This window comes from Pseudomonas putida, assembly GCF_002741075.1.
GTDB classification, from domain to species: domain Bacteria; phylum Pseudomonadota; class Gammaproteobacteria; order Pseudomonadales; family Pseudomonadaceae; genus Aquipseudomonas; species Aquipseudomonas putida_T.
Genome location: NZ_CP016634.1, coordinates 260,172 through 315,247 on the forward strand (window position 1 = coordinate 260,172; position 55,076 = coordinate 315,247).

The window sequence follows — 55,076 nt, forward strand, 5'->3', positions numbered from 1 at the left end:
CAAGGTGAAGTCGCCTTCGCGGGTGCGGTTGTAGGCCCGGTGCAAGCGTCGGTTGAGCGCCAGGATCAGGGCCACGGCGTGTTCGGCTACGGCATGGGGCGAATAGGCCGGCACCCGCACCACCGACAGCCCCAGGCGTCGGGCCGCAGCCAGGTCGACATGGTTATAGCCTGCCGAACGCAAGGCGATCAGGCGTGTACCGCCGGCGGCCAGGCGTTCGAGCACCGTGGCATCGAGCTCGTCGTTGATGAACGCGCAGACCACCTCGAAGCCATGGGCCAGGGCGACGGTGTCCTGGGTCAGCCGGGCCGATTGGTAATGCAGCTCCAGGCCGCTGTCGCGGGCGGCTTGGGTGAAGCTTTCCTGATCGTAATGTTGGCTGCTGAACAACAGGACACGCATGGTGTGACTCTCCAGTTTTCGTCTAGGCGCCAGTGTAGACAGCCTGCGAAGGGGGCAGTTGATCCTGCTCAGTGGTCATCGCTGTTCGGGTGAGCGCAAGTCCTTCGTTCCTGGGGGCGCTAGGCGGCCCTTTCGCGGCGCAAGGGCGCACCTGCAGATCGCCAAAGGGCCGCCCAGTCGTCAGGCGCTCAGCCGCGCCTGCGCCGCGAGGCGCACGATGGCCCGGTCCAGTTCGTCCAGGGCTTGCACCGCCTGGGGGCTGTCCTGTTTGAGCAAGGTCTCGCTGCGCTGGCAGGCTGCGCGCAGTTGCGGTACGCCACAGTAGCGCGAGGCACCGTTGAGGCGATGGACCCGTTCGATCATCGCTGTGCGATCGCCCTGCTCACGGGCGGCACGAATCGATTCGCGGTCAGTCTCGAGCGACGCCAGCAGCATGGCCAGCATGTCCGCAGCCAGGTCCGGCTTGCCGGCGGCCAGGCGCAGGCCTTCCTCGGGGTCGAGCACCTTCAGCTCGCTGCTGTCGGCGGCCCGCTCGGTGCCGCGCTCTGGCATGGCGGGGGCCAGGCTCAGTCCGGTCCACTTCATCACCACCTGGGACAGCTGACGCTCGCTGATCGGTTTGGTCAGGTAGTCGTCCATGCCGCTGTGCAGCAAGGCCCGTTTCTCGTTGGCCATGGCGTGTGCGGTGAGGGCGACGATGGGCAGGGGGCTGCCGCTCTGGCTGGCTTCCCAGCGGCGGATCTGCTCGGTGCAGGCGCGCCCGTCCATGCCCGGCATCTGCACATCCATCAAGACCAGATCGAAGGGCTCGTCCTGCACGGCCTTGACCGCGGCATAGCCATTGTCGAGCGCCAGCACCTCGGCGCCCAGGCCTTCGAGCAGGGTCTGCACCAACAGTAGGTTGGCTGGGTTGTCGTCCACGCAGAGAATCTTCGGCGCCCGGGTCGTGCCACTGGCGCGTGCGTCGCTGGTCGCACGGCGCGGTTGCACCAGTTCGAGCAGCAGGCGGCGCAGCTTTCGCGTGCAGGTCGGCTTGGACAGCAACTGGCCATGGGCATTGGGCAAGTAGGGGTGGTAGAGCGCCTGTTCGGTGGTCGGGCATAGCACTACGCACAGACAGCCCAGGCGTTCCAGTTGCTGGTGATAATGGCCAAGCTGTTCGGGCGAAAGCGTGCCCAGGTTGGCCCCCAGCACCGCGAATTCCAATGGCTGACCGGCCTGGCTCGCCGCCTGGACACCTTGCAACAGCTGGTCGAAGGAGGCGAACAGGCTGACGCTCAGGCCGCAATCCTCCAATTGGTGCTCCAGGGCTTGGCGCGCGAGCTCGTGGCTATCGACGATGGCGGCGCGGCGACCAAGCAAAGGTTGCAGCGGCTGTTCCTGGGCATCGTCATGGGCCCGTGGCAGGTTGAGGCTGATCCAGAACTGCGAACCTTCCCCGGGGGTGCTGTCCACGCCGATCTCGCCACCCATCTGCTCGATAAGCCGCTTGGAGATCACCAGGCCCAGGCCGGTGCCGCCCGGCTGGCGTGACAAGGAGTTGTCGGCCTGGCTGAAGGCCTGGAACAAGGTGCGCACATCCTGGGGTGATAGGCCGATGCCGGTGTCCTGCACGCTGATGCGCAACTGTACGTTGTCTTCTTGTTCGTCCTCGACCATGGCGCGAACGACGATGGTGCCTTCGCGGGTGAACTTGATGGCATTGCTCACCAGGTTGGTGAGGATCTGCTTGAGCCGCAGCGGGTCGCCGATCAGCGACAGCGGGGTGTCGCGGTAGACCAGGCAGAGCAGCTCCAACTGCTTGGCGTGGGCGGCGGGGGCCAGGATGGTCAGCGTGTCCTGGATCAGGTCGCGCAGGTTGAACGGGATGCTGTCGAGCACCAGCTTGCCGGCCTCGATCTTGGAGAAGTCGAGGATCTCATTGATGATCCCCAGCAGGTTGTCGGCGGACTTCTCGATGGTATTGAGGTAGTCGAGTTGGCGCGGGGTCATCTCGCTGCGTTGCAGCAGGTGGGTGAAGCCGAGGATGCCGTTGAGCGGCGTGCGAATCTCATGGCTCATGTTGGCCAGGAACTCGGACTTGATGCGGCTGGCCTCCAGCGCTTCCTTGCGCGCCATGTCCAGTTCGATGTTCTGGATCTCGATGGTCTCCAGGTTCTGGCGCACGTCTTCGGTGGCCTGGTCGATGCTGTGCTGCAACTCTTCGTGGGCATTTTGCAGGGTCTCGGCCATGCGGTTGATGCCCGCCGCCAGCTCATCCAGCTCATGGCTGCCCATCGACGGCAGACGCTGCTCCAGGTTGCCTTCCTTGAGCTGGGTGACGGCGTGCTTGATGCGGCTGAGCGGGTCGTTGATCGTCCGGCTCATGCGCAGGGCGAGCAGCACGGTGAGCGACAGGCAGCCGAAGATCAACAACAGGCTGGTGAACAGGTTGCGATAGCCGCGCAGCAACGTACCGTCGTGAGACAACTCGATCTCGACCCAGCCGAGCAGACGCTCTGCTTCGGCGGGGACCGCCTGGGTGGCCAGGTCACGATGGTGGCCGAAAACCGGCATCAGGTAGCGGGTGGCATCGTTGCCGGAGCGTTGCAGCAGTTGGGTGCCAGTCCCCCCGGTTGGGGCCTGGTTGAGCATGCTTGGGCCGGCATGGGCCAGGCGCGAGCGATCAGGGGCCAGAAACGCCACGGCACGCACATCGGCCTGCTCCAGCGCCTGGGAGGCGATGCGCTCGAGCAACTCCTGGGCCTGGGCCGGATTGGCCAAAGAGGGCGCTGCCAAGGGCGCAAGCTGCTCGGCGAGCATCTTGCCGCGCTGGAGCAACTGAGTACGCAGCTCGTTTTGCTGCAGCCAGGTGAAATAGCTTCCCAGCACCAGGGCCATCAGGCTGGCTGGCAGCAGGGCCAACAGCAGGACCCGGCTTCTGATTCCCAAACGATCGAGCACATTTGTCTCCTGTCATGTGCTTGCCTGCCGTCAGCAGAGAGACGGCCCCAGGCGGAACGTTACTCCCCAGGGCCGCCTGATGCACTTCTTTGTATCTCTTTTATGCGGTTTAGGGACTTGGCGGCCTGAATCACTTGGGGTGGCAAGCCGGCAACCGGCTATCGCCGATCGCAATCCGGTTGCCTTGCCCGGATGCATGGCCAATAATCGTGCAGTTGAGAATTAATGTCAGAAGCCAATGAATCCCGAAGCTATTAAGCCGTCCACCATTCTCGCCATCGAGGACGATCCCGTGCTGGGGGCCTACCTGCATGACGAGCTGCAGCGCGACGGCTTCCTGGTGACCTGGTGCCGTAACGGTCTCGAGGGCCTGGAAACCGCCAGCCGCCAGGCCTTCGACGTGGTGCTGATGGACATCCTGCTACCAGGCCTCAACGGCCTGGATGCCTTGGCCCGGCTGCGCAAGCACAGCACCACTCCGGTGATCCTGATGTCCGCGCTCGGGGCGGAGTCCGACCGCATCAGTGGTTTCCAGCGGGGGGCCGACGACTACCTGCCCAAGCCTTTCAGCATGGTCGAGCTGCGGGTACGCATCGAGGCGATCCTGCGACGGGTGGCCCTGGAGCGGCGTCATCAGGCGCCACGGGATGTGGCCAGTGGGCAATTGCGCTTCGACGAGGCGGCCTGCGATGTCCGGCTCGACGGCCGTTCGGCGGGGCTCACCCCCAGCGAATACCGCTTGCTCGAAACCCTCCATCGCAGCCAGGACGAAGTGCTCAGCAAGGCGTTCCTTTATCAGCAGGTATTGCAGCGTGGCTATTCCCGCCATGACCGCAGCCTGGACATGCATGTCAGCCAGATCCGCCGCAAGCTCAAGGCGCTCGGCTACCACGAGCGGCAGATCCGCACAGTCTGGGGCAAGGGCTATACCTTGTGCGCCGGCGAGGCCGACTGACAGTGCCCGATCGTCATTCGCTGTTCTGGAAGCTCGCCATTCTGCTGGTGGGCTTTTGCCTGTTGATGATCGGCCTGAGCTACACCTGGGGTCGGCACATGGAAACCCGCAATGCCTTCCTCGACGCACCGGCCCAGGCGCAGTTGCTCGGTTACGCCGCCGAGGCCGAGCAGGCCTGGCGCCACGGGGGCAGGGCAGGGGTGGACCACTGGCTGGCCGGCATGCGCCAGCGTGAGTCTGGCTGGGTGAATGTGCTCGATGCCAAGCTGCGCCCTTTGGGCAGCGCCACGCTGTCTACCGATGAAATCCAGCGATTGACGCGCCTGCGCGGGGTCGATTGGCCCATGAGCCGGCGCAGCGTCACTCAGCCTTGGCTGCGGCTGCCGTTTCCCGAGGCGCCGGAGCAGGGCATGTTGGTGATCGAGCTGCCGCAACGGCTGAACCCCGGACAGTACCTGCTGTTCTGGCAGGTACTGACCAATGGTGTGATTCCAGGCCTGTTCACCTTGTTGCTCTGCATTGGCCTGTATCGGATGTTGATCGTGCCGCTGAACCAGCTGCGCGAACAGGCCAACGCCTGGCGCGCCGACCAACTGTCGGCACGCCTGGATTCGCGCACTGTCGGCCGGCATGACGAGCTGGGCGAACTGGCCAGGGCGTTCGACCAGATGGCCGAGCGACTGCAGGAAAGCGTGGCCATGCAGCAGCAGATGCTGCGCGACCTCTCCCATGAAATGCGCACGCCCTTGAGTCGCCTGCGCGTAGCCTGCGACGGCGAGACCGATCACCAGTGCCTGCGCGAGCGGCTGACGCGGGAAATCGACTGTATGCAGCAACTGGTCGAAAACACGCTGCAACTGGCCTGGCAGGATGCCGAGCGGGCGCCTATGAACCTTGAGCCGATCCAGATTCAGGCCCTGTGGGACATGCTCGCCGAGGACGCCTGCTATGAAAGCGGTTGGGCGCTTGAGCGTCTGCGCTGTGAGTTGCCCGCTCAGTGCTGGGTGCAAGGCAATCTCAACCATCTGGCCCAGGCGCTCGAGAACATGCTGCGCAATGCGATCCGCCATTCGCCCGAACATGGCCTGGTGCGCCTGGGGGGCCACCGCGAAGGTAGCTACTGGCGGTTATGGCTGGAAGATCAGGGAGGAGGCGTGGACGAGGCGGACCTTGACCGGATCTTCGCGCCGTTCTCCCGCCTGGACGGATCCCGCCCCGGAGACGGTGGCTTCGGTCTCGGTCTGAGCATCGCCCGTAGCGCGATCCAGCGTCAGGGCGGCACCGTGTGGGCCGAAAACGGCAAGCGAGGGCTGCGTCTGTGCATGCGTTTGCCGGGGCATGCAGTGCATGATCACAGCGATGCCCCGGTCATTCAGGCAGCAGCCAGCGCGAGCTTATAGCTTGTAGCTATAGCGACTACAGATTGCGTGATATGGCCAGCAAAGGTTTGCCGGTATGATAGTCGCCCCTGCCGTCCGGATTGCGAACAACGCCATGACCTTGCAGTACCCAACCATCGCCGATTGCGTCGGCAATACGCCTCTGGTTCGCCTGCAGCGTATCGCCGGCGAGACCACAAACACCCTCCTGCTCAAGCTCGAAGGCAACAATCCCGCGGGTTCGGTCAAGGACCGCCCGGCGCTGTCGATGATCACCCGTGCCGAGTTGCGTGGCCAGATCAAGCCCGGTGATACGCTCATCGAAGCCACCTCCGGCAACACGGGTATCGCCCTGGCCATGGCGGCAGCGATCAAGGGCTACAAGATGATCCTGATCATGCCGGACAACTCCACCGCCGAACGCAAGGCGGCGATGACCGCCTATGGCGCCGAGCTGATCCTGGTCACCAAGGAGGAGGGCATGGAAGGGGCCCGGGACCTGGCCGAGAAACTGCAGGCCGAAGGCCGTGGCCTGGTGCTCGACCAGTTCGCCAATGGCGACAATCCGATTGCCCACTACTCCAGCACCGGCCCTGAGATCTGGCAGCAGACTCATGGCAGCATCACCCACTTCATCAGTTCCATGGGCACCACCGGCACCATCATGGGTTGCTCTCAATACCTCAAGGAGCAGAACCCAGCGGTGCAGATCGTTGGCTTGCAACCGATGGAAGGTTCGGCCATCCCCGGCATTCGCCGGTGGCCCGAGGAATACCTGCCGAAGATCTTCGATGCCACCCGGGTCGACCGTGTGGTCGACATGTCCCAAGAGGAAGCCGAGCAGACCACCCGTCGCCTTGCCCGTGAAGAGGGCATTTTCTGCGGCGTCTCTTCCGGTGGTGCGGTCGCGGCGATGCTGCGCCTGTCCCGCGAGGTCGAGAACGCGGTCATGGTGGCGATCATCTGCGACCGTGGCGACCGCTACCTGTCCACTGGCCTGTTCGACGCAACCTGATGTCCAGAAAGAAAAGCAACAGCGGCCTGCGCTTCCAGCCGGCCGGCGGCAACCGTGCGCCTCAGGTGCCGGTCGGCAAGAAACAACGCCTGGAGATCGAGCGCCTGGCCGGTGACGGCCGTGGCATCGCCTTCCATGAGGGCCGCACCTGGTTCGTCAGCGGAGCGCTGGCCGGCGAGGCGGTCGAGGCCCGGGTGCTGGGCGCCCGCGCCAAGGTGGTCGATGCGCGACTGGAGCGGGTGCTGCAGGCCAGCCCCGAACGGCGCGAGGCACCTTGCCGGTACTATGAGCGTTGCGGTGGTTGCAACCTGCAGCACCTGCCTCACGACGGGCAATTGACGCTCAAGCAGCGTCTGCTCGCCGAGCAACTGCAGCGGGTGGCTGGTGTGCAACCCGAGCAGTGGGCCGCGCCACTGGTCGGCCCTGAGTTCGGCTATCGGCGCCGGGCGCGCATCGCGGTGCGCTGGGACCCGAAGGCGCGTCAGCTGGACGTGGGCTTTCGTGCCGAAGCCAGCCAGGACATCGTCGCCATCGACGAATGCCTGGTACTGGTACAGCCCTTGCAAGATATTTTCCGCCAGCTGCCGAGCGTCCTGCGTAGTCTGAGCAAACCCCAGGCACTTGGGCACGTCGAGCTGTTCAGCGGTACCGCCCAAGCGGTCCTGGTGCGTCATGTGGCGCCCTTGCCCGCAGAGGATCAGGCACGGCTGGAAGCCTTCTGCGAGCAGGCTGGCGCCCAGCTATGGTTGCAGGGCGACGGTGAACCGGCGCCGGTCGAGGCCGGTCAGACGCTTGGTTTTGCGCTCGAGCCCTGGGGGCTGGAGCTGGCCTGGCGACCGGGAGATTTCGTCCAGGTCAACGCCCAGGTCAACACGTTGATGATCGAGCAGGCGCTGGCGTGGCTGGCGCCTCAACCTGAGGAGCCGGTGTTGGATCTGTTCTGCGGCCTGGGCAACTTTGCCTTGCCGCTGGCCGGTCAGGCCCGGGAAGTGGTGGCCGTGGAAGGCGTGCAGGCCATGGTCGAACGGGCCGAGGCCAATGCCCGTAGCCACAATGTGCATAATGCCCGCTTTTTTCAGGCCGATTTATCGCAGCCTTTGGTGGGCGCCGGATGGGCCGCCGAGGGCTTTTCTGCGGTACTCTTGGATCCACCGCGCGACGGTGCTTTCGAGGTGGTGCAAGGCATCGCACGCCTCAAGGCCAAGCGGCTGGTCTATGTGTCCTGCAACCCGGCCACGCTGGCGCGAGACGCCCAGGTTCTGGTCGGGCAGGGGTACCGGTTAACAAGGGCCGGGATCCTCGACATGTTTCCTCAGACGGCACATGTCGAGGCCATGGCGTTATTCGAAGCGGGCTAGCCAGGCTGGCCCCTTGGTGCGGCGTCCAGGGACTGGGCGGCGTACGGTGATTGCCAGCGCACCCGCGTGGTGCGCTGTATGGAAAGGTAAAAGAAAGATGGTACAGGTGAGAGTGCACCAGCCGGTCAATACCGACGGTAGTATCAATCTCGAAGCATGGCTGGATCATGTGGTGAGCGTCGATTCGGCGCTGGACCGCAAGGCGCTCAAGGAGGCCTGTGATTTCGCCCAGGAGGTCGAGAAGAAGGGCAACCCGGCCAAGCATTCCTGGGCCGACGGTACGTCCAGCTTCCAGGCGGGCCTGGAGATCGCCGAAATCCTCGCCGACCTCAAGCTCGACCAGGATTCCCTGGTGGCGGCGGTGATCTATCGCTCGGTGCGTGAGGGCAAGGTGACCCTGGCCGAGGTCGGCCAGCGTTTTGGCCCGGTGGTCTCCAAGCTGATCGACGGCGTGCTGCGCATGGCTGCCATCAGCGCCAGCCTGAGCCCGCGCCAGTCGCTGGTGCTTGGCTCCCAGGCGCAGGTGGAGAACCTGCGCAAGATGCTGGTGGCGATGGTCGACGACGTGCGTGTCGCCCTGATCAAGCTGGCTGAACGTACTTGCGCCATCCGTGCGGTCAAGGCCGCCGATGACGAGAAACGCCTACGCGTAGCGCGTGAGGTGTTCGACATCTATGCGCCGCTCGCCCACCGCCTGGGCATCGGGCACATCAAATGGGAGCTGGAGGACCTGTCCTTCCGCTACCTCGAACCCGACCAGTACAAGCAGATCGCCAAGTTGTTGCATGAGCGCCGGCTCGACCGGGAGCGCTTCATCAGCGACGTGATGAACCAGTTGCAGAACGAGCTGCTGGCCACGGGCGTCAAGGCTGATATCAGTGGCCGGGCGAAACACATCTATTCCATCTGGCGCAAGATGCAGCGCAAGGGGCTGGAGTTCAGCCAGATCTACGACGTGCGCGCCGTGCGTGTGCTGGTGCCGGAGATCCGCGACTGCTACACCGCGCTGGGCATCGTCCACACCCTTTGGCGGCATATTCCCAAGGAGTTCGACGACTACATCGCCAACCCCAAGGAGAACGGCTACCGCTCGCTGCACACCGCGGTGATCGGCCCGGAGGGCAAGGTGCTGGAGGTGCAGATCCGCACCCATTCCATGCACGAGGAAGCCGAGCTCGGCGTCTGCGCCCACTGGCGCTACAAGGGCACCGACGTCAAGTCCAGCTCCAACCACTACGAAGAAAAGATCTCCTGGCTGCGCCAGGTGCTTGAGTGGCACGAGGAACTGGGCGATATCGGCGGCCTGGCCGAGCAACTGCGGGTCGACATCGAGCCGGACCGGGTCTATGTGTTCACCCCCGACGGCCATGCCATCGACCTGCCAAAAGGCGCCACGCCGCTGGACTTCGCCTACCGCGTGCACACCGAGATCGGTCACAACTGTCGCGGCGCCAAGATCAACGGACGTATCGTTCCGCTCAACTACAGCCTGCAGACTGGCGAGCAGGTGGAGATCATCACCAGCAAGCACGGCAGTCCGAGCCGGGACTGGCTGAACTCCAACTTGGGCTACGTCACCACGTCCCGGGCACGGGCCAAGATCGTCCACTGGTTCAAGCTGCAGGCGCGCGACCAGAACGTCGCCGCCGGCAAGACCCTGCTCGAGCGTGAGCTCAGCCGCCTGGGCCTGCCGCAGGTGGACTTCGAGCGCTTGGCCGAAAAAGCCAACGTCAAGACCGCCGAGGACATGTTCGCCGCCCTGGGGGCAGGTGACCTGCGCCTGGCGCACATGGTCAACGCGGCCCAGCAGTTGCTAGAGCCGGAGCGCATCGAGCAGATCGAACTGATCCCGCGCAAGGCCAGCGGCACCCGCTCCGGCAAGCGTGGCGACATCCAGATCCAGGGCGTCGGCAACCTGCTCACGCAGATGGCCGGTTGCTGCCAGCCGCTGCCGGGTGATGCCATCGTCGGCTACATCACCCAGGGCCGCGGCGTGAGCATTCACCGTCAGGACTGCGCCTCGGTGCTGCAACTGGCCGGTAAGGAACCGGAGCGGATGATCCAGGTCAGCTGGGGGCCGATTCCGGTGCAGACGTACCCGGTCGACATCATCATTCGCGCCTACGACCGTCCGGGGTTGCTGCGCGACGTGTCGCAGGTGCTGCTCAACGAAAAGATCAACGTGCTGGCGGTCAACACCCGCTCGAACAAGGAAGACAACACCGCGCTGATGTCGCTGACCATCGAAATCCCCGGCCTGGACGCCCTCGGGCGCTTGCTGGGCAGGATTTCGCAGTTGCCGAACATCATCGAGACGCGGCGTAACCGTACCCCTTGAGACCGAGGCGTTCTCTTCGCGGTAAACCCGCTCCCAACAGGTACAGTGCACATCTGAAGTTCTGCACTCACCCTGTGGGATCGGGTTTACCCGCGAAGAAGCCGCCGCTAAGGACCTGCTCCGATGACCTATACCCTCGACGACCTGCTGCACCTGATGGCCCGTTTGCGCGACCCGCAATACGGCTGCCCGTGGGACCTGAAGCAGAACTACGCGAGCATCGTCCCGCATACCCTCGAAGAGGCCTATGAAGTCGCCGACACCATCGAGCGTGGGGACTTCGAGCACTTGCAAGGTGAACTGGGCGATCTGTTGTTCCAGGTGGTCTATTACAGCCAGTTGGCCCGTGAGGAGGAGCGTTTCGAGTTCGCGGGCGTGGTGGATGCCATTACCCGCAAGCTGATTCGCCGTCACCCCCATGTATTCCCCACCGGCGACCTGTATGCCCCGCTGGACACTCCGCGCCTGGACGAGGCGCAGGTCAAGTCGCGCTGGGAAGCGATCAAGGCCGAGGAGCGGGCCGAGAAGAGCGAGCCGCAGCAGTTGTCATTGCTCGACGACGTGCCGGCGGCATTGCCGGCCTTGTCCCGTGCGGCCAAGCTGCAGAAGCGCGCGGCCACGGTCGGTTTCGACTGGCCGGAGGCCCTGGCGGTGCTGGACAAGGTCCGCGAAGAGCTGGACGAAGTACTGCAGGCCATGGCCGATGGCGACGCTGATGCACTGGAAGATGAGATCGGCGATCTGCTGTTCGCCACCGTCAACCTGGCCCGCCACCTCAAGCACGACCCGGAAAACGCCCTGCGCCGCGCCAACCGCAAGTTCGAGCGGCGGTTTCGTTTTATCGAACAGGCATTGCGCGACAGTGGTCGGCCGATCGAAGATTGTACCCTCGATGAACTGGACGCCCTGTGGGGCGAAGCCAAGCGTCAGGAAAAGAACCTGCCCAGCTGCGGCTGAGCTGTTGCATAAGTGAGTGAATACATGAGCCTTTCCCTTCGCGACCAATTGCTCAAGGCCGGTCTGGTCAACCAGAAACAGGTCAAGCAGGTCAACAAAGCCGAGAAGAAACAAAAGCGCCTGGAGCACAAAGGCCAGGTCGAGGTCGACGACAGCCAGCAGCGTCAGGCCAAGGAAGCCATGGCCGAGAAGGCCAAGAAAGACCAGGAGTTGAACCGTCAGCTCCAGGAAAAGGCCGAGCAGAAGGCCCGGGCTGCACAGATCAAGCAACTGATCGAGGCGACCCGCCTGCCCAAGCTCAATACCGAGGACTACTACAATTTCGTCGACGACAAGAAGGTAAAACGTATCGCCGTCAACGCCCTGATGCGCAGCAAGCTGAGCAATGGCGCTCTGGCCATCGTGTCCTTCGGTGGCGGTTACGAAGTGATTCCGCGCGAAGCGGCAGTGAAGATCCAGGAGCGTGATCCGCACCGCATCCTGCTGCTCAACACCCATGTCGAGGAAGCGGACGAGGACGATCCGTACGCGGCCTACAAGATCCCTGACGATCTGATGTGGTAATAGACGAAAACCCCGCTTAGGCGGGGTTTTTCGTGGGCAGTGCGATCATTGCGTACTGTGCTGGTGTTCCAGGCATTCCAGCTCGCTGCGATACTGTTGGGCTTCATGTTCGGAGTGGAACATGCCCACCAGTTCGCCCTGCTGATGCACGTCCCAGATCCGCAGGCCGTGAGCCTGGCTTTCGTGGGACATTTTCGATTCGTCGCGTTCGGTTACTTGAACAGTCATCGTTAAACTCCACTTTCGGTTGGCTGCGGCAACATGTCGCAGGCCTTCTTTATAGAGTTAGTTAGCAGGCTAAGTAAATAAAACGACGATGAAACAATGTTCATGAACGGCCCTGCGCGGATTACCTGGGAATGGGTTTGCCGAAGGCCGCACAAAGCATCACGCAAAAAGAAGCCCCGCACGTGGCGGGGCTTGAGGCCTTGCTGGCAGCGGTGATCAGTTGCCTTTCACCGACCTGCCATCGACCGTGCCATCCTGCAGCACGATCACGTATTCCTTGCCATCGGTCTCGACCTGGCGCAGTTGCACCAGCAAGTAGTCCCATTCCTTGGCGAACCACAGCTCGGTGATGCGCTTGCTCTGGCTCGGGTCGCGTACACGCTCGACCTTCACGGCATCGACCTGGCCGGTCTTGGTGGTGACTTTCTCGGTACCAAGCACGCGGAAGTCGTAGGTGTCGATCTCGTCACCGTCGACGACCTGGTAGGTCATGCTCTTCTTGCCAGCGGCCACGTCATGTTGCAGGGCCAGCTGGTAGGACGACTTGTCCAGTACACCGCGGTTGAGCGGCAGGTTGATCGCATCGCCACGATCGGTGCCGGTGACCTTCTTGCTGCTCCAATCGAAGTCCAGATCGACTTTCTTCGCCTTGCCCAGGCCGCCACGCTCGAAGTGATACTTCTGTGGCAGCAGGGTGTCGTTATCCAGACGCAAAGTGCTTTGCTCGGTCAGGCTGGCGATCATCATGGAGGCCTTGAAGTTCAGGCTCCAGGTACCGTTGGCGTTCTTTACCAGGCTGCGCTCGGCGGTGCCGCTCATGGGCAGCTGCTTCCAGTCGGCGGTGTAGCTGGCCGAGAAAGGCTTCAGATCAGCTGCCTGGAGGGGCAGGGCGAGCACGGCGAGAGCCAAGAGCAGGGCGCGACGCATAAGTTCTCCTAGGGTCGAATCAAGTGACCGCTGGCCGCCAAGGGCTGGCCATCCAGTAGTGCCCCGTGTTCGCCCAGACGCAAGCGTCCTTCGGCGAACCAGCGCACCGCCAGCGGGTAGATCTGGTGTTCCTGGCGATGAACTCGCTGTGCCAGGCTGTCGGGTGTGTCGCCTGGCTCCACCGGTACCACTGCCTGTACGACCAGGGGGCCGCCATCGAGTTCCTCGGTGACGAAGTGTACGCTGCAACCATGCTCCGCGTCGCCCGCCTCCAGCGCACGCTGGTGGGTGTGCAGTCCCTTGTACTTGGGCAGCAATGACGGGTGAATGTTGAGCAGGCGGCCTTGGTAGTGGCGTACGAAGCCGCCACTCAAGATACGCATGAAGCCCGCCAGTACCACCAGGTCAGGCTCGAAACCATCGATCAGCGCCATCAGCGCCGCATCGAAGGCTTCACGGCCATCGAAGCCACCGTGCGCGAGCACGGCAGTCTCGATACCCGCGGCCTGGGCCCGTTGCAGGCCATAGGCATCGGCGCGATTGGAGATCACGCCACGGATGCGCACCGGGCTGTCTTCGCCACGGCTGTTGTCGATCAGCGCTTGCAGGTTGCTGCCGGAGCCCGACAGCAGTACCACGACATTGCAGGTCTTGCTTGGCATCAGTGCGCCTTGAGGTTTTGCAGCTCGACCTGGGCGGCATCCGCCGGTGCTTCGGCGATGCGGCCGATGACCCATGGCTGCTCGCCAGCGTCACGCAGCACCTGCAGGGCGCTGTCGACCTTGTCCTGGGCCACGCAGATGACCATGCCGACGCCGCAGTTCAGGACGCGGTGCATCTCGTGCTCGTCGACGTTGCCTTTTTCCTGCAGGAAGTCGAATACCGCCGGGCGCTGCCAGCTGGCCACGTCGATGATGGCCTGGGCATTGTCGGGCAGGACGCGTGGGATGTTGTCCAGCAGGCCGCCGCCGGTGATGTGGGCCATCGCCTTGACTGCGCCGGTGTCTTTGATCAGCTTGAGCAGCGGCTTGACGTAGATGCGGGTCGGGGCCATCAGCAGGTCGGCCAGAGGCTTGCCGTCGAGCTGGGTGTTCTCGATGTCGGTGCCGGAGACTTCGAGGATCTTGCGGATCAGCGAGTAGCCGTTGGAGTGCGGGCCGGAGGACGGCAGGGCGATCAGGGCGTCACCGGTGACGACCTTGGAGCCGTCGATGATTTCGGACTTTTCCACCACGCCGACGCAGAAGCCGGCCAGGTCGTAGTCTTCGCCTTCGTACATGCCAGGCATCTCGGCGGTTTCACCACCGACCAGGGAGCAGCCGGCCAGTTCGCAGCCGGCGCCAATGCCGGTGACCACGGTGGCGGCCACGTCGACGTTGAGCTTGCCGGTGGCGTAGTAGTCGAGGAAGAACAGCGGTTCGGCACCACAGACCACCAGGTCGTTGACGCACATGGCGACCAGGTCCTGGCCGATGCTGTCGTGCTTGTTCAGGTTCAGCGCCAGGCGCAGCTTGGTGCCGACGCCATCGGTGCCGGAGACCAGAACCGGCTGCTTGTAGCCGGCCGGGATCTCGCAGAGGGCGCCGAAGCCGCCCAGGCCACCCATGACTTCAGGGCGTGCGGTGCGCTTGGCCACGCCCTTGATGCGTTCGACCAGTGCTTCGCCGGCGTCGATGTCTACACCGGCGTCCTTGTAGCTCAGGGAGGGTTGCTTGCTCATTGATCCAGGCCTTTAAGAGGGAGGGATTCGGGAAAACGACCGCGACGGCCAAGGCCGGCTCGAAGGGCGGCGGCTGCCTGTACGTCACTGGTCTGCGAAGGCGCGCCATTTTATCAGGGTTGCCGGGCAGCGGCCATCCTCAGGCCGACGGGCAGGCCGGGAATCTGGCAAAAAAAATCCTTTCATTGGCCGCGACTGGTTGCCGCGCCAGTGCCTGTATAAGGTAATAGCAATGGCGGCGGGCCGAATCTGTCCGGCATGGCGGAGCGTTTTGCGCAGTGTCGTGGTCACAGCAGCAGATTCGGGGCCTGACGCCCCTTGGTCATCTGGACAGGAATCCTCCATGCGTTTTCTCAATCACCTGGCTGTCGCCTGCCTGGTCGCGGTCAGTGCCGTGGCCCAGGCCGAACCGGTCTCTGGGCTCTACCAGGTCCGTGAACCCGTCGAAGGGCAGGGCGGCGAAGCCCGCGCCCAGGCCACCAGCAAGGCCCTGGACACACTGGTGTTGCGCCTGACCGGCGATCCCAAGGCCGCGCAGAGTCCCGCCCTGGCTGCACTGCGCAAGGACCCGCAGCAAATCATCAACCAGGTGGGTTCCGAAGCCGGTCCACCTGAAACCCTGTTGGTGGAGTTCGACCCAGGCAGTACCGAACGTGCCCTGCGCCAAGCGGGCCTGGCGCTGTGGGGCAGCAACCGTCCCTCGATACTCGGCTGGTGGCTGAACGACAGTGCCGAGGGCAGCAACCTGGTCGGCGATGGCCAGTCGACGGCCGCGCCACTGCGCCGCGCCGCCCAGCACCGTGGCCTGCCGCTGCGCCTACCTCTGGGCGACCTGCAGGAGCAATTGGTGGCCAATGCCAAGCAGCTCGAAGGCAGTGACCCCGCGCCGCTGCGTGAGGCATCGGAGCGCTACGGCGCCGATGCGCTGTTGGCGGTGCACGCCCAGGAGGCCGATGGCAAGTGGCAGGGCAAATGGCAATTGTGGCTGGGCGATCAGCGCGAGCAAGGCAATGCTGAAGGCGCCGACCAGGCGGCCTTGGCCGATGCGGTGATGCTGGCGGTCAGCACCCGCCTGGCGCCGCGCTACGTCACCCGCCCGGGCGCCAGCAGCGAACTGCAACTGCAGGTGCAGGGCATGAACCTGCAGCACTATGCAGAGCTCAGCCGGGTACTCGAGCCCTACGCCCCGCATTTGCGACAAGCCGAGGGCAGCACGCTGACCTACAGCGTCACCGGTAATCGCGAGCAATTGCGTGCCCAGTTGGGGCTGGCCAAGTTGCAGGAGTTGCCACCTGAACAGGCAACAACTGCTCCCATATCCGCCCCGGCACCTGTCCAGACGCCTGACGGACAACCCTCTGCATCGGCTCAGCCGCCTGCGCCCAAGCCATTCGACGGCTTGCGTTTTCGTTGGTAAGGAGTACCAGGCATGATCGAGGTTCGCCGTTGGGCGTGGTTGGGTGTGGCGCTGCTGGTCGCTGTACTGCTTTATTTTCTGCACAACATCCTGTCGCCGTTCCTGGTAGGCATTCTTCTGGCGTATCTGGCCGACCCGTTGGTCGATCGCCTGGAGCGCATGGGGTTGTCACGTACCTGGGGCGTGGTGGTGGTGTTCAGCCTGTTCACGCTCATTTTCCTGGCCCTGTTGCTGGTGCTGGTTCCCATGCTGGCCAAGCAGTTGGTGCGCCTGTACGAACTGGCGCCACAGATGCTCGACTGGTTGCAGCACGTGGCGTTGCCGTGGGTGCAGAGCCGCTTGGGCCTGGCCGATGGGTTCTGGAAGTTCGACAAGATCAAGGCTGCCATTGGCGCGCACATGGGCCAGACCACCGACATCGTCGGTGTGCTGTTGTCCCAGGCCACTGCCTCGGGGCTGGCGTTGCTCGCCTGGCTGGCCAACCTGGTGCTGATCCCGGTGGTGGGTTTCTACCTGCTGCGCGATTGGGATCTGATGATGGCCAAGCTGCGCAGTCTGCTGCCGCGCCAGCGTGAGAGCCAGGTCGTGGGATTGGCGGGCGAGTGCCATGAGGTGCTTGGGGCATTCGTTCGTGGCCAGTTGCTGGTAATGCTGGCGTTGGGCTTGATCTATGCCGGTGGCCTGATGCTGGTAGGCCTTGAGCTGGGGCTTTTGATCGGCCTTCTGGCAGGGCTTGCGGCCATCGTGCCCTACATGGGCTTCATCATTGGTATCGGTGCGGCTTTGATCGCTGGCTTGTTCCAGTTTGGCGGGGACCTGTACCCGATGCTGGGCATCGTCGCGGTGTTCATGGTTGGCCAGGCCCTGGAGGGCATGGTGCTGACACCGCTGCTGGTGGGCGATCGAATCGGGCTGCACCCGGTGGCGGTGATTTTCGCCATCCTGGCCGGGGGTGAGCTGTTCGGCTTTACCGGCGTGCTGCTCGCACTGCCGGTGGCGGCGGTGATCATGGTGCTGTTGCGCCATGTACACGACCTTTACAAGGAGTCGGACATGTACGCAGGGGATATCGACCCGGAGCTTTGATGATCGGAGCGGTAGCGGGCGTCTGTTCGATCCCAGGATCCGAAAGGTCACTGAGTACTTTGTAGGGAAAGCGGGCGTGCCGCTGTAGGGCGGCAGCCTCGCAATGACGGATTTATCATGCAACCCCTTGATTTTACTTGCGCTCTTGCCCTCGCGCATTGTGCCGCCCGCGTTGCGGGTATAGACTTTGCACACTGTTCACCAAAGGCCCCCTGTGGTCCTCGCGACCGCCCGCCAGCATGAAACCGATCCAGTTGCCCCTGGGTGTGCGCCTGCGCGATGACGCCACCTTCATCAACTATTATCCGGGCGCCAATGCCGCGGCATTGGGCTACGTCGAGCGGCTTTGCGAAGCCGACGCCGGCTGGACCGAGAGCCTCATCTACCTGTGGGGCAAGCAGGGCGTGGGTCGTACCCATCTGCTCCAGGCTGCGACACACCGCTTCCAACAGTTGGGCGAACCCGCTGTCTACCTGCCCCTTGCACAATTGCTCGACCGTGGCGTAGAGCTGCTCGATTACCTGGAACAGTACGAACTGGTGTGCATCGACGACCTTCATGTCATCGCTGGCAAGGCGGATTGGGAAGAGTCCATGTTCCATCTGTTCAACCGCCTGCGTGACAGCGGTCGACGCCTGTTGCTGGCAGCATCTGCCTCACCGCGTGAACTGCCGATCAAGCTGCCTGACCTCAAATCGCGGCTGACCTTGGCGCTGATCTTCCAGATGCGCGGGCTGTCCGACGAGGACAAGCTGCGCGCCCTGCAATTGCGCGCTTCGCGGCGCGGTCTGCACCTGACCGATGAGGTCGGCCATTTCATCCTTACCCGTGGCGCGCGTAGCATGAGCGCGTTGTTTGACCTGCTCGAGCGTCTCGACCAGGCCTCCCTGCAAGCACAGCGCAAGCTGACCATCCCGTTCCTCAAGGAAACCTTGGGCTGGTAGCCCCGAAACACGCGGCCCAGAGCCCGAAAACAGAAAAGTCACATTTTTTTCGATAAAATTTGCAAATGACCCTCATAGAAGGCATAGTTCCACCCTTCTAAAGGATTACAGACACGGTCGTGCCCATGCTGAAGCGCTTCGCACCCCTCGTGCCACTTGCACTTGTGACCCTGCTTTTTGGCTGCGCCTCCCAAGGCCCCGTTTCCCAGCCGCAGGATCAAAACTCGATCACCGCGCATTCCGCGAGCCTGATCAAACCCTCCGCCTCTTCCGTTTTTGGTGAAGAGCCGCTGGCAACCGAAGAAGACCTGGAAGCCTTTTCCAGCAACAGCAAGCCCTATGAGCTGCCAGTCCTGGCCGACAGCATCCTGGAGCGTGGCATGTCGCTGATCGGCACCCGTTACCGCTTTGGCGGTACCTCGGAGAAGTCCGGCTTCGATTGCAGCGGTTTCATTGGTTATCTGTTCCGCGAAGAAGCCGGCCTGAATCTGCCGCGCTCGACTCGCGAGATGATCAATGTCGATGCGCCGAAAGTGTCCCGCAACAAGCTCAAGCCCGGCGATCTGCTGTTCTTCAGCACCAACGGCCGTGGCCGTGTGAGCCATGCCGGCATCTACCTGGGTGACAATCAGTTCATCCACTCCAGCAGCCGCCGCAGCGGTGGTGTACGCATCGACAACCTGGGCGATCGTTACTGGAGCAAGACCTTCATCGAAGCCAAGCGTGCCTTGGCCATGGCGCCGACCACAATCTCGCGCAACTGATATCAAAATGATGTACCCTGCCGCGGCGGCGATGCTGAAAAGCTCGCCGCCGTGCGCATTTACAGAAAGCGTCTAATCTAAATTCTCACCACTTTTTGGCTTCGGCTGCGGCCGAACGGTTCCAGACAGGATGTTCTGACCATGGCGATGTTGGCGCGCTTCGCATTCCTTTCCCTGGCGGCACTGCTCGCGGCCTGCTCCAGCCATGCCCCTGCACCGGCTCCGGCGGCCAAGCCGAAGGTCATTTTCAATCAGCAAACGTCTTCTTCGCCCATGGCCGAGGACGTGCTGTTCCGTGCCATCGGCCTGGTGGGCACGCCGTATCGCTGGGGTGGCAACACGCCGGATTCGGGGTTCGACTGCAGTGGCCTGATTGGCTATGTGTATCGAGACGCGGCGGGGATCAGCCTGCCGCGTTCGACCCGCGAAATGATCGTCATGCGTGCGCCCAATGTGGACATCAACGCCCTGCAATCCGGAGACCTGGTGTTCTTCGCCACCAGCGGCGGGTCGCAGGTCAGCCACGCCGGTATCTACGTGGGGGAAGGGCGTTTCGTGCATGCGCCGTCCACGGGCGGTACGGTGCGTCTGGACTATCTGTCCAACAGCTACTGGGCCCGTGCCTACCTACAGGCCAAGCGCGTACTGCCCGCCGGGCACCTGGCACAGAACCCCTGAGCCCCTTCACTTTCGGCTCACGCGCCAAACCACATTGCCCACATCGTCCGCCACCAAGAGCCCGCCTCGGTCATTGACCACGCCCACCGGGCGTCCCATGGCCTTGCCCTTGGCATCGAGAAAACCGGTCAGCAGGTCGATCGGTTGGCCGGCGGGTTTACCCTCGCTGTTGAACGGTACGAAGATCACTTTGTAGCCGCTGTGCGGTTTGCGATTCCAGGACCCATGCTGGCCCACGAAGGCGCCCTGCTCGAACGGCGGCGGCAAGGCACCGGCCTGGGCGAATGCCAGGCCCAGCGATGCGGTATGTGGCCCTACCGCGTAGTCCGGCGCGATCGCCTGGGCCACTTTGCCGGGATCCTGTGGCTCGACCCGTTGATCCACATGCTGCCCGTAGTAACTGAAGGGCCAGCCATAGAAGCCGCCGTCCTCCACCGAGGTGATGTAGTCAGGCACCAAGTCGCTGCCGATCTCGTCGCGTTCATTGACTGCCGTCCACAGCGCGCCGGTGCGGGGCTCCCAGGCCAGCCCGTTGGGGTTGCGCAGGCCTGAGGCGAAGATGCGGTGTTCACCGCTGGCCGGGTCCACTTCCCAGATCGCGGCACGGCCTTGTTCCTTTTCCAGACCGTTCTCGCCGACATTGCTGTTGGAGCCCACCGTGACGTACAGCTTCTTGCCGTCGGGGCTGGCGATCACATTCTTGGTCCAGTGGTGGTTCAGCGGGCCGCCAGGCAGGTCGAGCACCGGGTGGCCCTCTGCGCGCAGCTGCATCGCGCCGTCCTCATAGTGAAAGCGCAGCAGCCGGTCGGTGTCGGCGACATACAGGTCCTTGCCCACCAGGGTCATGCCGAAGGGGGAGTTGAGCCCTTCGATAAACGTACTGCGCACCTCGGCGACGCCATCATGGTCGGCATCGCGCAGCAGGGTGATGCGATTGGCGCTGGGGGCCCGGGCGCCGGCACGCGCCATGAGCTTGCCCATCACCCAGCCGCGCAGGCCCTTGCCGTCCTCTGGCTTGGGTGGCGCATTGGTCTCGGCCACCAGGACATCGCCATTGGGCAGTACATAGAGCCAGCGCGGGTGATCGAGGTCTCGGGCGAAGGCCACCACTTGGGTGCCGGCGGCGGGCGTCGGTGTGGCGCTTTCCGGCCAACCGATCGCCGGGGCGATGTTCACGGTCGGGATCAGGGTCTTGTTGGGCTCGGGCAGGCGGGGCGAGGGTCCGAAGCCGTCGCTGAGCGCCAGGCGCGCGGACTCGCCGCAGGCGCCGAGGCTGATGGTCAGGGCCAGCAATACCGCTATACGCATCCTGTCCATGCTCGGAATCCTCATCGGGGCTTGTGAGAATTGAGAGTCGGATGCGTTGGCGTAGGTTCATTTCGGGCACCTAGACCTATCTACCGCCGACAGGGTGCGGCGTTGGCAAACATGGCAGGTCTTCGACTCAACTGGATCTGACCATGTTCGACCTTCAATCGACATTGCTTCACAACCTCAAGGTAATGGGTACCGGGCGTGCACTGGCACGGCTGGCAGACGATTTCCTGGAGCACTATCCCGATCCCTGGCGGCTGGCCCAGCAGCATGCCAGGCAGATTTTGCACCGTCATACCGGCAAGGACTGGGACCCGGACCAAATCTGGTGGCACCAGTTCACCGATGCCGCGTCCAGCCATCGTAGCTTCACGGGGTGGGCGCATTACCAGCGCCCGGTCAAGTCGCTTCGCTTCACTGAGCTGATGATCAAGCGCTTCGATGTCGGCTTCCAGGATGCCACCGACGAGTTGGACCTGTACGGCGGTTTCTATCGCCAGGGGCCCCACGCGGAGCGTTTCGACGAGCGCAACGAAGTGCCGGTGCTGGCCCGGGAGATCCAGAAGGACTTCTGGAGCCTGGATTTCGCCCAGCTCATGCGCGTTGAGGTGGAAGCCTTCTGGAATGCGCGCGCCAGTGATTTCAAGGTGCTCGCCAAGGTCAGCCTGCTGGCGCACTGCAAGCAAGCCGAGCGCCAGGGACGGCTCAGCGCAGACGATGCGCGCCAGGTACGCGGCCTTGTCTCGAGCATGCTCGCCTCCACCGATCAAGCCCCGAGCTTGGAACAGCTGCGCAAGGAGTCTGGGGAAGGGGAGATCGATATCACGGCCTATCGACCGAGCGCAGGCCGGGCCTGGCTGTACATCCTGCGTCCGGCCAACGGGCGCGTCTGGCTGTATATGCCCTATGACGAACAGGCCTTCAGAGGCTTCGCCTCGGACCAGGCCATGGCGCACTGGCTGCGTGGCTGGGCGGGCAGTACCGATGGCATGAAGCGTTTGCGGGCGGCGGCGGTAGCGCAGGAGCATCTGGACGATGCCCCGCAGGAGGCTCTGGATGCGCTGCAGCAACTGGCGGCCAGCCCCAGCGACGCCGCTCTCTTGGTGCTGCTCCAGCAGTCCGGCACACAGGCGGTGGGCAGTTTGTTTACTCAGTTGCGGGACGATGCCCGCAGCGACATGCGGCACAACGCCAAGCTGATGGTCGACAACAGTCAACTGCGCAAGGCCATGCTCAATGGCTACCTTGCGGCGTTCATCAATATCAGTGCGTTGCTGGTGCCGTTGTCACCCGGCATCAGCCTGGCGATTCTGGCGGCATCGGTGACCAAGGTCTGGCTGGATGTGGATACGGCGGTGCACGCGCGTAGCCGTCAGGAGCGGCAAGACGCTCTGCGTGGCGCGATCCTCGACTCGATCTTTGCTGCGCTGAACATGATCGAAGTGGGGCTGGGCAACACGCATGCCTCCCTGGCCTACCGGGCACCTTTTCATGAAACCGACGTACCGCTGAGCGAATGGCCAAAAGTGACGCAACCCCAGCGCCTGCTCGAAGATGAGCAAGCCAATGAGGTCCTGGAAGGGATGCAGGCAGGTAGCCAGGCATTGCGCGGCATCCGGCTTGGCGCCCATGGCGAGTGCTGGATCGAACTGCAAGGGCTGCCTTATCGCGTGCGCTACAGCAGCGAGCTAAGTACTTGGCTGATCGTCCCGCCGGACAATCCCTTTGCTTTCGGGCCAATTCGTCCGGTGCGCCTGAACGAGGCGGGTGAGTGGGAGCTGCTCGCGCCGGCGCGCCTGGCAGGCGGCGCGCCGGGAGGTGCGCTGGCCCAGCGATCGTCCGCTTTCTGGGATGAATACATGCTGACCGATGAACAGCGCAGTGACGTCATGTCCGATGCGGCGTTGCTGCGCCAGCGAAACCTGCTCGAGCAAGAGGACATCCCGGAGCTTGCCAGCGACGCCGAGCTGCTGGTGGACGATGAAGGCTTCGACTATATCGACAATCATGGCGTGCCGGCCTACACGTTCAAGGACGATGGGGCTTTCAAGAATCACCTGATCGATGTCTACACCGTGGATGACTCGATCAACGACTACTTGCGCCGGGGCGAACGAGGCTTCAACTACGCCGATGAGGTCGGCTATCTCAACAAGCTGACTGACGCGGTGGAGCAATTGCCCACCCATGCCGACGTGCCGTTGTATCGTGGCGGGTGTGGTGATCGTGGCACCAGTGGCGTGCATTTTCGCAGCGGGCAGTTCAAGGAGGGTGACATTCTGGTCAATACCGACCTGGCCTCATTCACCGAAAATCCCTACATCATCCGAAAATTTGCCGCCGACCCGGACCAGCTCTCGAGCCGTGGCCTGGAAGGGGTGTTCGACGACACCTCCGTGGTGTTCGAGCTGCCCGCCAACAGCTATCGCAGCGGCAAGCTGATCGCGCCATTCTCTTCCCACAAGTATGAGGCCGAGACTCTGTTCCTGCCGGGGTCGTATTTTCGTGTCGATGCTCTCAGTGAAATCACCGGTGTGGATTACCACTTCGTCAACGTCAGGCTCCGGCAGGTGGACAAGCCGCAAAGCGGTCCGGTGTACGACCTGCGCAGCGGGCAGCTGTTCGACAGGGCGGCTTATGTCGAACGTCTGGGGGACCCGCACCTGGTCGGTCGGTTCTTCGCACCCTGAGCAGGGCTCACGCCTGCTTGAGCAGTAACGCCACCCCGGGGAAATACTGCCCCAGCTCGTTGTGCAGCGAGCGGTAGGCATAGGGGAAGTGCCAGGCGATCGCACAGGCCGTGTGCTTTTGCAGGTCGTCGACCAGGTCTTGCAACTCCTCGGGGCTGGCGTGCTGGCCAGCCTTCCAGGGGCTGACGAACAGTGCGCCGGCCTTGAGCTGGCTGGGGTAGGCAATCGGGCGGGCGAGGGAAGCGGCTTCCTGCAGGGCGGTGCTCAGATCCAGGCGTGCGATGCGCGGCCAGCGCTGGCTGACATGCAAATGAACGGACGCCTCGCTGGTGCTGATCGACAGGTCGCAGCGCCCCTCGCGCTCACCTTCGTCGCGCTGCTTCTTGCTGGGGTAATGCGTCAAGGCCACCTGTTCGGCCTGCCAGGCGGCAGCTGCGAGCAGCCCGCTGTTGGTGGCCGCACCGTGCCAGTAAGGCGCCTCGCTGTCACCGTGCACCTGGTTGAAACGGTCGATGCATTCGATCCAGCCTTCCAGGACCGGTCGCAGGAATTCCAGGTTCTGGTTGTTGATGATCAGGCCTCGCATGCTGCGCTCTCCTTGTTGTGTTGATCGCATTGCCGAAAACTGATGGCTATGTGATATCACTGCTGCGCGCCCGGCACAAGTCATGAGATCGAGCGCGAGGTTCGCTTCATTGACGCTCCCGCCCCAACCCTCTAACCTTCGCGCGTGTTTCAGGTGCTCTGCCAGCCTCCGGCTGGGCAGGGTGAAACTGGGAAGCCGGTGGGCGCCAGCAAGGCGCGAATCCGGCGCTGCCCCCGCAACGGTAGGTGAGACAAAGGCCGCGCAGGGCCACTGGATACGCGTATCCGGGAAGGCGCGCGACCCATGGGCCAAGGCCCTGCTCACGAGCCCGGAGACCGGCCTGTCACTGCCAACGGCATCACGGAGGGTGATGCGCGGTGCACCGTGGCGCCTGCCACGGCCCCTGCGCGTTCTCCGTCTGCCTGCCTATCGACCTGTCGTCGCTTTCCGTGCGCGGCGACGGCCTGCGGAGAATCCTGATGAGCGAATCCACCGAACGCGACGAACGCCACCTGGCGCGCATGCAGCGCAAGAAGGCGATCATCGACGAGCGCATCGCCAATGCCCCCAATGAATGCGGCCTGCTGCTGGTGCTCACCGGTAACGGCAAGGGCAAGAGCAGCTCGGCCTTCGGCATGCTCGCCCGTGCCATGGGGCATGGCATGCAGTGCGGCGTGGTGCAGTTCATCAAGGGCCGCGACAGCACGGGTGAAGAGCTGTTCTTCCGCCGCTTCCCCGAACAGGTGCGCTACCACGTGATGGGCGAGGGCTTTACCTGGGAGACCCAGGACCGCCAGCGTGATATCGCTGCCGCCGAGGCCGCCTGGGCGGTATCGCGCCAGCTGTTGCAGGACCCGTCGGTGCAGTTCGTGGTGCTGGACGAACTGAACATCGCCCTCAAGCACGGCTACCTGGATCTCGACCAAGTGCTGTCGGACCTGCAGGCCCGTCCGCCGATGCAGCATGTGATCGTCACCGGCCGCGCCGCCAAACCCGAGATGATCGAGCTGGCCGACACCGTCACGGAGATGGGCGTGATCAAGCATGCCTTCCAGGCCGGCATTCGTGCCCAGAAGGGCGTGGAGCTATGAGCCAGACCCGGCATTGCCCCGCGGTGCTGATAGCGGCACCGGCTTCCGGTCAGGGCAAGACCACGGTCACCGCTGCCCTGGCGCGCCTGCACCGCAACCGTGGTCGCAAGGTCCGGGTGTTCAAGTGTGGGCCTGATTTCCTCGACCCGATGATCCTCGAACGAGCCAGCGGTGCGCCGGTGTACCAGCTCGACCTGTGGATGATCGGGGCAGAAGAGAGCCGACGCCTGCTCTGGGAGGCGGCGGGCGATGCTGACCTGATCCTGATCGAAGGCGTCATGGGGTTGTTCGATGGCACGCCATCGAGCGCGGACTTGGCGCGCCACTTCGGCGTGCCGGTGCTGGCGGTGATCGACGGCACGGCCATGGCCCAGACCTTCGGCGCCCTGGCACTGGGCTTGGCCCGCTATCAACCTGACCTGCCCTTCGCGGGCGTGCTGGCCAATCGGGTCGGCAGCCTGCGCCATGCGCAGCTGCTCGAAGGCAGCCTCACCGAAGGCTTGCGCTGGTATGGCGGGCTGTCCCGCGAACGCGGCATCGAGCTGCCCAGCCGTCACCTGGGGCTGGTCCAGGCCAGTGAACTCAACGACCTGGACTTGCGCCTGGACGCTGCAGCCCAAGCCCTGGGTGAAAGCTGTGACGCAGCCTTGCCACCGCCTGTGGCGTTCGCCGGACCCACCCCGGTGACAGCCCAGCCGTCCCTGGCGGGTGTGCGCATTGGCGTGGCCCGGGATGAGGCCTTCGCCTTCACCTACGGCGCCAACCTTGATCTGTTGCGCGAGCTCGGCGCGCAACTGCTGTTCTTCTCCCCGGTGCATGATCACGCGTTACCGGCTGTAGACAGCCTCTATCTGCCTGGCGGCTATCCGGAACTGCATCATCATGCCCTGGCTGCCAACGCGCCGATGTGCGAGGCAATCCGTGCCCATCACGCTCAAGGCAAGCCTTTGCTGGCCGAGTGCGGTGGCATGCTCTACCTGCTCGACGCCTTGACCGATGTGGCCGGCGAGCGCGCCGAGCTGCTTGGCCTGCTGCCGGGCGAGGCAGTGATGCAAAAGCGCCTGGCCGCCCTGGCCCTGCAAGCGGTGGCGTTGCCAGAAGGCACCTTGCGTGGCCATACCTATCACCATTCCTTGACCGATACTGCCCTTGAGCCGATCGCTCGAGGCCAGAGCCCTAACGGCGGGCGTGGTAATGAGGCGGTCTATCGCGTTGGGCGCTTGACCGCGTCCTACGTGCACTTCTATTTCCCTTCCAACCCAGACGCGACGGCGGCGCTGCTGCGACCATGAGCGAACACGCTTTTTCCGCTGCCGAGCGTGCCGCGGTCTACCGCGCCATCGGCGAGCGCCGCGACATGCGCCATTTTGCAGGCGGTGAAGTCGCCCCAGAGCTGCTTGCCCGCCTGTTGGCCGCTGCCCACCAGGCGCCCAGTGTCGGATTGATGCAGCCTTGGCGTTTCATACGCATCAGTGATCGTGGCTTGCGTGGCCGCATCCAGGCTCTGGTGGAGCAGGAGCGGGCACGTACCGCCGAAGCCTTGGGCGAGCGCTCCGATGAATTCATGAAGCTCAAGGTCGAAGGCATTCAGGACTGCGCCGAGGTGCTGGTGGCGGCGCTGATGGACCATCGTGAAGCGCACATCTTCGGCCGCAGGACCTTGCCGGAGATGGACCTGGCCTCACTCGCCTGTGCTATCCAGAACCTCTGGCTGGCCGCGCGCGCCGAGGGCCTGGGCATGGGGTGGGTATCGTTGTTCGACCCGCAGGCGTTGGGCGAGCTGCTGAGCATGCCGACAGGTGCCAAGCCGGTGGCCGTGCTGTGCCTGGGGCCGGTAGTCGAGTTCTATCCCGCGCCGATGCTGGTGCTGGAGCAGTGGGCCCAGGAGCGGCCGCTGAGTGACATGCTTTATGAAAATCATTGGGGAGAGCGGCAATGAGCATCGCTTTGCTGACCGTGGCCGGCGTGGCGCTGGATGCGTTGCTGGGTGAGCCAAAACGGCGTCATCCGCTGGTGGGGTTCGGCAACTTCGCGGCGCGCCTGGAGCAGCGCTTGAATGCCGGCGGTCGGGGGTGGCGCAGCCATGGCGTCAGTGCCTGGCTCCTTGCCGTGGTGCCCTTGACCCTGCTGGTGCTGGTGCTCTCCTGGCTGCCCTTCATTGGCTGGTGGGTGGATGTACTTGCGCTGTATTGCGCTCTGGGGCTACGCAGCCTGGGCGAGCATGTATTGCCTGTGGCCGAGGCGCTGCGCCGGGGAGACCTGGACGAGGCGCGGCGGCGGGTGGGGTATCTGGTGAGCCGTGAAACCCGTGAGCTGGACGAGCCTGCCGTGGCCCGAGCCGCCACCGAGTCGGTGCTGGAGAACGGCAGTGATGCGGTGTTCGCGGCGTTGTTCTGGTTCATCGTGGCTGGTGCGCCTGGGGTGGTGCTGTATCGCCTGAGCAATACCCTCGATGCCATGTGGGGCTATCGCAATGAACGCTTCGAGCGTTTCGGCTGGGCCGCGGCACGTATCGACGATGTGCTCAATTACATCCCCGCCCGGTTGGTGGCCTTGACCTACGCGCTGCTGGGCAAGACCCGCCTGGCCCTGGCCTGCTGGCGCAACCAGGCGCCGCTGTGGGACAGCCCGAATGCCGGGCCGGTGATGGCGGCCGGTGCAGGTGCCCTGGGTGTGGAGCTGGGCGGCCCTGCGGTGTACCACGGCGAGCTGCATGAGCGTGCGCGCCTAGGCGAGGGGCCTGCGGCCGACGCCGATGCCATCGAGCGCGGCTGGAGCCTGGTGCAGCGCGGTGTGTGGTTGTGGTTGCTGTTGATCTGCCTGGGAGCTTACGTGAATGCTTGAACATGGTGGTCGTCTGCTGCGCGCAGTGCGCCAGTACGGCATTGCCCGTGAACACTGGCTGGATCTTTCCAGCGGCATCGCCCCTTGGCCCTACGCCATCCCGGAGATTGCGCAGGACGCCTGGGCACGGCTGCCCGAGGTCGAGGATGGCCTGGAGCAGGCGGCGCGCACCTACTATGGCGTCGACAGCCTGCTGCCGGTGGCCGGCTCCCAGGCGGCGATCCAGGCCTTGCCAAACCTGCGACCTGCGGGGCGGGTCGGCGTACTCGCGCCGTGCTATGCCGAGCACCCGCACGCCTGGCGCCGCGCAGGGCACCAGGTGATCGGGCTGGCCGACGAGCAGGTCGAACAGGCCCTGGACAGCCTCGATGTGCTGGTGCTGGTCAACCCAAACAACCCCACGGGGCGCTGTGTACCGCGCGAGCGCTTGCTCGACTGGCACGCCCGCCTGGCGCGTCGTGGCGGCTGGTTGCTGGTCGACGAAGCCTTCATGGACAACACCCCGGCCCAGAGCATCGTCGATTGCGCCGATTGCGCCGGGCTGATCGTGCTGCGTTCGTTCGGCAAATTCTTTGGCCTGGCCGGGGTGCGACTGGGCTTCGTGGTGGCCGAGCAAGTCCTGTTGCAGCGCTTGGCCGAACTGCTCGGGCCCTGGACCATCAGCGGCCCGACGCGGGTCCTGGGGCAGTCTTGCTTCAACGACGAAGCGGCCCACCGCACCCAGATCGTCCGTTGTGCCCAGGCCAGTCGGCGTTTGGCGGCAGTGCTCGAAGCAGCCGGGTTGAGGCCCAGTGGCGGCTGCGACCTGTTCCAGTACGTGCGCCTGCCACAGGCCGCACAGTTGCATGAATTTCTTGCCCGACGGGGCATCCTGGTGCGCCTGTTCGAACAGCCCCTGGCGGTGCGCCTTGGACTACCGGCCACTGAGGCGGATGAACAGCGCCTGCGTCACGCCCTGGCGGACTACCAGAAGGAGTCGGTATGACCACCCTCATGGTGCAAGGCACCACCTCCGATGCCGGCAAGAGCACGCTGGTCACCGCCCTGTGCCGCTGGCTGTTGCGCCAGGGCGTCGATGTGGTGCCGTTCAAGCCGCAGAACATGGCGCTCAACAGTGCAGTGACCGCCGACGGCGGCGAGATCGGTCGCGCCCAGGCGGTGCAGGCCCAGGCGTGTCGGCTGGCGCCACACACCGACATGAACCCGGTATTGCTCAAGCCCAACAGCGACACCGGGGCCCAGGTGATCGTCCATGGCCGCGCCGTCACCTGCATGAATGCCGTGGCCTACCACGACTACAAGGCCATCGCCATGCAAGCGGTGCTGGAATCCCACCAGCGGCTGAGCGCCGCCTATCCAGTGGTGATGGTCGAGGGCGCGGGCTCGCCGGCGGAAATCAACCTGCGTGCGGGCGATATCGCCAACATGGGCTTTGCCGAAGCAGTGGACTGCCCAGTGATCCTGGTGGCGGACATCAACCGTGGCGGGGTCTTCGCCCACCTGGTGGGTACCCTGGAGCTGCTATCGCCGAGTGAGCAGGCGCGGGTCAAGGGCTTTGTCATCAACCGCTTTCGCGGTGACATCGCTTTGCTGCAACCGGGCCTGGACTGGCTGGAGCAGCGCACCGGCAAGCCGGTGCTGGGAGTGTTGCCTTATGTGACCGACCTGCACCTGGAGGCCGAGGATGCCATCGATGCGCGCCAGGCGACCCAGGCTGGCCGCCTGTTCAAGGTGATCGTCCCGGTGCTGCCGCGTATCAGCAATCACACCGACTTCGACCCGTTGCGCCTGCACCCGCAGGTCGACTTGCAGTTCATCGGCCCCGGCCAGCCAATCCCTCCCGCTGACTTGATCATCCTGCCCGGTTCCAAGAGCGTGCGGGGCGACTTGGCGCAATTGCGTGAGCGCGGCTGGGACGTCGCCATCGCACGCCACCTGCGTTATGGCGGGAAGGTCATTGGCATTTGTGGTGGGCTGCAGATGCTGGGCCGTGAAGTGCAGGACCCGCTCGGCCTGGAAGGCCCGGCAGGTTCCAGCCCAGGGTTGGGCCTGCTCGATTTTGTCACGGTGCTGGAAGCCCAGAAGCAATTGCGCAATGTGCGCGGCACCCTGGGCTTGGAGCAGGCGGCGGTCGGCGGGTATGAAATCCACGCTGGCGTCACCCGCGGCCCGGCCCTGGAGCGCCCGGCGGTGCAACTGGACGATGGCCGCTGCGACGGTGCGATCAGCGCCGATGGGCAGGTGCTCGCCACCTACCTGCATGGCCTGTTCGAGGGCAGTCATTCATGTGCGGCGCTGCTGCGCTGGGCTGGGCTGGAGGATGCCCAGGCCATCGACTACGACGCCTTGCGCGAGCGAGATATCGAGCGCCTGGCGGACCTCGTGGAGCAGCATCTGGACACCGCGCGCTTGCGCCAATTGTGTGGAGTCGCCTGACATGCGCAACCTGATCCTGGGCGGTGCCCGCTCCGGCAAAAGCCGCCTGGCCGAACAGTTGGCCCAGGCCAGCGGCCTGCCAGTGACCTACATCGCCACCAGCGAGCCGCTCGACGGCGAGATGAACGAGCGTGTGCAGTTGCATCGCCAGCGTCGTCCTGCCGAATGGGGGCTGATCGAAGAGCCGCTTGCCTTGGCCCAAGTGTTACGTGCCGAGGCCGCGCAAGGGCGCTGCCTGCTGGTGGATTGCCTGACCCTGTGGTTGACCAACTTGCTGATGCTGGACGACGACGCCCGACTGGCCCTGGAGCGCGATGCGTTGCTCGAATGCCTCACGACATTGCCTGGCACGATCATCCTGGTCAGCAACGAAACCGGCCTGGGCGTGGTGCCCATGGGCGAGTTGACCCGGCGCTATGTCGATCAGGCCGGCTGGCTGCACCAGGCGGTGGCCGAGCGCTGCGAGCGCGTGGTGCTGACCGTCGCTGGCCTACCCCTCATGCTCAAAGGACCCTCCCTATGAAACAACCCTGGTGGCGCGACGCCTGCCAACCCATCGACCTGGCCGCCATGGACCAGGCCCGTGCCCGTCAGCAGCAACTGACCAAGCCCGCGGGCTCCCTTGGCCAGTTGGAGTGCTTGGCGGTGCAATTGGCCGGCTTGCAAGGTTGCGAGCGGCCGACCTTGGAGCGGGTGGCCATCACGATCTTTGCGGGTGACCACGGCGTGGTGGAGGAGGGCATCTCCGCCTATCCACAGGCGGTGACCGGCCAGATGCTGGGCAATTTCGTCGGCGGTGGCGCAGCGATCAGTGTGCTGGCGTGCCAGCTTCAGGCCACCCTGGAGGTGGTCGACCTGGGCACCATCGACCCGGAGCTGGATTTGCCTGGGGTGCGCCACCTGCGTCTGGGTGCCGGTACCGCCAACTTCGCCCGCCAGCCGGCGATGACCGAGGCGCAGTGGCAGGCGGCGCTCGCCGCCGGGCGCGACTGTGCGTTGCGGGCCGCCGAGCAGGGGGCCACGCTGTTCATCGGCGGCGAGATGGGCATTGGCAACACCACCGCCGCAGCTGCGTTGGCCAGCGCTCTGCTGGGCTGCTCGGCGCAGCTGCTGAGCGGCCCGGGTACGGGCCTGGATGCGGGCGGTGTGCGGCACAAGGCTGAAGTGATCGAGCGCGCCCTCGGGCTGCATGGCGTGGGGGCCGACGATCCACTGCAGGCCCTGGCCTGTGTCGGGGGCTTTGAAATCGCCGCGCTGGTCGGTGCTTATCTGGCGTGCGCCCAGCAGGGCGTGGCGGTGTTGGTGGACGGCTTCATTTGCAGTGTCGCGGCCTTGGTGGCGGTGCGTGTGAATCCTGATTGCCGACCGTGGCTGCTGTTCGCGCATCAGGGGGCGGAGCCGGGGCATCAGGTCTTGCTCGAAGCGCTGCAAGCGACCCCGTTGCTGGCCCTCGGCCTGCGTCTGGGCGAGGGCAGTGGCGCGGCCTTGGCCGTGCCGCTGATGCGCCTGGCCTGCGCCCTGCACGGGCAGATGGCGACCTTCGCCGAGGCCGCGGTGGCGGATCGCTCGGCATGAGGCTCGACCTGTTGCGCCATGGTGAAACCGAACTCGGCGGTGGGTTGCGCGGTAGCCTGGACGACGCCTTGACCGAGCGCGGCTGGACGCAGATGCGCGAGGCGGTGACCGAGGCGGGGCCCTGGGACGTGCTGGTCAGTTCCCCGCTGCGTCGCTGCGCGCATTTCGCCGATGAGCTTGGCGCGCGGCTGGCGTTGCCGGTGCAACGCGAGGCTGGCGTGCGTGAGCTGCATTTCGGTGATTGGGAAGGGCGCAGCGCGGCGCAGATCATGCAAGATCAGGCCGATGCGCTGGGGCGCTTCTGGGCCGACCCGTATGGCTACACGCCGCCCAATGGCGAGCCCGTGGGTGCGTTCGCCGAGCGGGTGCTGGCGACCATCGACGAGCTGGGCAGGCAGCACCTGGGCAAGCGCGTGCTGCTGGTCACCCATGGCGGCGTCATGCGCTTGTTGCTGGCGCGTGCCCGTGGCCTACCGCGTGAGCAGCTGCTGCAGGTCGAGGTCGGGCATGGGGCATTACGGCGCCTGCGCTTGGCGAGCGATGGCCAGTTGCGCGAGGAGAGCTGAAATGCTGCCTTTCTGGATTGCCCTGCAGTTTCTGAGCAGCCTGCCGGTGCGCCTGCCGGGAATGCCGGAACCTCGGCAGATGGGCCGTTCGTTGTTGTTCTACCCGGTGATTGGTCTGCTGTTCGGCCTGCTGTTGTGGGGCGCCAGTCATTGGCTCGCAGGTGTCGCCGCGCCCTTGCACGCGGCCTTGCTGCTCACACTGTGGGTGCTGCTCAGTGGTGCTTTGCACTTGGATGGCCTGGCTGACAGTGCCGACGCCTGGCTGGGGGGCTTTGGCGATCGCGAGCGCACCTTGCAGATCATGAAGGACCCGCGCAGCGGCCCGATCGCGGTCGTGGCCTTGGTGCTGGTGTTGTTGCTCAAGTTCTGTGCCCTGTGGGTGCTGGTGGAGCGCGATGCGGGTCCCTGGCTGGTCTTGGCCCCGATCGTCGGCCGGGCCGCCTTGCTGGGGTTGTTCATGGGTACTCCCTATGTGCGCCCGGGTGGGCTCGGCCAGGCGCTGGCCGACCATCTGCCTCGGCAGGCAGCGGGCTGGATGCTGACTGCCAGTGCGCTGGTCTGCGTGCTGTTCGGTGGTTGGACGGTACTTTGGGTGCTGCTGGTGTCGGGCGTGGTCTTTTTCTGGATTCGTCACCTGATGTGTCGCCGCCTGGGCGGCAGCACAGGGGACACCGCCGGGGCCCTGTTGGAGTTATTGGAACTGACGGTGGTGTTGGGCCTGGCGTTATCGGCGCATTGAGGTCTCTGCTGTCAAAGCTGGCCTTTTCGCAGGTAAACCCACAGGCTTTGAAGTGCTCTGTGGGAGCGGGTGCCCGCGAAAGGGCCTGACACAACGACACCATGCAACTTCCCGCAATGTTCCTGAACGGTTTCCCTGGCCTGGCGGGCGTATGCTCACAGGCCGTCCACTCGACCAGGGAGCCGTCGCATGCGCCATTGGATGTTCGCCAGCCTGATCGCGCTGGCAAGCCTGCCGGCCACTGCCGCAGACCTCATCGATTTCTGGGACACCCCTCGCCACGGCGGCAACAGCTTCAATCGCCTGCCCCCCGATCAGCGCTACTTCCAGGCCCTGAGTGGCTATGGCGCCACCTGGGTGCGGCTGTCATACGACAAGTGGACGCCTCAGGGGCGTGACTTCCTGCTCGGCGATGCCGATGCCTACAACGGCCTTTCGCCCAAGGACCTGGCGCAGTTGAAGAGCGTTTTGGACAACGCCCACGCCGCGGGTCTGAAGGTCGTGATCGCTCCGCTTTCGTTGCCGGGCATGCGCTGGTCACAGAACAACCAAGGCCAGTTCGACGATCGGCTCTGGCAGGACAAGCGCTACTGGGCCCAGGCGGCCAACTTCTGGCGCGACCTTGCCCTGGTGCTGAAGGATCACCCCGCCGTGGCGGCCTACAACCTGATCAACGAGCCTGCGCCAGAACGCAATGCTGGCCTCGCCGAGCATGCCGATCTGCAGCGTATGCAGCAGTGGTACGTTGGCGAGCAGGGCGGCCCGCGTGACCTGCCGGCGCTGTATCGCGAGCTGGTGGCGGCGATCCGTGAGGTGGATGCGGTCACCCCGATCATGCTCGATGCCGGCTGGTACGCCGCTGCCGATGCCTTCGGGTATTGGCCGGCGCCCTTGCAGGACGGGCGAGTGCTTTACAGCGTGCACATGTACGAGCCCTATTCGGCCACCAGTGCACCGAACATGGCGCGCAAGCAACCGATTCCCTATCCGGGGCCGGCACCGTTCGGCGGCAAGCGTGAACAGTGGGATGGCGAACGGGTAGCGGCTTATCTGCAAAAGCCGCTGGATTGGGCGGATGCGATGGGGGTTCCCCGCTCGCGGCTGGTGGTGGGGGAGTTCGGTTGCATGCGTCGGCTGGCGGGGTGCAAGCAATACCTCGAGGATGTCCTGACGGTCTTGGACAAGCAGCAGTTGCATTGGGCTTTCTACAGTTTCCGTGAGGACAACTGGGACGGAATGGACTACGAACTGGGTGCGGCCAAGGTGCCCTGGCGCTATTGGCAGGCAATCGACAAGGGTGAGCCCGATCCGGTGGCGCGCCAGGCCACGGCTGAATTCGAGCCTATTCGTCGGCGGCTGGCGCCCTGAAGCATCTTTGAAACTTCTTGCAACATCCTGGGTGCGGGTATATACACGCATTCATGCTGACCAGTGAATGCATCTGTACCCATCTGCGTCGCGCCGCCCGTGGGGTGAGCCGGCACTATGACGAAGCCCTTGCCGGCTTCGGCGTCAATGTCGCCCAGTTTTCCCTCTTGCGCCACCTGCAGCGGCTCGATCGGCCGAGCATCACCACCCTGGCCGAGGCTATGGGGCTTGACCGCAGTACCCTCGGGCGCAACCTGCGTGTGCTGGAGGCTGAGGGGCTGGTGAAGCTGGCCGACGGCGATGACCAGCGCAATCGCGTGGTGCTGTTGAGCGCGGCGGGTGAAGCGCTGTTGCGTGCTGCGCTCCCGGCGTGGGAGCAGGCCCAGCGGCAATTGGTCGAGCGACTGGGCGAAGGGCAGCGGGACGCGCTGATCGGGCTGCTGGAGCGTCTGGCGTGATGCTTTACAACCATAAGTGGGTATATACCCGCATAAACCTTGCGATGGGCTGGAGAGAACGACGATGACCTCGGTATGGCGAACCAGCGGGTGGGTGTTGTTGGGGGCGGCGCTTATCCTGGCGTTGTCCCTGGGGGTGCGACACGGCTTTGGTCTGTTCCTGGCACCGATGAGTGCCGAGTTCGGTTGGGGGAGGGAAGTGTTCGCCTTCGCCATCGCCCTGCAGAACCTGATTTGGGGCCTGGCCCAGCCGTTTGCCGGGGCCCTGGCTGACCGCCTGGGCGCCGCGCGAGTGGTGATCATCGGCGGGATTCTCTACACCGTGGGCCTGATGCTGATGGGCATGGCCGACTCGGCCTGGTCGCTTTCGTTGAGTGCTGGCCTGTTGATCGGCATCGGGCTGTCCGGTACGTCCTTCTCGGTCATCCTCGGTGTGGTGGGGCGCGCGGTCCCAGCGGAAAAACGCAGCCTGGCCATGGGCATCGCCAGTGCCGCCGGCTCATTCGGTCAGTTCGCCATGCTGCCGGGAACCCTCGGCCTGATCCAATGGCTGGGTTGGTCGGCAGCCTTGCTGGTTTTGGGCTTGCTGGTGGCCTTGATCGTGCCGTTCGTGGGTTTGTTGCGTGATCGGCCTCTACCGAGCCATGGCGCCGAGCAGACACTCGGCCAGGCGCTTCACGAGGCGTGTTCGCATCCAGGGTTCTGGTTGCTGGCGCTGGGCTTTTTCGTCTGCGGTTTCCAGGTGGTGTTCATCGGCGTGCACCTGCCGGCCTATCTGGTGGATCAGCATCTGCCGGCGACCACCGGCACCACCGTGCTGGCGTTGGTCGGGCTGTTCAACATCGTCGGTACCTACACCGCCGGTTGGCTGGGTGGGCGCATGTCCAAGCCGCGGCTGCTGACCGGCTTGTACCTGTTGCGGGCTGTGGTGATTCTGTTGTTCCTGTGGGCGCCAGTGACTCAGGTCAGTGCTTACCTGTTCGGCATCGCCATGGGGCTTTTGTGGTTGTCCACGGTCCCGCTGACCAATGGCACCGTGGCCACGGTGTTCGGTGTGCGCAACCTGTCCATGCTTGGTGGCATCGTCTTCCTGTTCCATCAGTTGGGCGCCTTCCTCGGTGGTTGGTTGGGCGGGGTGGTGTACGACCGTACCGGCAGTTACGAGTTGGTCTGGCAGATTTCGATTCTGCTGAGCGTGTTGGCGGCAGCTCTCAACTGGCCGGTGCGTGAGCGCCCGGTGGCGCGACTGCAGGCCCAGCCGGTATGAATCGCTCCCTGATGCGCGGGTTGCTGGCAGCCGTTGCGCTAGCGTTGCTCGCACTGGTGTGGTGGGGCTGGCATGAGGGCGGTTTGGCGCTGATGCAGTTGGGCATGGGTGTTTGTTAGGCGCTACCCTGCAGGTACAGAATTCTCATCTTGCAGGAGTGCCGAACGATGTCCCTACGCAGGTTTACCCTCTCGTTACTGGTTCTTGCCGCCGCCTCGTCCACTTGGGCGGCCGACTGTCCCGCCTTGTTGCAAGGCAGCCTGCCCGAGCTGCGTGGCAAAGAGCAGATCGATTTGTGCGAGCGCTTTGCCGGCAAGCCGCTGGTGGTGGTCAACACGGCCAGCTATTGCGGTTTCGCCCCCCAGTTCGAGGGCTTGGAGTCGACCTACAAGGCCTACCACGAACAAGGCCTGGAGATGCTCGGTGTGCCTTCGAACGACTTCAAGCAGGAAGACGCCGACAGCGAGAAGACCGCCAAGGTGTGCTACGCCAACTACGGCGTGACGTTCACCATGACCAAGGCCCAAGCGGTACGCGGCAAGGATGCGGTGCCATTGTTCGTTGAGCTGGCGCGCCAGAGCAGTGCACCCAAATGGAATTTCTACAAGTACGTGGTCGATCGCCAAGGTAAAGTGATCGCCAACTTCTCCAGCCTGACCAAACCCGACGATCCGGCCTTCCAGGCAGCGATCGAGAAAGCCATCGCCTCCCAGCCGTAAAGGTCAGTGCGGGTGCACGGTCAGGGCCACCAGGCGGTTTACCACAGGGCGTACCACCAAGACACAGACAAAAGCCACCGGCATTGCCAGGCGGTACGCCTGCAGCACCTTGGTCAAGAAATCATCTCCCACCCCGGCTGTGCCGTTGTTCGAACCTGGCGATGCAGGGCAGGCTTACGCCCAGACCGAGCCGATGGACATTTATCTGTGCCTGGCCGATCGGCCATGACGCCCAAGGTGCGGGCGTTCATGGGCTACCTACAGGAGGCGTTGGGCGACGCCTGGGCTGTGCAGGCATGAAAAAACCGCCACGAGGGCGGTTTTTTCATGCGGCGTGGGCGACTCAGAAGCGGTAGGTGAGGGAGGCACCGATACCGTGAGCGCTGTTTTCGTACTTGGCCTGGTAGCTGCCCTTGAGCGCGCCTTCCTGCTGGTTGTCCGGACGGTTGTTGACCTTGGTGTCCTCTTCCCACAGGTAGGAGTAGGCAACATCGATGGTCATGTCGTCGTTCGGGCTCCAGCCGGCACCAAAGCTGACCGCCTTGCGATCGCCAGTCGGGATACGTGGCGAACGGTCATGGTTGTTGGTCGGCGACTGGTCCACGGAGAAGCCTGCGCGCAGGGTCCACTCCTTGTTCACCTTGTAAGCTGCGCCGATGGCGTGAGCCCAGGTATCGTGCCAGTTCTGCTCTTCGGTGATGGTCTTGAGCGGGTAGCCAGCGGGGGCTTCGTTCTCGACGGTGATGTTTTCCAGGCGGCTCCAGCGAGTCCAGGTGCTACCGGCATACAGCGTCCAGTTGTCATCCAGTTCGTGGGTGATCGAGAAATCCACCGACTCGGGGGTCTTGATCTTCAGGCTTGCGTCGAACTTGCCGCTCAGACCGATGGGCAGTGGGTACGAAACGCGGGTATCGCCTTCGAGCTTGTAGTCGACCATCGAGTGATAGGTCAGGCCCAGGCGGGTGCGATCAGTGGCTTGTACCAGCACACCGATGTTGTAGCCCACGGCGGTATCGTCGCCCTTGATCTTGACTTCACCATCGCGGGAGCCTGGGCCTGCAAAGGCCTGGCTGCTGAGATTGGAACCCAGCTCACCCTTGATGCGGTTGATGGTCGGGCCAAAGCCGACCGAGACCTTGTCGTTGAATGCATAGCTGATGGTCGGCTGGAAGGTGACGACCTCGACCTTGCTCTTCTTGCCCCAGTAGCGTGCGGCGTCATCTCCGCCGTAGTCGGTGATCAGGCCGAAGGGCACATAGACGCCGAAACCTACGCTCCAGTGATCATCGATCGGTTTGACGTAGTAGCCCATTGGTACGCCGACGGTCGGAACCATGTCGCCGTCGGTTTCCCCCCCGAAATTGCTTCCGCGACCCGAGATGTCGGTTTTGGCGATGACTGCGGCACCACCCACGGTGACTTGCTCGCGCTTCAGGCGCGACATGCCGGCAGGGTTGCCATAGACAGTGCTGGCATCTTCGGCAGAAGACGAACGCCCCGCGAAACCTGTCCCCATACCGCTGACGCTTTGTTCGTTGAGGGCGAAGCCTGCAGCGAACAGTTGGCTGGATGCGAGGGCGACAGCTACACCGAGGGAGGTTTTGAGCATTGCTTTTTTCATTATTGTGAAACTCCTTGGGTTCTCCGGGGCGAAAAGCTACCAACAAATTACGCACTGCGCCATAGGCTCAATCGCAGCAGTTCGCGTAGTTTTGTAGGACAATCCGACCAAAATTCCCTTTTTTCCGGTTATGTTGTAAGGCGTCTCTTAAGACACTTCGGACATAATCGGGTTCACACAGAGATGCCAAGCGTGGGTGAAATCGCGCAGGCGCCCTTGGGGGTGGAAGATCTGTCGCCAGATGCGCGCCAATCCCAACAGGTCATCTGCCGCTGGTAATCGGGGCGCCTGCTCTTCGATGAGCATCCAGGCGATGGCGGTGGAGTAGCGAAGATTGACCGCCAGTTCCAGGTGCGGTCCACGCAAGAAGGCGTGCTGGCTGGCCAGGCCGCGGACCAGGCTCGCCAGATCCGGGTCGCGGGCCAGGAAGTCGTCCCAGAGCGCCTGATGGCGGGTTTCGCCGATTCGGTAGAGGCCATGACCCCGCCTGTCATGCAGTGCCGAGCCGAGTGCCGACTGGCTGGCGGCCACGCCCAGCAGCAAGGCTTCGGCGCTTTCGCAATGACGGTCCAGGTAGATCAGGGTCGGTCGGATCACATACTGACACAACTCTTTAGCCGCGATACCCATGATGCCCTCGATCAAGTAAGGGCCGACGGGCGCTGGAGCTTGGCAGCTGGTGAATTGATCAGGCCCGCCGGAAGCGGTTCGCACCGCTCGAGTTGAAGTGTAGTGTGATAAGCGTGGTGTAAAGGGCTGTTTTTAAATCGATTGCTGCCGGAGCTCTCGGCGTATATGCCTTGTAGCAATTACGCCAAGAACGATCGGTCAGGCACGTGGAGGCGTTATCGAGCGTGTGAATACGCAGGTATTTACCGTTCACGCGGCTAGTGACTGGCGGGTGCGCTCGATGATGGCCTGCAGTGGAGCGCTGCGATTGTACTGCTCGGGGTACAGGCGTTCGGTATGGCACGCAACGCCATGTTCGTCGACCAGGGTGAAGCTGAAGCTGCCCTTGCGCGGTGCAACGATGAGGCACTTCAAAGGTGCGAAGGCCTGGGACAGGGTGCCGATAGCGGATTGGATCTGATGATGGGTATTCATATTGTTTGGATGTTCCTGCATTTAACACGGAGTTCGATCCGTGCATCTTAGAAACGTTCCAGTGACGCCTTTATTAAGGGACGAAGAACCTGACTGGAACAGGGCAGCCAGATGAGGCGCAAGCAAATGTGGGCGCTGGGCTGACTGGTAGGTACATCAGAAGGCGGGCAGTCACACCAAGGCCAAGGTTCGAGGCCTCTGGGTGAAGATATCCCGATCAATCTGTTACGTGATTCGTGATGGTGCAGCGGGGCTGCCTGGGAATCATCGAGTGGGCCGGTCCTGGTTTCAGCAATGGCTGCTCGTTGGGTCGAGCGGGGCACTGCAAGGACGCTATTGGCCAGAATTGACTTTCAGCTGGGTACTAACGGTGAGCACCCTACCGTAAACATCTGAGCCTGGCAAGCAATTTGTGCTTGTCCTGGCTAGCCGAGCAGTATGGCGTTTATTTCACGGGCTGTGAAGGGGGAAGCGGGCGGTAGGGTGGGGGAAGCGGGCGCGCACGGGTATCCAAATGGGTGTACGTCACTCACTTGTACACACAGTGACGACGACTTGTAACAACTTGGCAACAACCTCCGACAGGCTCGCCAATGACTTGACTGCACACTTAAGTCAATGAAAAAAAACACTAATTTTTGCTGGTGAAAAAATCGACAGTTTGACCGAAAGCCCCATTCCATAGGGCTTTGCGGCCTTACGGTGGTGGTTGTCCACCGAGTTATCCACAGCTTCTGTGGATTGTCCCGAGCGCTTGCTCTAGGACGGGCGTGCCAGCTGTTTTTCGAACTGTCCGACAATGTTGGGTCAATGGGGGAGCGCTATCATGACAGCGCGAAACGTCAAGAAAAGATCATAGAAATTTTTTTTTACATCTGCCTGAAAGCGCAGGCCATGAGGGGGAAAAAAGAGTAGAGTGGCGCGCCTCTCGAATTGCCTTCGCCGTTGGTCATGAAGTTTCGCGGTAAACCCCTCGCAAACCCCCCCGGTCTCTTCGTCCGAGACTTCCTCCAAACGCTTTTCCCTGAAAGTGGCGCTGTGGTTGCTCGACAGCCCACGCCTGGGCGACAAGCCTCGCGTCAAGCACTTGGCCGGCCATCTGCTCAAGCAGCCCGCGCGTCAGGGCGTGGTGGTGGCCCAGAGCCGTCTGGGCCAGATGCTCTGCCGGGAGTGTGGCAATGCCCGCGACCGACGCATTGGGCACGACCTGTTGCGCCAAGCTGCGCGCGCGGGTGATCGTCGTGCCCAGCTCGAGTATGGTCGGTTGTGTCAGACCAGCGAGCCCGAGCAGGCGCGCTACTGGCTGGAGCTGGCGGCAGGGCAGGGCTCCCAGGAGGCACGCCGGCTGCTCCGGCAGCTGTTTGCGGGGTGAGACGCCATCTCAGGGCAAGCCCGCCTTCACGCCGGTAGGCGCGCACGTGCGCTACGGCAGTGCCGATGAAGCCACCCAATGCCTCAACTGATAAGCTGCACGGCATTGTCGAACATCGATTGGAGTCGCTATGGCAGTGGATCTTGCCAGTATCCTGCTGGGCCTCGTTGCCGCAGCCGTCCCTTGCCTGGGTTGGGCACTGCAACTGCAACGACAGCTGTCGGCGCGGCACTCGGAACTGGCCTTGATGCAAGAGCGCCTCTCCAGTGCGCAGCTGGCCCAGGAAGGTCTGCAAGCGCAACTGGAGGCGTGCCGCGACGAGATCAGCGACCTCAGCGAAGCCAACGTGGTCAAGCAGACCACGTTGGCGGCTCAGGCCCGCGAGCTCGAATTGCTGCAGATCGACCGCGACAACGCCCGTGATGCCGCCCACGCCTGGCAGCTCGAGCGGGCCAATCGCGAAGCCGAGCAGCGTCGCCTGGAGGCCCAGGCCGCACGCCTGGAGGCAGAACTGCGTGAACAGCAGGACAGCCACCAACAGCGTCTCGAAGACCTGCAAGAGGCGCGCGATACTTTGCGTGCCCAGTTCGCCGAGATGGCGACCAAGATTTTCGACGAGCGTGAACAACGCTTCACCCAGACCAGTCAGCAGCACCTGGGGCAGTTGCTCGATCCGCTCAAGGAGCGTATTCAGGCCTTCGAGAAGCGGGTGGAGGAGAGTTACCAGCAAGAGGCGCGCGAGCGTTTTTCCCTGGGCAAGGAGCTCGAGCGCCTGCAGCAGCTCAACCTGCGCCTGTCGGATGAAGCCACCAACCTGACCCAGGCGTTGAAAGGCCAGAAGACCCAGGGCAACTGGGGGGAGCTCATTCTCGAGCGAGTGCTGGAGCATGCGGGCCTGGAGAAGGGGCGGGAGTACCAGACCCAGGTCAGCCTCAAGAGCGCCGACGGAGAGCGTTACCAGCCCGATGTGTTGATCATGCTGCCAGGCGACAAGCAAGTGGTGGTCGATGCCAAGGTCAGCCTCACGGCGTATCAGCAATTTGTCGGTGATACCGATGCCGAGCGCGCCCAGGCCGCCCTGAAACAGCACGTTCAGTCTCTGCGCAGTCATGTCAAAGGCCTGTCGAGCAAGGACTACAACCGCCTGGACGGCTTGCACAGCCTGGATTTCGTCTTGTTGTTCGTGCCCATAGAGGCGGCGTTCTCGGCGGCCCTGCAGGCTGAGCCCAACCTGTTCCAGGAAGCATTCGACCGGCAGATCGTGATTGTCAGTCCGACCACCTTGCTGGCGACCTTGCGGGTCATCGACAGCCTGTGGAAGCAGGAGCGCCAGAGCCAGAACGCGCGCGAAATCGCCGAGCGAGCCGGTTGGCTGTACGACAAGTTCGTCTTGTTCATCCAGGACCTGGACGAACTGGGCAGCCGCCTGCAGCAGGTGGACAAGGCCTATGCCGCTGCACGTAACAAACTCTGTGAGGGGCGCGGCAACCTGGTCAGCCGCAGCGAGCAACTCAAGTTGCTTGGCGCCCGAGCCAGCAAGAGCCTGCCGGGCGAGTTGCTCGAGCGGGCGCTTGCCGAGGGCGTGCTCGCTGACGAAGCGCTTACTGAACCAGGCTCAGATGGCGGTTGAGTAGGGCGCGCAAGGCCGCGGGCTTGACGGGTTTGGCCAGGTAGTCGAGGCCGGCGGCGTGGACCATGGCGATGGTCTCGTTGCGCCCGTCGGCACTGATCACCACGCCAGGCACGGGTTCACCCAGGCGGGTGCGTAGCCAGGCCATCAGCTCGGTACCGGTCTCGCCATCGTCCAGGTGGAAGTCCACCAGCGCCAGGTGCGGGCGCATGCCCTGAGCCAGCAACGCTTCGCACTCCTCGCGGTTACGCGCGGTCCAAACCTGACAGCCCCAGCGGCTGAGCAGGCTGTTCATGCCTAGAAGAATGCTGTCTTCGTTGTCGACGCACAGTACCTGTAGGCCGGCCAGGGGCTGGCTGATCTGCTCCACGGGCGTTCGGGTTTCGGGCGCCGGGGCCCGGGCGATTGGCACGCTGACCCTGAATACACTGCCCTTGCCCGGCCAGGAGCGCACCTCCAGTGGATGGCCCAGTACCCTGCACAAGCCATCAGCGATCGCCAGGCCCAGGCCCAGGCCTTTTTCGGCGCGGGTCTGGTGGCTGTCCAGGCGTTTGAACTCCTGGAAGATCACCTGCAGCTTGTCGTCGGCAATGCCCGGGCCTCGATCCCAGACTTCCAGCCACAGGCGTTCGCCCTGGCGGCGTACGCCGAGCAGCAGCGGGCTCTTGCCATAGCGCAGGGCATTGGTCAGGAAGTTCTGCAGCACCCGACGCAGCAGTTTCATGTCACTTTCGACGCGCAGCCGGCTACCCCGCAGGCGGAACTCCAGGCCTTTCTCTGCGGCCAGCACCTTGAACTCGGTACCCAGGGTATCGAACAGTTCGTTGAGGGCGAACGGCTTGGGGTCGGGCGTGATCTTGCCGTTTTCCAAGCGTGAAATGTCCAACAGGTCGCTGATCAGCTCCTCCGCCGAGCGCAGCGAGCTGTCCATGTGCTGCACCAGCTGCTGGGCCTCTTCATTCATGCCTTCTGCCTGTTGCGACAGGGCGGCGGAGAACAGCCGCGCGGCATTGAGCGGTTGCATCAGGTCATGGCTGACCGCGGCCAGGAAGCGGGTCTTGGACTGGCTGACCGCTTCGGCACGGCTCTTGGCCTCCGACAGCGCCTGGTTGAGCTGGGAGAGCTCCTGGGTCCGTTCGGCGACCCGTTGCTCCAGTCCTTCGTTGGCGTCTTTGAGGGCCTGCTCTGCCTCACGGAACGGGGTGATGTCGGTGAAGCTCATGACGAAGCCGCCGCCCGGCATCGGGTTGCCGATCAGCTCGATGACGCGGCCATTGGGGAACAGCCGCTCGGAGGTGTGCGCACGGCCCTGGCGCATCCAGTGCAGGCGACGGGCGACATGCACCTGTGCCTCGCCTGGGCCGCACAAGCCGCGCTCGGCGTTGTAGCGGATGATGTCGGCGATCGGCCGGCCCACGCTGATCAGCCCGTCAGGGTAGTTGAACAGCTCTAGGTAGCGGCGGTTCCATGCAACCAAGTGCAGGTTCTGGTCCACCACGCTGATGCCCTGGTTGATGTTCTCGATGGCGCCTTGCAGCAGGGCCCGGTTGAACTGCAGCACCTCGCTGGCTTCGTCGGCGATGCGCACCACGTCTTCGAGCTGCATCTCTCGGCCTTCGATGGCCGCCTTGACCACTGCCCGGGTCGATGAGGTGCCAAGCACACCGGCCAACAATCGTTCGGTGTGCTCGATCCAGTCGCCGTCGGCGTTCTGGTTGGGGTTGAAGCCCTTGCCCTGGCGATAGGCGAAGCGGATGAAGCTTTGCCGCGCCCGCTCTTCGCCCACGAAGCGCGCCGCCAGCTTGAGCAGGTCGTCGATCTGCACCGCCAATAGCGACCGGTTACTGGGGCGGGCGCTGCTCTGTTGACCGATGAAGCGGCCTGCCTGCCAGTGCTCCGAAACCCGTGTGCGTGACAGGATCGAGACCCAGGCGAACAGGATGAAATTGCCTGCCAGGGACAGCACCACGCCCTGGGTCAGCGGGGTGATCGGCAGGTTCAATGGGTTGCTGTGCAGCCAGGCAAGACCTGGGAACAACTGCAGCGACCAGCCCAGGCTGTGGGCGGCGATCGGCAGCACCAAGGTGTAGAACCACAGGAAGATCCCGGCGGCGAGCCCCGCGAACACGCCACGGCGGTTGGCCTGTTTCCAGTACAGCGCGCCCAGCATGGCCGGTGTCAGCTGGGTCACGGCAGCAAAAGCGATCTGGCCGATGGTCGCCAGGCTGGCGGTGGAACCCAGCAGACGGTAGCTGACATAGGCCAGGAGGAGGATGGCGACGATGGTCACCCGGCGTACCGAGAGCATCCAGTGGCGGAACGCTTCGAACGGCCGCTCGGCGTTCTTGCGACGCAGCAGCCACGGCAGCAGCATGTCGTTGGACACCATGGTCGACAAAGCCACTGCTTCGACGATGACCATGCCGGTAGCGGCCGAGGCACCGCCGATGAACGCCAGCAGTGCCAGGCTTGGGTGGGCTTCGGCCAGGGGCAGGCTGATGACGAAGGAGTCGGAGATCACCGTGCCTGGCAGCAGCATCTGCCCGGCCAGGGCGATCGGCACGACGAACAATGCGGCCAGCGCCAGGTACAGGGGGAACACCCAGCGGGCCATGCGCATGTCCTGGGGCTCGATGTTTTCCACCACGGTCACATGGAATTGCCGGGGCAGGCAGATGATGGCCATCATCGCCACGGCAGTCTGCACCACCATCGACGGCCAGTTGACGGTCTCCTGCCAATAGCTTTCCAGGTGCACCGACTGGCGCGCCTGGGTGAACAGGTCGTCGAAGCCGTCATACAGGTTGAACACCACGAAGGCGCCGACGGCAAGGAACGCCAGCAGCTTGACCAACGATTCGAAAGCAATCGCCAGGACCATGCCCCGGTGGTGCTCGGTGACATCGAGGCTGCGCGTGCCGAAGACGATGGCGAATAGCGCCAGCACCAGCGAAATCACCAGCGCGGTGTCCTGCACCCGGGGGCCTGTGGCATCGGCATTGGCACCGATCAGCAGGTTGACGCCGAGCACGATGCCCTTGAGCTGCAAGGCGATGTAAGGCAGCACGCCGACCAGGCAGATCAGTGCCACCACCACCGCCAGCGACTGCGACTTGCCATAGCGCGCGGCGATGAAGTCGGCAATCGAGGTGATGTTCTCCTGCTTGCTGATGAGCACCATCTTCTGCACCACCCAGGGTGCGAAGATCAGCAGCAGGACTGGCCCCAGATAGATCGGCAGGAACGCCCAGAGCTGTTCGGCTGCCTGACCGACCGCGCCGAAGAAGGTCCAACTGGTGCAGTACACCGCCAGCGACAGGCTGTACACCCAGGCGCGCAGGCGCGGCGGCAACGGTGTGCTGCGGCGGTCGCCGTAGAAGGCGATGGCGAACATGATGGCCATATAGGCCAGGGCGACCACGGCGATCAGCCCACTGGACAACGACATGCAAACTCCGGAGCAAGAAATGAAACGCGGTCCCGATCAATCAGTCTGGCACGCAGCCTGGGGTTCGTCAGCGCAGACCATGGTCGCAGTGGCAGGAGGTCGCAGGGCTTGCGGTCTTGTCCCACGATAAGGCGATGCGGGCAACCCACTGCTCATGGCCGCTCCATCGTGCCTCTTGTCCCCAGGCAGTAGAACACTGCCGCCAGTATCACCGACAACACCAGCAGGTAGAAGACCGCCACCGGCACCATCTGCCCCAGGGCGAATCCGACGAGCACAGGCCCCAGCGCCGCGCCGAGGTTGGAGAGGTTCTGTGCGCCATAGTAGACCCCGCGCAGGTGCTCCGGCGCGATCAGGTCGATGAACATGTATTCAGCCGGGATCACGATGATCTCGCCCAGGGTGAACACCAGCATCGCCAGGCACCAGGCCATGATCGAGCCGGCCAGGGAAAAGCCCAGCAGGCCCAGGACGAACAAGGCCATGCCCGCCATGAGCCAGGGCATCAGGCGCTGGCGGTCGATGCGACGACCCACCAGGTACTGCAGCGCGATCACCGTTGTGGCGTTGGTGGTCACCAGGTAGCCCACCAGTCGCGCCGCCTCGCTGGCGCTGGCGGTGACCACCAGGTACTGGGAGAGGTACGCGGTGAACTGGCCGAATACCACAGCGCTGAGCACGCCGCCCAAGGTGAAGCACACCAGTCGACGGTCCCGGGCCAGTTGCAGGGCGACCTGAACGAAGCCGGCGCTGGGCTGGTGCGGCTCGCTGGCCTTCAGCTGACGCTCGCCCAGCCTATGGTAGAGCAGCGCCATGCCCAGGCCGATCCCGGCGGACACTACAAAGGGCAGGTGGTCGTTCAGTTCGAGCAAGGCCACCCCCAGCAGAGGACCTGCTGCATAGGCGATGTTGCTCAAGGTGTACTTGATGGCGAACACCTCGGCGCGCTCGGACACCGGCAGCAAGGCGCAGAAGCCTGCCTTGGCGGCGATATCCACCACCGCCAGGGCCAGGTTGATCAGCAGCAGGCAGACGAAGAACAACGCGGCCCAGCGGCTGGCGATGGCGCCGACGAAGGCCAGGGCGAACGTCAGCATGGCGCCGATCAGCAGGGCATGGGGGCTCAGGGTGTCGACCAGATGGCCGCCATACAGGCTCAGCAGCGATGCCAGGATCAGCGCGCCGCCGATCAGCAGGCCGATATGGCTGATCGACAGCTGGAAGTTGTCTGCCAGGTAGACCACCAGGTAGGGCAGGGTGATCGCACGGGCCAAGGTCAGGGCGAAGGTGATCGCCAGCAGCAGGCGTACGGCGGCGGGGTAGCGTTGGAGGGCGGCGAGCATCGGACATCCTTGTTGTCGAGTGGTGCCAGTGGGCAAGCATAAGGACGGGATAGGGATTTGTCGTGGGGCGGGTGCAGTGGGCGCGCAATAGCCGTAAAAACTTCACGCATTCTTCCGGTTGCCAGCGAGCCCCATTCCCATGCAGATTTGTGGCTTCTCGCGCTGTGCGTGCCTCCAATGAAAAAGCCCAACCAGGTACACGGACGATGAGTCACCCCTCGCAATTCACCCTGCTCGGCAAGCGGCGCTTTTTGCCGTTCTTCATTACCCAGTCCCTGGGTGCCTTCAACGACAACCTGTTCAAGCAGTCGCTGATCCTGGCGATCTTGTACAAGCTCAGCCTGGAAGGCGAACGCTCGATCTGGGTCAACCTCTGCGCGCTGCTGTTCATCCTGCCGTTCTTCTTGTTCTCGGCATTGGCTGGGCAGTTTGGGGAAAAGTTCGCCAAAGATGCGTTGATCCGGGCGATCAAGTTGGCCGAGATCGTCATCATGGCCATCGGCGCCACGGGATTCGTCACTGGCCACCTACACCTGATGTTGCTGGCGCTGTTCGCCATGGGCACCCACTCGGCGCTGTTCGGTCCGGTGAAATACTCGATCCTGCCCCAGGCCCTGCGTGAGGAGGAACTGGTCGGCGGCAATGGCCTGGTTGAAATGGGCACCTTTCTGGCGATCCTGGCCGGAACCATCGGTGCCGGCGTGATGATGTCCTCTGGCAGCTACGCCACGGTGGTCGCCGCGGGTGTTGTCGGTACCGCGGTGCTCGGCTACCTGGCCAGCCGCTGGATACCCCGGGCGGCAGCCGCAGCGCCTCAGATGAAACTGGACTGGAACATCGTCAAGCAATCCTGGGCCACCTTGCGCCTGGGCCTTGGGCAGACACCAGCGGTCTCGCGCTCGATCGTCGGCAACTCCTGGTTCTGGTTCGTCGGCGCCATCTACCTGACCCAGATCCCGGCTTACGCCAAGGACTGGCTGCATGGCGACGAAACCGTGGTGACGCTGGTGCTGACCCTGTTCTCGGTGGGTATCGCCCTGGGTTCTTTGCTGTGCGAGCGCCTGAGCGGGCGCAAGGTGGAGATCGGGCTGGTGCCGTTCGGCTCGTTCGGCCTGACGCTGTTCGGCCTGCTGTGGTGGTGGCATTCGGGCGATGTGCCGGTGGGCGAAGTACCCCATGACTGGCTGGCGCTGCTGGGCATGGGCCAGGCCTGGTGGATCCTGCTGTCGATCGTCGGCCTGGGCGTGTTCGGTGGTTTCTACATCGTGCCGCTGTATGCCTTGATCCAGGCGCGCACTCCCGAGGATCAGCGGGCCCGGGTGATTGCCGCAAACAACATTCTCAATGCGCTGTTCATGGTGGTCTCGGCGATCATCACCATCGTGCTGTTGAGCGTGGCGAAACTGAGCATCCCACAATTGTTCCTGGTGGTGTCGTTGCTCAACGTCGCGGTCAATGCCTACATCTTCCGCATCGTGCCTGAATTCACCATGCGCTTCCTGATCTGGCTGCTCAGCCATTCCATGTACCGTGTGGAGCACAGGGACCTGGAGCGCATCCCTGATGAAGGCCCGGCATTGCTGGTGTGCAACCACGTATCCTTCGTCGATGCGCTGCTCATCGGCGGCGCCATTCGCCGGCCGATACGCTTCGTCATGTATTACAAGATCTACAACCTGCCGGTGCTCAACTTCGTATTCCGCACCGCCGGAGCCATCTCCATCGCCGGGCGCGGCGAAGACGAGGCCACCTATGAGCGGGCCTTTGCGCGCATTGCCGAGTACCTGGCGGATGGCGAACTGGTCTGCATTTTCCCCGAAGGCAAGCTGAGCGCCGATGGCGAGATCGATGTATTCAAGGGAGGGGTGAGCCGCATTCTCCAGGAGACACCAGTGCCGGTGATCCCGCTGGCTTTGCAGGGGCTGTGGGGCAGCTTCTTCAGTCGTGATCCGAACAAGGGCTTTTTCAAGCGCCTGTGGTCGAGGGTGACGCTGGTGGCTGGCGCCGCGATCCCGGTGGAGGCGGCGCAGCCGGATGCGCTACGCGAGAAGGTCAGTGCCCTGCGCGGCGATGTGCGTTGAGTGATGAAAGGAGGAAGGTCAGCTGGTGCTGACCTTCAGGCCGATCAGGCCGGCGATGATCAGTGCAACGCTGATCAGGCGCATGATTGCCATGGATTCGCCGAACAGGATGATGCCGGCGATCACGGTGCCGACGGCGCCGACGCCGGTCCATACGGCATACGCCGTGCCCAGCGGCAGTTCCTTCATGGCAAGGCCCAGAAGGCCCAGGCTCACGGCCATGGCGGCAACGGTCAGTGCGGTGGGGAGCGGACGGGTGAAGCCGTCGGTGTACTTCAGGCCTACGGCCCAGCCAACTTCGAACAGGCCAGCGAAGAACAGGATGATCCAGGACATGGTGGGTCTCCATCGTTATTAAGGATGGGGCCGTCCCCCTGAATGATCACGCAGAGCGTCGTGAGGTCGTCCTCACAGTGCGCACTATACTGCCCATTTCCAGAAAAGAGGGCAAGCGCAGCGGATTCTCGGTATCAGCGCCGACCGGGGCGAGGCGGGTGTGCCCTGCGACAGCTCGGCACTGGAAACATCAGTGGCTATCTGGCGCCGCGCGGACTGTCTCACCCGGTTCTTCCATCCGCCGGAACCAGGTCGACAGCAGCGCCCCGGAAATGTTGTGCCACACACTGAACAGTGCACTGGGTACCGCCGCCAGCGGCGAAAAGTGCGCCGCTGCCAGCGCCGCACCAAGCCCGGAGTTCTGCATCCCCACCTCGAGCGCCAGCGATTTGCGCTGTGCCAGCGGCAACTTGCACAGCTTGCCAGTGATATAGCCGAGCACGAAACCAAAGCCGTTGTGCAGGATGACCACCGCCATGATCAACAGGCCAGACTCGGCGATCTTCGCCTGGCTGGCCGCCACCACTGCGCATACGATCATGACGATGCTCACCACCGACACCAGCGGCAACACCTGCACTGCCATCTGCACGCGTGCGCCCAGCATGCGCTGGGCAACCACGCCGAGCACGATCGGCAACATCACCAACTGCAGGATTGACCAGAACATGTCCATGAAGGACACCGGCAGCCAGGCCGAGGCCAGGAACCAGATCAGTGCCGGTGTCAGCAGCGGGGCGAGCAGGGTGGTCACTGCGGCGATCGCCACCGCCAGCGCCAGGTCACCCTTCGACAGCCAGACCATCACGTTGGAGGCCGTTCCGCTTGGGCAGCAGCCGACCAGGATCACGCCCACGGCGATCTCGGCGGGCAGTTGGAACAGCTGGCACAGCAGCCAGGCGATGCCCGGCATGATCACGAAGTGCGCCACCACTCCCAGCGCCACCCGCCAGGGCTGGCGGGCGAGGGCGGCGAAGTCGTCGAGCTTGAGGGTCAGGCCCATGCCGAACATCACCAGGCCCAGTAAAGGCACGATGGCGACCTTCAAGGCGATGAACCATTCGGGCACGAGGAAGGCCAGGCAGGCGAACACCAGCACCCAGAGAGCGAAGGTATTGCCGACGAAGCGGCTGAGGGCGGCGAGGGCACGCATGGGGCAGGTCCTTTTGTCTTTATAGGGGTGATGGCACCAGATGTTCACTTGTCGCCTGGGCCAAAGCAATCGCGGGGCACGCCCGCTCCTGCAGGGGCTGCGATGACCCTGCAGGAGCGGGCGTGCCCCGCGATAGGCGAATGTTGGCTACCGCCGTCAGACCCCTTGCGGAATCTCCTCGCCCCCCAACGCCTCGAACAGTGCCGGCAGGAATTCGGTGAAGGTCATCATCATCAGGGTGAAGCTGGCATCGAACTGCTGCTGGGCTTCTTCACCGCCATCCTGTTCGGCTTGCTCCTGCAGCAGCTCCTCGAACTTCAGGCGTTTGATCACGGTCTTGTCGTCCAGCACGAACGAGAGTTTGTCCTGCCAGGCCAGGGCCAATTGGGTGACCACCTTGCCGGTACCCAGGTGCAACTGGATCTCTTCGCTGGCCAGGTCCTGGCGCTTGCAACGAACGATGCCGCCGTCTTCATGGGTATCGCGCAGCTCGCACTCGTCCAGGACGAAGAAGTCTGGCGCAGGTGTTTGGGATTTGACCCAGTCGGTCATGGTCGCGCTCGGAGCGATCTTCACGGTGACCGGACGCACCGGCAGCGACCCCATGACTTCACGCAGGGTCGACAGCAGGTCTTCGGCGCGTTTGGCGCTGGCCGAGTTGACCAGGATCAGGCCCAGGCGAGGAGCGATGGCGGCGAAGATCATCGAGCGGCGGATGAAGGCGCGCGGCAGGAACGACTGGATGATGTCGTCCTTGATCTGGTCACGCTCTTTCTTGTAGACCTTGCGCATTTGCTCGGTCTCGATCTCCTCGATCTTTTCCTTGACCGCGTCGTTGACCACACTGCTCGGCAGAATGCGCTCTTCCTTGCGCGCGGCGATCAGCAGGAAGTCACCGCTGACGTGCACCAGAGGAGCATCCTCGCCCTTGCCGAATGGGGCGACGAAGCCGTAGGTGGTCAGCTCCTGGCTGGCGCAGGGGCGGGCCGGCTTGCTGGCCAGGGCGGCTTCCAGTGCCTCGGGCTCGAACGGGATGTCCTGGGTCAGGCGGTAGGTCAGCAGGTTCTTGAACCACATGAGGGGGAATCTCTCCTTAATGCATAAGGCGGGCATTATTCTCCGAGGGGCGGCCACAGGCCAACCCTGTCAGAGGGCCACCAGGCACTTATTCATAAGGAAAAGCGAGGTTGCGCTAGGTCTTTGAAAGATCTGAAAATTTTTTTTAAAAAAGTGCTTGCCAGGGTGGCAGGTCCTCCGTAGAATGCGCGCCACACCGAGACGTTGGGTGATTAGCTCAGCCGGGAGAGCATCTGCCTTACAAGCAGAGGGTCGGCGGTTCGATCCCGTCATCACCCACCACTTCTCGATGTTTAGCGCAGCGGTAGTTCAGTCGGTTAGAATACCGGCCTGTCACGCCGGGGGTCGCGGGTTCGAGTCCCGTCCGCTGCGCCATATTCCAGCTTCCAGGGCCCACTGAACACCCGGAAGCCACAAAGAAAGCGACCTTAGGGTCGCTTTTTTTGTTTCTGACGTTCTTCTGGCGCCACGGGCGCTCAGAGAGATTCCGCGATCGCGAGTGGGGAGCGTGGCAGTCAGGCCGTCGCGATTGCCTGGTTTTTTTCTTCCTCGCGCAGCGTCAGCACCTCCACGCCGGTTTCCGTCACCGCCACCGTATGTTCCCATTGGGCCGACAGCGACTGGTCGCGAGTAATCACGGTCCAGCCATCGCGCAAGGTGCGTGTGCCGCGTCCGCCCTGGTTGATCATCGGTTCAATGGTGAAGACCATGCCGGGCTTTAGCTTCATGCCCATGCCAGGCTGACCGAAGTGCAGCACCTCAGGGCCTTCGTGCATTTGCTGGCCGATGCCGTGGCCGCAGTATTCCCGGACCACGCTGTAGCCTGCCGCCTCGGCATGGACCTGGATGGCATGGCCGATATCGCCGAGGGTGGCGCCAGGGCGCACCTGGGCAATGCCTTTCCAGAGTGCCGCATAAGTGGTATCCACCAGGCGCCGGGCATCGTCGCTGATCTGGCCGAGACAATACATTTTCGACGAATCGGCAATATAACCACCCTGTTCCAGGGTGATATCGACGTTGATGATGGACCCTTCCCTGAGCACTTCGTCGGCCTTTGGCATGCCATGGCACACTACATGATCCACGGAGGTGTTCAGCGCATAGGGAAAGCCGTACTGCCCCTTGCTCGCCGGTCGTGCCTTGAGCGTCTGGACGATGAAAGCCTCGGCGCGGTCGTTGATCTGCAGCGTGGTCACGCCTGGGCGAATGAAACCGTCCAGGTCAGCGAACACCTGGGCCAGCAGTTGGCCTGCACGGCGCATGAGGTCGAGTTGGGCCGGGGTCTTGAGGATTACTTGGGACATTGGCAGGTCGAGGATCGTATTGGCGAAGAGTCGCCAGAATAGCCCTGCAGACGATGCATGCGCCACCGCTTGCAGGGGGGAGGGTGAACAGGTGCTTGAAGCGCGAGGCCCGACGCTGCAAGCTGCCGGGCATGAACCTCGACACCCGCATCAAATACCGCCATCTACTGTGCTTTCTGGAGATTGCCCGCCAGGGTAGCCTGGCCAGGGCTGCGGATGTGTTGGCGATTAGCCAGCCGGCGATTTCCAAGACCCTGCGCGAGCTGGAAGAACTGCTCGAAACCCGGCTGTTCGAGCGCACCCGCCAAGGCGCCGAGCTGACCGCCGCCGGCACCTTGTTCATGCGCTATGCCGGGCCCAGTGTCCAGGCGCTGCGCGAAGGCGTGGGCAGTGTGCGCGGCGAGGCGCGAGCGCCATCGCAGGTGCGCATTGGTGTCCTGTCGACGGTCGAAAGCCTGCTCATGCCGGAGGTCCTGTGCCGCCTGCACCAGCGGCATTCGGCGCTGGTGATCGAAGTGGTGACCGGCGCCAGTGCCCAGTTGCTCGGCCAGCTGCGCCTGGGTGAACTGGAACTGGTGGTTGGGCGTATGACCGATAGCCCCCAAATCCAGGGGCTGTCCTTCGAGCATTTGTACAGCGAATCGATGACGCTGGTGGTACGCTCCGGGCATCCCTTGCTGGCGCGCCAGTCACTCGAACGCGCGCGGGTCGGTGACTACCCGCTGGTGCTGCCGCCCCAGGGCACGACCATCCGCCAGCACGCCGACAGCCTGTTCGTGCAGTGCGCGATCCAGATGCCAGCCCAGCGTCTGGAGACCTTGTCCCTGGCCTTGAGCCGTCGGTACCTGCTGGGTAGCGATGCGGTCTGGGTGGCGCCGCGTGATGCGGTACTGATCGATCTGGGGCGTGGCGAGCTGGTCGAACTCGACCTCGGTGTGCGCGAGCCCGGCGGTTCGGTGGGCATTTGCCGCAATGCCGCGCTCCCCCAAGGCATGCCTGGGCAATGGGTGTGCGAGGTGCTGCGCGAAGTCGCAGGTCAGTACCGGGATGGCTTGTACCCCTAAGCGTTGCAGGCCTTTAGCCATATCGGAGGCGGTCTGTGGCCCGAGTCAGGTAGGCGTGCGGGCAATGTCTCCTTTAATGGATCGGAAATATCCGTGAACTTATCGGACATTCCCTGCTCTCATGCCGGTAGCCATTGGTCACGGCCGCCTGCTAAGCTCGCGGCTTTACCTGATTGCCCTTATGGCGCATGAACAAGGAACTAGCATGAAAC

The 55,076-nt window shown here is 63.7% G+C and carries 49 protein-coding genes, 2 tRNA genes, 3 pseudogenes and 1 riboswitch (2 of these 55 cut by a window edge); of the genes and pseudogenes, 36 read left to right on the forward strand and 18 right to left on the reverse strand.

The features are described from left to right. Positions 1-402: the start of a 2-hydroxyacid dehydrogenase gene (locus IEC33019_RS01525; protein WP_070091739.1), read on the reverse strand. It extends 588 nt beyond the left edge of the window; 402 of the gene's 990 nt are visible here — the first part of the coding sequence; it begins with the start codon at positions 400-402; its stop codon lies beyond the left edge, outside the window. 180 nt (positions 403-582) lie between these two features. Next, positions 583-3,345 carry a response regulator gene (locus IEC33019_RS01530; protein WP_070091738.1) on the reverse strand — a complete coding sequence of 921 codons (2,763 nt, stop codon included), beginning with the start codon at positions 3,343-3,345 and terminating at the stop codon, positions 583-585. A gap of 238 nt (positions 3,346-3,583) precedes the next feature. Here IEC33019_RS01530 and IEC33019_RS01535 point away from each other — a divergent pair, with 238 nt between their 5' ends. The 7 genes from IEC33019_RS01535 to IEC33019_RS01565 all read left to right on the forward strand — a co-directional run bounded on the left by IEC33019_RS01535 (position 3,584) and on the right by IEC33019_RS01565 (position 11,911). Next, on the forward strand, positions 3,584-4,300 hold the full coding sequence (locus IEC33019_RS01535) for a response regulator transcription factor (protein WP_070091737.1): 717 nt from the start codon (positions 3,584-3,586) through the stop codon (positions 4,298-4,300). A gap of 2 nt (positions 4,301-4,302) precedes the next feature. Beyond that, positions 4,303-5,700: a sensor histidine kinase gene (locus IEC33019_RS01540; RefSeq protein WP_070091736.1), complete on the forward strand. Its 1,398-nt coding sequence runs from the start codon at positions 4,303-4,305 to the stop codon at positions 5,698-5,700. A gap of 94 nt (positions 5,701-5,794) precedes the next feature. Continuing rightward, positions 5,795-6,694, forward strand: a complete 900-nt coding sequence (cysM, locus tag IEC33019_RS01545; protein ID WP_070091770.1) for a cysteine synthase CysM — start codon at positions 5,795-5,797, stop codon at positions 6,692-6,694. Beyond that, positions 6,694-8,052 carry a 23S rRNA (uracil(1939)-C(5))-methyltransferase RlmD gene (gene rlmD / locus IEC33019_RS01550; protein WP_070091735.1) on the forward strand — a complete coding sequence of 453 codons (1,359 nt, stop codon included), beginning with the start codon at positions 6,694-6,696 and terminating at the stop codon, positions 8,050-8,052. Before cysM ends, rlmD begins: the two co-directional genes overlap by 1 nt. A 97-nt stretch (positions 8,053-8,149) precedes the next feature. Beyond that, positions 8,150-10,390, forward strand: coding sequence for a GTP diphosphokinase (relA, locus tag IEC33019_RS01555; RefSeq protein ID WP_070091734.1), 2,241 nt, complete (start codon positions 8,150-8,152; stop codon positions 10,388-10,390). Between the two features lie 123 nt (positions 10,391-10,513). Then, positions 10,514-11,347 (forward strand): nucleoside triphosphate pyrophosphohydrolase, encoded by an 834-nt coding sequence (gene mazG, locus IEC33019_RS01560; RefSeq protein WP_070091733.1) that lies wholly within the window; start codon positions 10,514-10,516, stop codon positions 11,345-11,347. 24 nt (positions 11,348-11,371) lie between these two features. Continuing rightward, the gene (locus IEC33019_RS01565; RefSeq protein WP_070091732.1) at positions 11,372-11,911 is read left to right on the forward strand and encodes a DUF2058 domain-containing protein; all 540 of its coding nucleotides are present in this window, start codon (positions 11,372-11,374) and stop codon (positions 11,909-11,911) included. Between the two features lie 45 nt (positions 11,912-11,956). Here the strand turns inward: IEC33019_RS01565 and IEC33019_RS01570 are convergent, their stop codons facing one another. From IEC33019_RS01570 to purM, 4 genes are all read right to left on the reverse strand, one after another. Further along, positions 11,957-12,139 (reverse strand): hypothetical protein, encoded by a 183-nt coding sequence (locus tag IEC33019_RS01570; RefSeq protein WP_070091731.1) that lies wholly within the window; start codon positions 12,137-12,139, stop codon positions 11,957-11,959. 216 nt (positions 12,140-12,355) lie between these two features. Beyond that, positions 12,356-13,066, reverse strand: a complete 711-nt coding sequence (locus IEC33019_RS01575) for a DUF3108 domain-containing protein (protein ID WP_070091730.1) — start codon at positions 13,064-13,066, stop codon at positions 12,356-12,358. Positions 13,067-13,074: 8 nt separating this feature from the next. Then, positions 13,075-13,728, reverse strand: a complete 654-nt coding sequence (gene purN, locus IEC33019_RS01580; protein ID WP_070091729.1) for a phosphoribosylglycinamide formyltransferase — start codon at positions 13,726-13,728, stop codon at positions 13,075-13,077. Beyond that, positions 13,728-14,786 (reverse strand): phosphoribosylformylglycinamidine cyclo-ligase, encoded by a 1,059-nt coding sequence (gene purM, locus IEC33019_RS01585; protein ID WP_070091728.1) that lies wholly within the window; start codon positions 14,784-14,786, stop codon positions 13,728-13,730. Before purM ends, purN begins: the two co-directional genes overlap by 1 nt. 343 nt (positions 14,787-15,129) lie before the next feature. On the opposite strand from purM, the gene IEC33019_RS01590 reads away from it, so the two are divergent. From IEC33019_RS01590 to IEC33019_RS01610, 5 genes are all read left to right on the forward strand, one after another. After that, positions 15,130-16,203: a DUF2066 domain-containing protein gene (locus tag IEC33019_RS01590; RefSeq protein WP_070091727.1), complete on the forward strand. Its 1,074-nt coding sequence runs from the start codon at positions 15,130-15,132 to the stop codon at positions 16,201-16,203. Between the two features lie 12 nt (positions 16,204-16,215). Continuing rightward, entirely contained in the window at positions 16,216-17,289 is a 1,074-nt protein-coding gene (locus IEC33019_RS01595) for an AI-2E family transporter (protein WP_070091726.1), read from the forward strand. Positions 17,290-17,528: 239 nt separating this feature from the next. Then, positions 17,529-18,233, forward strand: a complete 705-nt coding sequence (gene hda / locus IEC33019_RS01600) for a DnaA regulatory inactivator Hda (protein WP_070091725.1) — start codon at positions 17,529-17,531, stop codon at positions 18,231-18,233. 125 nt (positions 18,234-18,358) lie between these two features. Then, entirely contained in the window at positions 18,359-18,997 is a 639-nt protein-coding gene (locus IEC33019_RS01605; protein WP_070091724.1) for a C40 family peptidase, read from the forward strand. 141 nt (positions 18,998-19,138) lie between these two features. Continuing rightward, positions 19,139-19,675 carry a C40 family peptidase gene (locus IEC33019_RS01610; protein WP_070091723.1) on the forward strand — a complete coding sequence of 179 codons (537 nt, stop codon included), beginning with the start codon at positions 19,139-19,141 and terminating at the stop codon, positions 19,673-19,675. Between the two features lie 6 nt (positions 19,676-19,681). Here the strand turns inward: IEC33019_RS01610 and IEC33019_RS01615 are convergent, their stop codons facing one another. After that, on the reverse strand, positions 19,682-20,992 hold the full coding sequence (locus tag IEC33019_RS01615) for a PQQ-dependent sugar dehydrogenase (protein WP_099592807.1): 1,311 nt from the start codon (positions 20,990-20,992) through the stop codon (positions 19,682-19,684). A gap of 143 nt (positions 20,993-21,135) precedes the next feature. On the opposite strand from IEC33019_RS01615, the gene IEC33019_RS01620 reads away from it, so the two are divergent. Continuing rightward, positions 21,136-23,679, forward strand: a complete 2,544-nt coding sequence (locus IEC33019_RS01620) for a dermonecrotic toxin domain-containing protein (protein WP_070091722.1) — start codon at positions 21,136-21,138, stop codon at positions 23,677-23,679. 7 nt (positions 23,680-23,686) lie between these two features. On the opposite strand, the gene IEC33019_RS01625 is transcribed toward IEC33019_RS01620, so the two are convergent. Further along, the gene (locus IEC33019_RS01625) at positions 23,687-24,265 is read right to left on the reverse strand and encodes a hypothetical protein (RefSeq protein ID WP_070091721.1); all 579 of its coding nucleotides are present in this window, start codon (positions 24,263-24,265) and stop codon (positions 23,687-23,689) included. 134 nt (positions 24,266-24,399) lie between these two features. Further along, a riboswitch (cobalamin riboswitch) is annotated at positions 24,400-24,623 on the forward strand. A gap of 121 nt (positions 24,624-24,744) precedes the next feature. On the opposite strand from IEC33019_RS01625, the gene cobO reads away from it, so the two are divergent. The 15 genes from cobO (at position 24,745) to IEC33019_RS01695 (ending at position 37,328) form a co-directional block, all read left to right on the forward strand. Continuing rightward, positions 24,745-25,356: a cob(I)yrinic acid a,c-diamide adenosyltransferase gene (gene cobO / locus IEC33019_RS01630; protein WP_043215681.1), complete on the forward strand. Its 612-nt coding sequence runs from the start codon at positions 24,745-24,747 to the stop codon at positions 25,354-25,356. Next, a complete protein-coding gene (locus IEC33019_RS01635) occupies positions 25,353-26,648 on the forward strand; it encodes a cobyrinate a,c-diamide synthase (RefSeq protein ID WP_070091720.1) in 1,296 nt (431 codons plus the stop codon). Before cobO ends, IEC33019_RS01635 begins: the two co-directional genes overlap by 4 nt. Further along, positions 26,645-27,295, forward strand: a complete 651-nt coding sequence (gene bluB, locus IEC33019_RS01640; RefSeq protein WP_070091719.1) for a 5,6-dimethylbenzimidazole synthase — start codon at positions 26,645-26,647, stop codon at positions 27,293-27,295. The genes IEC33019_RS01635 and bluB overlap by 4 nt, the downstream gene beginning before the upstream one ends. Beyond that, positions 27,292-28,200 carry an adenosylcobinamide-phosphate synthase CbiB gene (gene cbiB, locus IEC33019_RS01645; protein WP_070091718.1) on the forward strand — a complete coding sequence of 303 codons (909 nt, stop codon included), beginning with the start codon at positions 27,292-27,294 and terminating at the stop codon, positions 28,198-28,200. Before bluB ends, cbiB begins: the two co-directional genes overlap by 4 nt. Then, positions 28,193-29,185 (forward strand): threonine-phosphate decarboxylase CobD, encoded by a 993-nt coding sequence (gene cobD, locus IEC33019_RS01650; RefSeq protein WP_070091717.1) that lies wholly within the window; start codon positions 28,193-28,195, stop codon positions 29,183-29,185. The genes cbiB and cobD overlap by 8 nt, the downstream gene beginning before the upstream one ends. After that, the gene (locus IEC33019_RS01655; RefSeq protein WP_070091716.1) at positions 29,182-30,636 is read left to right on the forward strand and encodes a cobyric acid synthase; all 1,455 of its coding nucleotides are present in this window, start codon (positions 29,182-29,184) and stop codon (positions 30,634-30,636) included. The genes cobD and IEC33019_RS01655 overlap by 4 nt, the downstream gene beginning before the upstream one ends. A gap of 1 nt (position 30,637) precedes the next feature. Then, complete coding sequence (cobU, locus tag IEC33019_RS01660) at positions 30,638-31,159, forward strand: bifunctional adenosylcobinamide kinase/adenosylcobinamide-phosphate guanylyltransferase (protein ID WP_070091715.1); 522 nt, start codon at positions 30,638-30,640, stop codon at positions 31,157-31,159. Next, the gene (cobT, locus tag IEC33019_RS01665) at positions 31,156-32,211 is read left to right on the forward strand and encodes a nicotinate-nucleotide--dimethylbenzimidazole phosphoribosyltransferase (RefSeq protein ID WP_070091714.1); all 1,056 of its coding nucleotides are present in this window, start codon (positions 31,156-31,158) and stop codon (positions 32,209-32,211) included. The genes cobU and cobT overlap by 4 nt, the downstream gene beginning before the upstream one ends. Continuing rightward, the gene (gene cobC, locus IEC33019_RS01670; RefSeq protein WP_070091713.1) at positions 32,208-32,777 is read left to right on the forward strand and encodes an alpha-ribazole phosphatase family protein; all 570 of its coding nucleotides are present in this window, start codon (positions 32,208-32,210) and stop codon (positions 32,775-32,777) included. The genes cobT and cobC overlap by 4 nt, the downstream gene beginning before the upstream one ends. A 1-nt stretch (position 32,778) precedes the next feature. Then, positions 32,779-33,516 carry an adenosylcobinamide-GDP ribazoletransferase gene (locus IEC33019_RS01675; protein ID WP_070091712.1) on the forward strand — a complete coding sequence of 246 codons (738 nt, stop codon included), beginning with the start codon at positions 32,779-32,781 and terminating at the stop codon, positions 33,514-33,516. A gap of 189 nt (positions 33,517-33,705) precedes the next feature. Beyond that, the gene (locus tag IEC33019_RS01680) at positions 33,706-34,884 is read left to right on the forward strand and encodes a glycoside hydrolase family 5 protein (RefSeq protein WP_070091711.1); all 1,179 of its coding nucleotides are present in this window, start codon (positions 33,706-33,708) and stop codon (positions 34,882-34,884) included. A 53-nt stretch (positions 34,885-34,937) separates the two neighbouring features. After that, the gene (locus IEC33019_RS01685; RefSeq protein ID WP_070091710.1) at positions 34,938-35,342 is read left to right on the forward strand and encodes a MarR family winged helix-turn-helix transcriptional regulator; all 405 of its coding nucleotides are present in this window, start codon (positions 34,938-34,940) and stop codon (positions 35,340-35,342) included. Positions 35,343-35,406: 64 nt separating this feature from the next. Continuing rightward, positions 35,407-36,609 (forward strand): MFS transporter, encoded by a 1,203-nt coding sequence (locus tag IEC33019_RS01690; RefSeq protein WP_070091709.1) that lies wholly within the window; start codon positions 35,407-35,409, stop codon positions 36,607-36,609. Continuing rightward, positions 36,606-36,728: a hypothetical protein gene (locus tag IEC33019_RS27965; protein WP_256814859.1), complete on the forward strand. Its 123-nt coding sequence runs from the start codon at positions 36,606-36,608 to the stop codon at positions 36,726-36,728. Before IEC33019_RS01690 ends, IEC33019_RS27965 begins: the two co-directional genes overlap by 4 nt. Positions 36,729-36,776: 48 nt before the next feature. Then, positions 36,777-37,328: a glutathione peroxidase gene (locus IEC33019_RS01695; RefSeq protein ID WP_070091708.1), complete on the forward strand. Its 552-nt coding sequence runs from the start codon at positions 36,777-36,779 to the stop codon at positions 37,326-37,328. 3 nt (positions 37,329-37,331) lie between these two features. Here IEC33019_RS01695 and IEC33019_RS01700 read toward each other — a convergent pair. Continuing rightward, positions 37,332-37,466, reverse strand: a pseudogene (locus IEC33019_RS01700) (DUF2798 domain-containing protein); the annotation flags it as partial. A 1-nt stretch (position 37,467) separates the two neighbouring features. Here IEC33019_RS01700 and IEC33019_RS01705 point away from each other — a divergent pair. Then, positions 37,468-37,628 (forward strand): annotated as a pseudogene (locus IEC33019_RS01705) (LysR family transcriptional regulator); the annotation flags it as partial. A 43-nt stretch (positions 37,629-37,671) separates the two neighbouring features. Here IEC33019_RS01705 and IEC33019_RS01710 read toward each other — a convergent pair. The 3 genes from IEC33019_RS01710 to IEC33019_RS01720 form a co-directional block, all read right to left on the reverse strand. Beyond that, on the reverse strand, positions 37,672-38,949 hold the full coding sequence (locus tag IEC33019_RS01710) for an OmpP1/FadL family transporter (RefSeq protein WP_070091707.1): 1,278 nt from the start codon (positions 38,947-38,949) through the stop codon (positions 37,672-37,674). A 147-nt stretch (positions 38,950-39,096) separates the two neighbouring features. Then, positions 39,097-39,579, reverse strand: coding sequence for a hypothetical protein (locus tag IEC33019_RS01715; RefSeq protein ID WP_070091706.1), 483 nt, complete (start codon positions 39,577-39,579; stop codon positions 39,097-39,099). 249 nt (positions 39,580-39,828) lie between these two features. Further along, on the reverse strand, positions 39,829-40,053 hold the full coding sequence (locus tag IEC33019_RS01720) for a hypothetical protein (protein WP_043215552.1): 225 nt from the start codon (positions 40,051-40,053) through the stop codon (positions 39,829-39,831). 951 nt (positions 40,054-41,004) lie between these two features. Between IEC33019_RS01720 and IEC33019_RS01730 the strand changes: the two are divergent. Both IEC33019_RS01730 and rmuC read left to right on the forward strand, forming a co-directional pair. Next, positions 41,005-41,425: pseudogene (locus IEC33019_RS01730) on the forward strand (tetratricopeptide repeat protein). Between the two features lie 244 nt (positions 41,426-41,669). Next, on the forward strand, positions 41,670-43,055 hold the full coding sequence (gene rmuC / locus IEC33019_RS01735; RefSeq protein WP_170831748.1) for a DNA recombination protein RmuC: 1,386 nt from the start codon (positions 41,670-41,672) through the stop codon (positions 43,053-43,055). On the opposite strand, the gene IEC33019_RS01740 is transcribed toward rmuC, so the two are convergent. After that, positions 43,027-46,503: a hybrid sensor histidine kinase/response regulator gene (locus IEC33019_RS01740; protein ID WP_070091703.1), complete on the reverse strand. Its 3,477-nt coding sequence runs from the start codon at positions 46,501-46,503 to the stop codon at positions 43,027-43,029. The two genes, rmuC and IEC33019_RS01740, sit on opposite strands and share 29 nt — an antisense overlap. A 152-nt stretch (positions 46,504-46,655) precedes the next feature. Continuing rightward, positions 46,656-47,846 carry an MFS transporter gene (locus IEC33019_RS01745; RefSeq protein WP_070091702.1) on the reverse strand — a complete coding sequence of 397 codons (1,191 nt, stop codon included), beginning with the start codon at positions 47,844-47,846 and terminating at the stop codon, positions 46,656-46,658. 206 nt (positions 47,847-48,052) lie between these two features. Between IEC33019_RS01745 and IEC33019_RS01750 the strand changes: the two genes are divergently transcribed. Beyond that, positions 48,053-49,927 (forward strand): MFS transporter, encoded by a 1,875-nt coding sequence (locus tag IEC33019_RS01750; protein WP_070091701.1) that lies wholly within the window; start codon positions 48,053-48,055, stop codon positions 49,925-49,927. 18 nt (positions 49,928-49,945) lie between these two features. On the opposite strand, the gene sugE is transcribed toward IEC33019_RS01750, so the two are convergent. The 3 genes from sugE to rdgC all read right to left on the reverse strand — a co-directional run bounded on the left by sugE (position 49,946) and on the right by rdgC (position 52,493). Then, positions 49,946-50,263, reverse strand: a complete 318-nt coding sequence (gene sugE / locus IEC33019_RS01755; protein WP_043215559.1) for a quaternary ammonium compound efflux SMR transporter SugE — start codon at positions 50,261-50,263, stop codon at positions 49,946-49,948. 190 nt (positions 50,264-50,453) lie between these two features. Further along, a complete protein-coding gene (locus IEC33019_RS01760; protein ID WP_070091700.1) occupies positions 50,454-51,416 on the reverse strand; it encodes a bile acid:sodium symporter family protein in 963 nt (320 codons plus the stop codon). Between the two features lie 156 nt (positions 51,417-51,572). Beyond that, entirely contained in the window at positions 51,573-52,493 is a 921-nt protein-coding gene (gene rdgC, locus IEC33019_RS01765) for a recombination-associated protein RdgC (protein ID WP_070091699.1), read from the reverse strand. A 206-nt stretch (positions 52,494-52,699) separates the two neighbouring features. Between rdgC and IEC33019_RS01770 the strand changes: the two genes are divergently transcribed. Beyond that, a tRNA-Val gene (locus IEC33019_RS01770) sits at positions 52,700-52,775 on the forward strand. A 16-nt stretch (positions 52,776-52,791) separates the two neighbouring features. Further along, positions 52,792-52,868, forward strand: a tRNA-Asp gene (locus IEC33019_RS01775). Positions 52,869-53,008: 140 nt separating this feature from the next. Here IEC33019_RS01775 and map read toward each other — a convergent pair. Continuing rightward, positions 53,009-53,800 (reverse strand): type I methionyl aminopeptidase, encoded by a 792-nt coding sequence (map, locus tag IEC33019_RS01780; RefSeq protein ID WP_070091698.1) that lies wholly within the window; start codon positions 53,798-53,800, stop codon positions 53,009-53,011. Between the two features lie 131 nt (positions 53,801-53,931). Here map and pcaQ point away from each other — a divergent pair, with 131 nt between their 5' ends. Together pcaQ and IEC33019_RS01790 are read left to right on the forward strand one after the other, a co-directional pair. Then, positions 53,932-54,864, forward strand: coding sequence for a pca operon transcription factor PcaQ (gene pcaQ / locus IEC33019_RS01785; RefSeq protein WP_070091767.1), 933 nt, complete (start codon positions 53,932-53,934; stop codon positions 54,862-54,864). 205 nt (positions 54,865-55,069) lie between these two features. Further along, positions 55,070-55,076, forward strand: the 5' portion of a protein-coding gene (locus tag IEC33019_RS01790; RefSeq protein WP_043206667.1) for an FKBP-type peptidyl-prolyl cis-trans isomerase. 740 nt of this gene lie beyond the right edge of the window; 7 of the gene's 747 nt are visible here — the first part of the coding sequence; the start codon lies at positions 55,070-55,072; the stop codon falls past the right edge of the window.

What these genes read in the sequence shown, in the direction of transcription:
- mazG (WP_070091733.1), top strand. Translation starts at nt 10,514, where the DNA reads ATGACCTATACCCTCGACGACCTGCTGCACCTGATGGCCCGTTTGCGC.
- IEC33019_RS01685 (WP_070091710.1), top strand. Translation starts at nt 34,938, where the DNA reads ATGCTGACCAGTGAATGCATCTGTACCCATCTGCGTCGCGCCGCCCGT.
- IEC33019_RS01690 (WP_070091709.1), top strand. Translation starts at nt 35,407, where the DNA reads ATGACCTCGGTATGGCGAACCAGCGGGTGGGTGTTGTTGGGGGCGGCG.
- IEC33019_RS27965 (WP_256814859.1), top strand. Translation starts at nt 36,606, where the DNA reads ATGAATCGCTCCCTGATGCGCGGGTTGCTGGCAGCCGTTGCGCTAGCG.
- IEC33019_RS01625 (WP_070091721.1), bottom strand. Translation starts at nt 24,265, where the DNA reads ATGCGAGGCCTGATCATCAACAACCAGAACCTGGAATTCCTGCGACCG.
- IEC33019_RS01595 (WP_070091726.1), top strand. Translation starts at nt 16,216, where the DNA reads ATGATCGAGGTTCGCCGTTGGGCGTGGTTGGGTGTGGCGCTGCTGGTC.
- pcaQ (WP_070091767.1), top strand. Translation starts at nt 53,932, where the DNA reads ATGAACCTCGACACCCGCATCAAATACCGCCATCTACTGTGCTTTCTG.
- bluB (WP_070091719.1), top strand. Translation starts at nt 26,645, where the DNA reads ATGAGCGAACACGCTTTTTCCGCTGCCGAGCGTGCCGCGGTCTACCGC.
- IEC33019_RS01565 (WP_070091732.1), top strand. Translation starts at nt 11,372, where the DNA reads ATGAGCCTTTCCCTTCGCGACCAATTGCTCAAGGCCGGTCTGGTCAAC.
- IEC33019_RS01615 (WP_099592807.1), bottom strand. Translation starts at nt 20,992, where the DNA reads ATGGACAGGATGCGTATAGCGGTATTGCTGGCCCTGACCATCAGCCTC.
- IEC33019_RS01720 (WP_043215552.1), bottom strand. Translation starts at nt 40,053, where the DNA reads ATGAATACCCATCATCAGATCCAATCCGCTATCGGCACCCTGTCCCAG.
- cobC (WP_070091713.1), top strand. Translation starts at nt 32,208, where the DNA reads ATGAGGCTCGACCTGTTGCGCCATGGTGAAACCGAACTCGGCGGTGGG.
- cbiB (WP_070091718.1), top strand. Translation starts at nt 27,292, where the DNA reads ATGAGCATCGCTTTGCTGACCGTGGCCGGCGTGGCGCTGGATGCGTTG.
- IEC33019_RS01675 (WP_070091712.1), top strand. Translation starts at nt 32,779, where the DNA reads ATGCTGCCTTTCTGGATTGCCCTGCAGTTTCTGAGCAGCCTGCCGGTG.
- IEC33019_RS01695 (WP_070091708.1), top strand. Translation starts at nt 36,777, where the DNA reads ATGTCCCTACGCAGGTTTACCCTCTCGTTACTGGTTCTTGCCGCCGCC.
- IEC33019_RS01740 (WP_070091703.1), bottom strand. Translation starts at nt 46,503, where the DNA reads ATGTCGTTGTCCAGTGGGCTGATCGCCGTGGTCGCCCTGGCCTATATG.
- IEC33019_RS01635 (WP_070091720.1), top strand. Translation starts at nt 25,353, where the DNA reads ATGAGCCAGACCCGGCATTGCCCCGCGGTGCTGATAGCGGCACCGGCT.
- relA (WP_070091734.1), top strand. Translation starts at nt 8,150, where the DNA reads ATGGTACAGGTGAGAGTGCACCAGCCGGTCAATACCGACGGTAGTATC.
- cysM (WP_070091770.1), top strand. Translation starts at nt 5,795, where the DNA reads ATGACCTTGCAGTACCCAACCATCGCCGATTGCGTCGGCAATACGCCT.
- IEC33019_RS01605 (WP_070091724.1), top strand. Translation starts at nt 18,359, where the DNA reads ATGCTGAAGCGCTTCGCACCCCTCGTGCCACTTGCACTTGTGACCCTG.
- IEC33019_RS01535 (WP_070091737.1), top strand. Translation starts at nt 3,584, where the DNA reads ATGAATCCCGAAGCTATTAAGCCGTCCACCATTCTCGCCATCGAGGAC.
- hda (WP_070091725.1), top strand. Translation starts at nt 17,529, where the DNA reads ATGAAACCGATCCAGTTGCCCCTGGGTGTGCGCCTGCGCGATGACGCC.
- cobD (WP_070091717.1), top strand. Translation starts at nt 28,193, where the DNA reads ATGCTTGAACATGGTGGTCGTCTGCTGCGCGCAGTGCGCCAGTACGGC.
- IEC33019_RS01680 (WP_070091711.1), top strand. Translation starts at nt 33,706, where the DNA reads ATGCGCCATTGGATGTTCGCCAGCCTGATCGCGCTGGCAAGCCTGCCG.
- cobU (WP_070091715.1), top strand. Translation starts at nt 30,638, where the DNA reads ATGCGCAACCTGATCCTGGGCGGTGCCCGCTCCGGCAAAAGCCGCCTG.
- cobO (WP_043215681.1), top strand. Translation starts at nt 24,745, where the DNA reads ATGAGCGAATCCACCGAACGCGACGAACGCCACCTGGCGCGCATGCAG.
- IEC33019_RS01590 (WP_070091727.1), top strand. Translation starts at nt 15,130, where the DNA reads ATGCGTTTTCTCAATCACCTGGCTGTCGCCTGCCTGGTCGCGGTCAGT.
- IEC33019_RS01570 (WP_070091731.1), bottom strand. Translation starts at nt 12,139, where the DNA reads ATGACTGTTCAAGTAACCGAACGCGACGAATCGAAAATGTCCCACGAA.
- IEC33019_RS01620 (WP_070091722.1), top strand. Translation starts at nt 21,136, where the DNA reads ATGTTCGACCTTCAATCGACATTGCTTCACAACCTCAAGGTAATGGGT.
- IEC33019_RS01745 (WP_070091702.1), bottom strand. Translation starts at nt 47,846, where the DNA reads ATGCTCGCCGCCCTCCAACGCTACCCCGCCGCCGTACGCCTGCTGCTG.
- cobT (WP_070091714.1), top strand. Translation starts at nt 31,156, where the DNA reads ATGAAACAACCCTGGTGGCGCGACGCCTGCCAACCCATCGACCTGGCC.
- IEC33019_RS01710 (WP_070091707.1), bottom strand. Translation starts at nt 38,949, where the DNA reads ATGAAAAAAGCAATGCTCAAAACCTCCCTCGGTGTAGCTGTCGCCCTC.
- purM (WP_070091728.1), bottom strand. Translation starts at nt 14,786, where the DNA reads ATGAGCAAGCAACCCTCCCTGAGCTACAAGGACGCCGGTGTAGACATC.
- rdgC (WP_070091699.1), bottom strand. Translation starts at nt 52,493, where the DNA reads ATGTGGTTCAAGAACCTGCTGACCTACCGCCTGACCCAGGACATCCCG.
- IEC33019_RS01610 (WP_070091723.1), top strand. Translation starts at nt 19,139, where the DNA reads ATGGCGATGTTGGCGCGCTTCGCATTCCTTTCCCTGGCGGCACTGCTC.
- sugE (WP_043215559.1), bottom strand. Translation starts at nt 50,263, where the DNA reads ATGTCCTGGATCATCCTGTTCTTCGCTGGCCTGTTCGAAGTTGGCTGG.
- rlmD (WP_070091735.1), top strand. Translation starts at nt 6,694, where the DNA reads ATGTCCAGAAAGAAAAGCAACAGCGGCCTGCGCTTCCAGCCGGCCGGC.
- IEC33019_RS01655 (WP_070091716.1), top strand. Translation starts at nt 29,182, where the DNA reads ATGACCACCCTCATGGTGCAAGGCACCACCTCCGATGCCGGCAAGAGC.
- IEC33019_RS01715 (WP_070091706.1), bottom strand. Translation starts at nt 39,579, where the DNA reads ATGGGTATCGCGGCTAAAGAGTTGTGTCAGTATGTGATCCGACCGACC.
- IEC33019_RS01760 (WP_070091700.1), bottom strand. Translation starts at nt 51,416, where the DNA reads ATGCGTGCCCTCGCCGCCCTCAGCCGCTTCGTCGGCAATACCTTCGCT.
- map (WP_070091698.1), bottom strand. Translation starts at nt 53,800, where the DNA reads ATGTCCCAAGTAATCCTCAAGACCCCGGCCCAACTCGACCTCATGCGC.
- IEC33019_RS01750 (WP_070091701.1), top strand. Translation starts at nt 48,053, where the DNA reads ATGAGTCACCCCTCGCAATTCACCCTGCTCGGCAAGCGGCGCTTTTTG.
- purN (WP_070091729.1), bottom strand. Translation starts at nt 13,728, where the DNA reads ATGCCAAGCAAGACCTGCAATGTCGTGGTACTGCTGTCGGGCTCCGGC.
- IEC33019_RS01575 (WP_070091730.1), bottom strand. Translation starts at nt 13,066, where the DNA reads ATGCGTCGCGCCCTGCTCTTGGCTCTCGCCGTGCTCGCCCTGCCCCTC.